Here is a 57,671-nt window from a genome sequence, read left to right as displayed (position 1 = left end):
AGAGATAACAACTGGAGTAAGCGTAGATTTCGCTTTCTCTTCTAGAAGCGCTAGGTCGAAAGTGATGATAGTGTCACCAGCTTTAACAGATTGACCTTCTTCAGCTACACGAGTGAAGCCTTCGCCTTTAAGTTCAACAGTATCGATACCGAAGTGAACGAAAAGCTCAACACCGTCGTCAGACTCGATAGAGAATGCGTGGTTAGTTTCGAAGATCTTACCGATAGTACCGTTAACTGGAGCTACCATTTTGTCGCCAGCTGGTTTGATAGCGATGCCGTCACCAACGATTTTTTCAGCGAAAACTACATCTGGCACGTCTTCGATGTTTACGATTTCACCAGAAAGAGGTGCGATGATTTCGATTGCACCAGCATCAGCGCTGTCATCAGATACAAGCTTTTTCAGTTTGTCAAACAGACCCATTGTGTCATGCTCCTAACGTTTAGTTTTATTCTGTAGAATATACTATACCAATCTAACAAATTAGACGACTATTTTTAGCCGTCTAACTTTATTAAGCATTTGGCGATTACTGAGTTTTCTCAGCGATGAATTTTTCTACGCAAGCTTCAATTTCTGCAGCTGTAGGTAGAGATAGTGCTTCGTCAGCCATAGCTTTAACTTCAGCGAAGTTAGAGTTACGGATTACTTTCTTAACTTTAGGGATAGAGATACCGCTCATAGAGAACTCATCTAGACCCATGCCAAGAAGAAGTAGCGTTGCACGCTCATCACCAGCAAGCTCACCACACATACCAGTCCACTTACCTTCAGCGTGTGATGCGTCGATCACTTGCTTGATTACTGTAAGAACAGCAGGAGATAGTGGGTTGTATAGGTGAGAAATCATTTCGTTACCACGGTCTACCGCAAGAGTGTATTGCGTTAGGTCGTTAGTACCGATAGAGAAGAAAGATACTTCTTTCGCTAGGTGGTGTGCGATTGCAGCTGCTGCTGGAGTCTCAACCATTACGCCGATTTCGATTTCTTCATCGAAAGCTAGGCCTTCAGCGCGAAGTTCAACTTTGTACTCTTCGATTGCTTTTTTCAGTTCACGGATCTCTTCAACAGAAATGATCATTGGGAACATGATACGTAGTTTACCGTGTGCAGATGCACGTAGGATGCCACGTAGTTGGTCACGTAGGATTTCACGACGATCCAAGCTGATACGTACTGCACGCCAGCCTAAGAAAGGGTTCATCTCTTGTGGAAGGTCCATGTATGGTAGGTCTTTATCGCCACCGATATCCATAGTACGGATAATCACTGACTCACCTTCCATTGCTTCTGCTACTTCTTTGTAAGCAACGTATTGCTCTTCTTCAGTAGGAAGCGCGTCACGGTCCATAAATAGGAACTCAGTACGGTACAGACCAACGCCTTCACCGCCGTTACGCAGGATACCGTCACAGTCTTTTACTGTACCGATGTTGCCACAAACTTCTACACGGTGACCGTCTAGAGTTTCAGCATGTAAATCTTTTAGTTTTGCTAGTTCAACCGCTTCTGCTTCGAAATCTTCTTTGATTTTTTTAGCTTCTGCTAATTCAGCATCTGAAGGGTTGATGATGATCTTGTTGTTCATCGCGTCTAGCACAAGCATGTCGCCGTTCTTAACTTGCTTAGTGATATCGTTAGTACCAACGATAGCTGGAAGCTCTAAAGAACGTGCCATGATTGAAGTATGAGATGTACGACCGCCGATGTCACAAGCGAAACCAAGAACGTAGTCTAGGTTGATTTGTGCAGTTTCAGATGGCGTTAGGTCGTAAGCTACTAGGATAACTTCTTCATTGATATCTGATAGAGATACAATGTTGATGCCTAGAGCATTTTTAACGAAACGAGTACCGATATCACGGATATCAGTTGCACGTTCTTTTAGGTACTCATCATCAAGAGACTCTAGTGCAACAGCTTGCTCTTCGATCACAGTGTGGATCGCGTTATCTGCGTGCATTTTGTCTTTCTTGATGAGTGCTAAAATCTCTTCTTCTAGCTCTTCATCTTCAAGCAGCATGATGTGGCCTTCAAAGATTGCTTCTTTTTCTTCGCCAAAAGTTTCAAGTGCTTTTTGCTTAACAACTTCAAGTTGCTGAGAAGATTTGTTACGAGCGTCAAAGAAACGCTGTACTTCTGCTTCAACTTGGTCGTCAGAGATAGATTGAGTGTTTAGGACAATTTCATCTTCTTGAAGTAGTAGTGCTTTACCGAAAGCAATACCAGGAGATGCTAGGATGCCTGAAATCATAGCCTTACCTTAGTTGTTCAACTGTAAACGGGAGAGTGTGTGACTTTAAGTCGTCGACTAATGTCGCGCTTATTCCTATCTATTTCGAACAAAGCCACTTTGCTATGCAAAATGGCTTTGAAAGAAGGAGACCGTATTAGTGTAGTTGATCCATAAGAGCAACTAGGTGGTCAACTGCTTGCTGAGCTTGAGGACCTTCAGCTGAAATAGTAACGTTAGTACCTTTTACTAGGCCTAAAGTTTGTAGTTTGAACAGGCTTTTCGCGCTAGCGCTTTTGCCGTTAGAAGTCACTGTGATGTCAGCGTCGAAAGATTTTGCTTCTTTAACGAACTGTGCAGCTGGACGAGTGTGAAGACCGTTTTCTGCTGTGATTTCTACTTGCTTCTCGTACATTTTATATACCCCAATTAATTTATTTTTTGTAAGTTTGTAACCAGATTAGCTTAACTGCTTTAGCCCAAATGCGCTAGAGGCTAGTACGCCATGTTCGTGTTAGAACTTAGACTGGTTATAAATTTTTATCCAGCCATGGTCGTCTTTTGTTGAGTACTCATGACTTTCAGAATTTGTTTATTGCTTCTTTTATTTTGAAGCGAAAAATAAAACAGACCCGATATTACCAAAGGTGGGGCAGGGATCAACAAAAAAGCCCCTAAACGGGGCTTTTTTGGACGAAAAATTGATTTGACCACATATTATTGTTGGTTCTCTTTTTCCGTAAAGATGCCAGCAAATAGGGCTGTACTTAGGTAACGTTCACCAGAGCTTGGTAGTACCGTTACGATAGTTTTTCCTGCAAATTCAGGGAGTTCTGAGATTCTGTTTGCGGCTACTACAGCTGCACCAGATGAGATGCCAGCAAGGATACCTTCTTCTTTCATTAGGCGTTGAGCCATCTCGATCGCTTCTTCAGAAGTTACCGATTCTACGCGGTCAATAATCTCTAAATCTAGGTTTCCAGGGATGAAACCTGCGCCGATACCTTGAATTTTGTGCGGAGCTGGCTTGATTTCTTCACCTGCAAGCGCTTGTGCAATTACTGGAGACTCAGCCGGTTCAACCGCTACTGAAGTAATCGCTTTGCCTTTTTCACCTTTAATGTAACGACTTGTACCAGTGATAGTACCGCCCGTACCAACACCCGCTACAAACACGTCGATTTCGCCGTCTGTTGCTTCCCAAATTTCAGGACCAGTCGTCTGCTCGTGAATCTGTGGGTTAGCTGGGTTGTTGAACTGTTGTAGTAGTAGATACTTGTCTGGGTCTGAAGCAACAATCTCTTCTGCTTTAGCAATCGCGCCGTTCATGCCTTTTGGTGCTTCAGTTAGCACAAGGTTTGCGCCAAGCGCTTTAAGCAGCTTACGACGTTCTAGGCTCATTGACTCAGGCATCGTTAGCGTTAGCTTGTAACCGCGCGCCGCAGCTACGAAGGCAAGAGCAACGCCAGTGTTACCACTAGTTGGTTCAACAAGCTCGATACCTGGCTTCAGAGTACCTGCTTTTTCAGCTTCCCAGATCATGTTTGAACCGATACGGCACTTAACACTGAAGCTTGGGTTACGAGCTTCGATCTTAGCTAGGACGTTACCTTTGCTTACTTTGTTAAGGCGGACTAGAGGTGTGTTACCAATCGTTAGGGTGTTGTCTTCGTAGATCTTGCTCATGCGATATTCCTTCATTTAATGACAGAACTAAACGTAGTATATCAATCACTTTACCGTCTAGTGTCTTTCGATGTTTTTTCAGCTTGAATTTAGATTAAACAAGTTGAAAAAAAGGTAAAAGGATTAAAAAGTTATATCATATAGATATGTAGCAGAATCGACGCCTATCTTTATTGAAATCAGAACTTCAAAAAGATAGGCGAAACTAGGGAGTATAGGCAGGGTTAGAGACGAGGACTTATAGACGTGAGCGTAGAGCTTGGTCTTTAAACTCAGCAACCCACATTGCTGTTGCGCCACAAACGGCAACGGGCATCACAATCAGGTTTAAAATTGGAATAGTCGTGAAAACAGAAACAAGCGCACCGAAGCTGTAGCTCTTACCTTGTTTTTGTTTCAAATTGTTTCTCATGTCATCGAACTTGATTTTATGGTTATCGAACGGGTAGTCAGCGTATTGAATCGCTAGCATCCATGCTGTGAAAATGAACCATAAAAACGGTGCAACGGTTTGCCCTAGTGCTGGAATTAACAAAAGTAGGAATAAACCTATCGCTTTTGGCAGAACGTAGACAAGCTTGCGCCATTCTCTCGCTAAAATACGTGGGGTATCTTTGAGTACATCCAGTAAACCATCGTCATTGACTTTTTTGCCACTGAGTAACTCTTCTACCTTTTCAGCGAGCAATCCATTAAAAGGCGCGGCAATGAAGTTCGCGAGGGTGCTAAAGAAATACGAGAAAGTGGCCAATACGGTTAACACAAGTAATGGCCATAAAATGTATGACAACCACGATAAGAAGCTTGGTAATGCACCAATCCAACCCTCAATCCAAGTGTTTAGGTTGGAGAAGATATAAAACAAAGCACCACCAACGAGTAACACGTTCGCGATAAGTGGCATGAGTACAAACTTACGAATGCTCGGCGACAAGGCGATTTTTATTCCGAAAATAAAATAGCCAAAGCCGGAGCGGGGAACAGATTCAATAGTCATATTTAAATTGGGTCACATGTGAATTTGATTAAATAGCAAACATGTCTAGTGTACTCGACCGAAATTAAGAAAAAAAGCGTGGTGAAAATCACATCATGTAAGGAACTAATTGTATTAAGTTGTTCTAAAACAGTGGCTACTTTTGATAGAGTAGTGAGATTAGCCAAATTAACCCAACTTAGTGACAGCGTGTTTATAGCTAGTTGACTAAGAAAGCTGAGAGCGAAAAATGCAGGAATTGCGATTTGTACTCATTATTGTTGGCGCATTAGCTATCGCCGCATTATTGTTCCATGGCCTATGGACGAGTAAAAAAGAAGGGAAAGCAAAGTTTGGAGATAAGCCGCTTGGTAAGCTTGATAACGACAGCTTAGATCAAGCAGAAACAATCCCAAACCGTTCATTCGCCCCAGAAGATGATTTTGAGATAATCCGAAAAGAGCGTAAAGAGCCGGATTTTGCTGTTTCACCATCGGCGACTGATCCGCTGATTGACTCTGATCCACTAACAGCACCAGTAATGAAAGAAGCTCACGAAGACGACATCGAATTGAATGATCTTCCTTCTTTCAGCGTAGAAGACCCAATTAAGGTTGAAAGTGAACCTGAAGTGATTGAGGAAGAGAAGGTTGTTGAGCCTGAAGTTCCAAGCTTTGAGTTGACTGACGAGCAAAAAGAAAACCATGCAGGCTTTAAAGAGCAGTACGGTTCGTTTGAAGAGTCTTCTGAGGCGGTTGATGAGCCACTCGTTCCAAATGAAACGTTCACTCAAAGAGAGCCAGTTGTTGCGAAAGAAGTCGTTACTCCGCAAAGTGCATCTGTTGAAGAAGCGAAGCCAGATGAAGAACTTGGCTTAGAAGTTATCGTTCTTAATGTTCACTGTGCTGGAGAGATCCCATTTGTGGGTACAGAACTTTTCCGTAGCATGGAGAACAACGGTTTAACTTATGGTGAGATGTCTATCTACCACTGCTTTGCACAATCTACAGACGCACCAAAGGTTATTTTCAGCGTTGCAAATATGATGCAGCCGGGAACGCTAGAACATGATGATCCTGCTGACTTCACGACTAAAGGTATTTCGTTCTTTATGACGTTGCCTTGTTACGGTCAAGCTGATCAGAACTTCAATGTGATGTTGAGTGCGGCGCAGAAAATTGCCGACGATATGGGCGGAAACGTATTGGATGAATCGCGCAACTTAATGACACCAAACCGTTTATCTGAATACCGCAAGCAAATCAGAGACTTTATGACGGCATCGAATGCCTAGCCGTATTGTTTAGCCTTGTAAATAATCTATATTTATAGAAAAGGGCTCCTAAGGGAGCCCTTTTTGATATTTCAATCACGACAGAGAATGATATGAAAGAATCGATTCAAGTTACCTTAGAGCAGTTAAGAGAAACTCTGCATTATCACGCCGTTCGTTATTACGTAGAAGATAGCCCTGAGATCCCTGATGTCGAGTACGATCGATTAATGCAGCAATTGCTAAAGATCGAAGAAGAGAACCCAGAGCTAGTGACGGTAGATTCTCCGAGCCAGCGTGTTGGTGGTCAGCCTCTCGATGGTTTCACTCAAGTGACTCATGAGATCCCAATGCTTTCTCTGGACAATGCTTTCTCTGATGAAGATTTGGATGCGTTCAATAAGCGAATGTCTGATAGAGCGCCAACCGCAAATCTCAAGACTTTCTGTTGTGAACCTAAGCTTGATGGCCTTGCCGTTAGCTTGCTCTATGTGAATGGTACCCTAGTTCAGGCTGCTACACGTGGTGACGGTGCGACGGGTGAAAATATCACTGAAAACGTGCGTACTATCAGCTCTATCCCACTTAAATTACAAGGTGCAGGCTGGCCAGAGCGTATTGAAGTTCGTGGCGAGGTGTTTATGCCAAAAGCGGGTTTCGATAAGTTGAATGAGATGGCGTTGAAGAAAGGCGAGAAAGTCTTTGTTAACCCACGTAATGCCGCAGCAGGTAGCTTACGTCAGCTGGATTCTCGTATTACAGCGAAACGCCCGCTGGCTTTCTATGCCTACAGTGTTGGTGTTGTAGAGGGCGCTGAGCTATCTAATAGCCACTATCAACGCTTCTTACAGCTGAAAGGCTGGGGGTTACCTATGTGTCCTGAGACTAAGCAGCTTAGCTCACTTGAGGACGTAAAGGCTTATTACCAAGACATCATGACCCGTCGCGATGCTCTGGCTTATGAGATTGATGGTGTGGTGATCAAAGTCGACGATATTGCCGCACAAGAAGTGCTTGGCTTTGTTGCTAGAGCGCCTCGCTGGGCGATTGCTTACAAATTCCCAGCGCAAGAAGAGGTCACTCTGCTTAACGATGTTGAGTTCCAGGTAGGCCGTACGGGCGCTATTACGCCGGTTGCTAAACTGGAACCTATCTTTGTTGGTGGTGTGACGGTGAGTAATGCCACGCTTCACAATGCCGATGAGATTGCTCGTTTAGGCGTGAAGATAGGCGACAGCGTTATTATTCGCCGTGCTGGCGACGTGATTCCGCAAATTGTGGCTGTTGTACTAGATCGTCGTCCTGAAACTGCGAAAGACATCGTATTCCCGAGCGCTTGCCCAGTATGTAACTCGGCAGTTGAGCGCATAGAGGGTGAGGCTGTAGCGCGTTGTACTGGCGGTTTAGTATGTCAGGCGCAGCGTAAAGAAGCGCTGAAGCACTTTGTGTCGAGAAAGGCGTTGGATGTTGATGGTCTTGGCGTAAAGGTGATAGAGCAGCTTGTAGACCGTGAAATGGTAGAAACGCCCGCTGACTTGTTCAAGCTCAGCGCGGGCGTGATCACAGTTCTTGATCGTATGGGGCCTAAATCGGCGCAAAATGTGGTGAGTGCGCTTAATAAAGCCAAAGACACAACACTGGCACGTTTCCTTTATTCGCTAGGTATTCGTGAAGTGGGTGAAGCAACTGCGATGAACTTGGCGCAACACTTCAAAACACTGGAGCTGGTTCAAGTGGCGACCCATGAACAATTAGTTGAGGTGTCTGATATTGGTGACATCGTCGCTAGCCATATCACAAGTTTCTTTTCGCAAGAGAAAAACAGAGCGGTAGTCGATCAGCTGATAGAACTTGGCGTGAACTGGCCTGTCATCGAAGAAGCTGCGGATGATCAAGAGCTACCACTAGAAGGTAAGGTAGTTGTGTTGACTGGGTCACTTTCTCAACTAGGTCGCAGTGAAGCCAAAGCGGCATTGCAAGCATTGGGTGCGAAAGTTACGGGTAGCGTATCTAAGAAAACGGACATCTTGTTTGCCGGTGAAGCGGCGGGTTCTAAATTAACCAAAGCACAAGATTTAGGTATCGAAATAAGAACAGAAGAAGATCTAATAGCCCTTATTTCGTAAGTAAATACAGATAAAAAAAGCTCAAAGGCACTCCTTTTAAGGGAGTGCCTTTTTTGTTTCTGATATAAAAATGAGGGCTTTTTAATTGTTGATAATTTTGTTCCTATATGAACTCTAAAGTCAGGACAGTGACGCTGCTCAATATTAATGAAATACCGTTCCAGTTGAATGAAATATGCGAGTCATATCTATTTTTATAAAAACAACAAATCTTTAAGTTATTGTTTTTATTTGATTTAATTGTATTTCGGGGTGGCTTTTTCAATTTATCGATCTGGATCACTAAGTACCTACTAAATTTGCACCAACTCATATTTTTTTAGATGAAAATTAAGTTCTCATTGATCTTTTTGAGGGCGAAGTTAGTCTTAATGCCATGGATGCACACGATGTGTATAACCAGAAAGGAAATAGAGAATTCAGAGTTCAGGGTTCTCAAACAAGAAAAGGTATTTCTCTCTACGGCGGCCAACTTTAGGCGGGGAATATTCAAACAGCTATATCCATTTTTAGGAGTTTTATTCCATGGAAAACAAAATTTTCAAACGTACTCTACTAGGTGCAACAGTTGCACTTTTATCGACAGGCGTAATGGCGAAAGAAGTTGGTATCAACTCTGACTTCAACGTTGACGTATACGGTGTTGCAGCTATCTCTTTAGTGAACTACAACACAACTGACAACAATGACTCTAGCTCTGGCTATGCTGTAGAGAATGAATCTCGTATCGGCTTCCGTGCTCACAAAGATATGTTTGAAGACGTTACAATCACAATGCAGATCGAATCTGGCTACGTAGATAGCACAGACTGGTCTCACGGTGGCGTTTCAGGCGGTGTTCTAGGTTTCCGTGATACTTTCGTTGGCGCTTCTGGCTCTTGGGGTAATCTACGTGTGGGTCGTGTTCTTACGCCACTATACGAAATCGTCGACTGGCCATTCTCTAACCCTGGTCTAGGTTCTGTATTCGATTGGGGTGGCATCAACGGTCACTACGATCGTCAATCTAACCAAGTACGTTACGATTCAGCTAAATTTGGTGGTTTCTCTTTTGCAGCTTCTGTTGGTCGTGATGATAACGACAACGGTGGTGGTGCGGCGACTCGTGATGCTAACTTCGTTGGTGCAAGTGCTAAGTACAGCTTCGAAAAAGTAACATTCATGGGTGCAGTTGAATCTGGTACACGTGTAGTTGCGGCTTCTGGTGGTGAGTACTTAATCGCTCAAGAAGAAGTTAAGCTTGCTGACGGTACTGTTGTTAAAGCTGGTGACCAATATCAATCAGATGTAGTTGCGGGCTACGATGATGATACATTTGCATACATCGTTGGCTTTGAAGCTAGCCTACCAGCGGGTTTCGGCTTTGCTGCAGCATATAAAGGTGAAGAGCTAGACAATGGTATCCGTAAAGTGACTCAAGACTCTTACTCTATCATTGGTCAATACTGGAACGGTCCAATCGGTTTCAAACTAGGTTACGCAGCGAACCTTGAGTCTGAAACAAACGGTTCTAAAGACGCTAACTCAGATAGCAACACTATCTCTGGTCAGCTAATGGCAGTTCACAACGGTTTCGTACCTTACCTACGTGTAGCGGGTCGTACTGTTGGTGACGCTGATACAGATATCGTAACTCGCGTTGGTCTTGAGTACGGTTTCTAAGCTAAAGTTATCAGCTTAAAAATAGTTAGATAAAAATCAAAACGCTGGTAAATTATTTTGCCAGCGTTTTTCCATAGTGAACATAAGGAATTAGTCATAATGAATAAAGTTAGTGTAGTTGTATTATCATTATTTTTGGGAGCTTGTAGTTCACTCGATTCAAAAAGTAATTTTGCAGATTCAGTAGCAGATGTACAGCCTAAAGGTGGTTACATTCAAGTGACTGGACAATCTTATGTGGCTGAAAGTAAAGCTAATGTAGGGGCGGATATCCTGAAATCGTCACTCTACTTTACGTATAACAAAGAAGTAACACAGAATTCAGCCCCAGAATCTTCAATCACTATGGATGTAAGCTACTTCCAAAGTTATAAAGAGTACGAAACTGTTAGCTTTTTTGGTAAGACGATAGAGCTAGAAGAGAGACAAGTACCAAGAGAAAGCTGCAGTGAGCATTGTACAAAGACTCAATATATTAAATTTCCATTAAGTGATGCTGACATTCAGCAATCAAGAGCAAAGAATTTAGAGTTTACGCTTGATGGACAAAACTCAACAATGAGTACAACTTTTATTGTGCCGAAAGCGTATATCGACACAATCTACAACGGTGCGAATAATCATACAGCTATTGCGGTTGCTCCTGTAGCTGCAGTGCCAGTAGCAGCTGTTTCTGCAGAGGAACCAAAAGCCTCGCAAGCACAAGAGATGGTTAACTACTGGTACGGCGAAGCAACAAAAGAAGAACAATCTGCAGTGACAGATTGGGCATTCAAGAACCGTAAGAACGCTAACCCTGCATCACTAGAAGGCTCAAAAGAAATCGAAATGGTTTCATATTGGTTCAATAAGCTAGACAGCGAAGAAAAATCTCAAACTATAATTTGGCTGTTAGAGCAAGAGTAGGCTTCTAACGTAAGTCTCTAGCTATGTTTTTCAACCGCAGTATTGTATAACAGCAGTACTGCGGTTTTTCTTTTTAGGCTTACAGGTAAGATTGTGAATATTGGTGAAGTAGCAAAGCGTGTTGGTACGACAGCGAAATCCATTCGTTTTTACGAAAGTAAGGGCATGATGAGCCCACCGCACCGTTCAGAAAATGGGTACAGGCAATACGGCGAGATTCACATCGAACAGTTGGAGTTTGTACTGAGAGCTAAGATGGTTGGATTCACTCTTGACGAATGTAAAGCGCTTGTTGAACTGGCAATGAACCCCAACAGACAAAGCTACGAAGTAAAAAAGAAAGCCACGCAGAAGTTAGATGAAATAGAGTTGAAGCTTGCGGAATTAAACAAGATGAAGGTGCAGCTGCAATCTTGGGTACATGATTGCCCTGGAGACACTTCAACGGAATGTCCTATTTTAAACAACCTTGCTGGCCGCAGTTAGTTTCGAATGTAAATAATAGTCAGGCTGCAAATAGTATTACTAGCCTGACTTTAATTACTTATCACAGTACTGTTCCGCCGTAATGTTTGCAGATCAGAATTGGTACATGAGTGACAGCATTGCCATCTGAGCACTTAACAATAGGCCCCATGTTTCCGTTACCTGGAGACTGACTGCTCGCCAGAGCACTGCCGAATGACAGGCTGAATATTGCTGTTAAAATTATTAGGAAATGTCTCATACAGACTCCGTTATGTTTATCTCTTGTTGAGATAAATGAAAGTATGGACAAGGAAAGGAAAATTTCAAAAATTGGACGGACTTAACATTTTTAATAATTATAATTAAGCGAGAGCGTGGCTCACTATTCATATCTATATTGGTTAAGAAACCTGACTTTCTTATATCTTTTTAGCTCAATCAAAATTTTTAGCTTTACGAAATAAGAACTTATTTTTTTTACTATTCAATCTATCGTAATGATAATTCGAATATTATTAAGGTTCAAAAATAGAAAAAGCCTGCATTTATTGAAAATACAGGCTTCATATAGCTCTTTTTTATAAAGGTTCTATTATTAGAACTATTCCGTCTAAAGCGACAATCCTAATTTCGGTGCCAGATGGGATATCTTGACTCGCCTTTGCTGACCAAGAAGAGTCACCGAACTTAATTCGACAGCTACCTTTCTTTACGTCTTCACTTAGAATAATGGTTTGACCTACCAGTTGTTTTTCTCTTTGGTTTAACTCTCGCCCTGCATCTGACTGCCTGTCATTAGACAGTTGTCTTCTCCACCATAACCAAGTGGTAATCAGAGAGAAGCTAGCGAAGGACAGCCATTGCATCTGCCAACCGATTGGTAGTGCGCCTAATAGGGCACCGACCAACATGGCAGATATGCCTATCCATAAAAAGTAACCAGCGGTTCCAATTAGCTCAAGCGCTAACAATGCTAGACCAAACGCTAACCAATGCCAGTGGTTTACTTGTTCTAGTAATTCGACCATAAGTTAGTCCTTACTACCTTTGTCATTCTTATGTGCAAACATCTCCGCGATACCCGCGACAGAACCCATAAGGCCAGTTGCTTCGAGTGGCAGCATGATGATCTTGCCGTTTTCAGCTTGGCCTATAGATTTCAATGCGTCGGTGTAACCTTGTGCAATAAAGTAATTGACCGCTTGCATGTCACCTTGAGCAATTGCCGTTGATACCATTTCTGTCGCTTTAGCTTCTGCTTCTGCGGCACGCTCACGGGCTTCTGCTTGCAATATTGCCGCTTGCTTCTCACCTTCTGCTTTCAGGATCTCTGATTGCTTGTGACCTTCTGCTTTCAAGATCTCAGCTTGTCGTACACCTTCTGCCTCAAGGATATCAGCACGTTTATTACGCTCGGCTTTCATCTGGGCATTCATCGCAGCAGTAAGGTCTGCTGGTGGCTGTACGTCTTTAATTTCGATACGGGTGACTTTTACGCCCCACGGGTTAGTTGCTTCATCAACGATATTTAGGAGCTTAGTATTGATCATGTCACGCTGGCTAAGCATCTCATCCAGCTCCATCGAGCCCAGTACAGTACGAATATTAGTGAGGGTTAAGTTACGAATCGCGTGTTCAAGGTCATTCACTTCATAAGCCGCTTTAGGTGCATCGATCACTTGAACAAAACACACCGCATCAATAACTACATTCGCGTTATCTTTGGAGATGACTTCTTGTGCCGGGATATCGAGAACACGCTCCATCATACTGATGCGTTGTCCAACTTTATCAATAAATGGAATGATTAAGTTAAGACCCGGTTTAAGAGTATGTGTGTATCGGCCAAAGCGTTCTACGGTCCAGTTATTGCCTTGTGGAACGGTTTTTACGCCAGCGAAGATAAATAACAGTGCGACGGCAGTAAAGACGCCAATAGTAATCAAGGTATCAATAGGCATACAAAGTCCTTTGCAAGTTTAAGTTTTTGAATGTTTATTACTCATACTGGCGCATATTTAAAGACGGGGCAAATTTATAAATGAGAAATGGGCCATAAAACATTGATTTTATGGCCCATTGTGAAGTTTTACATTCGAAAATCTAATAGGTGGGTTTGCCTGAATTTAGATTTGATAGCTAACCTACGACTTAGCTGTTACAGAACCGGACTAGTAAAGCAGGGAGTAAAGTTGACGGCGGTACTTACTGGCAACTGGGTTACCTTGTCCAAGCGCACTCAAGATGTCCATGAACTCTTTTTTCATGTCGCCATCGAGAGTATTAAGATCTTTGGCTAGGAAAGACCACAATAGATCCATTGCTTCTTCACTGCGGTTTACTTGGTGATATTGTAATGCTAATTCAGATGCTGTTTTTGCATCGCTTGGATTTTTCTGAAGCGCTACTTCTAATGCTTGTATTTCAGGGCTGTCTGCAGCCTGCTTGTGAAGCTCAAGTTTGGCGACTAAGCCTTTGTAGTAATTATCTTGGTACTCAAGAGGGATGGTTGATAGCTGAATTTCAGCAAGGTCAAATTGTTGCGTTTCTAACAAACACTCTGCGATCGCCAGTTTTACTTCACCTTTATTCGTTAGCTCAGCTGGAAGTTGTTGCATTGCTGCTAGTGCTTGTGTGTGTTCACCTGCTTGCATTTGCTCAAGAGCTTGACGTAAAGCTAGTTCATCTTGACTAGGAAGGTGTTTGCCTAGCATCTCTACAATCGCGTCTAAGCTTTGAGGACCACCGAGCCCGTCGACAGGTTGACCGTTAACAAACAGTGCAATCGTAGGCAGTGCTTGAACACCAAACTGGCTAGCAATCGCTTGTTCTTGCTCGCAATTCAATAGCGCTAACGTGAAAGCACCGTTGTATTGCTGAGTTAAGGTTTGAAGTTCAGGAATGACTTGGGCGCTCTCTTGGCTCATTGGTGCCCAAAAATGGATGAGTACAGGGGTCTGCATCGAACCTTCTAATACTTGACGAAAGTTCTGCTCATTAAGTTCAACAATATGCGGAGATTGCATTTACGTTCCTTGAGGTTTGTTTTGTAGATACGTTGCAAATATGGGGGGATTAGTCGGTAACTTCAAGATCTAACTCGGTTATCTCGGATAAAAAGAACCAAAAATGGAAAAACGCTATGCTTCGATGTTGATAGAGTTGTTATCTCAACATGGAAGGCATAGCGTTATCATCGAGGTAGTCAGTGAGGCGTTGCGTGAGATACTCAAAACAGAATAAACAACGTAATAGCCAGACCCACACCTACCCAATTAAGGCGGTTTAAAGTCATGAGATTTCCAGAGTAGAACCATCAATTGGGAATAATTGATGGGATAGGATCATCATGGCATCTTATTGTTACGGAAAAATTACATCGTTACATTAAAGTTTGCGACTCTGCATTCAAAGTTAGCAATTTATGCAGCTTTTCTCAAAATAGGGTCTAGCAAGCGACTCGGTAGAATTCTTTTCAATACCGCGAACACCTTAGTTGGAGTTGTAACTCGATATCTTAGCTTGGGTTTATCGGCTGTGAGAGCATGGAATACCGGCTCAATACAACTTTCGGGAGGCAGCACAAAAGCGTTATTCGATGATTCTTTTTCGAGTCGATCTTTTTGTTGTTGATAAGCGTCTTGGTGAGCGCTGCCAGAAATGTTGATCCATTTATTGAACGCTTTTAAGGCATTGGTTCTAAATTGAGTCTCAATTGGCCCTGGTTGCAGTAATGAGATCTGTATACCACTGCCATGCAGTTCCAATCGCAAGGTATCCGTCCAGCCCTCAATTGCGAATTTAGAAGCATTATAAGCACCACGATACTTCATCGCTGCAAAACCTAATACGGAACTGTTTTGTACGATTCGACCTTCGCCACGTTCGCGCATGTGCGGAAGGATCTGACAAACGAGATGATGCCAACCAAAGAAGTTGGTTTCGAATTGCTCTCTCAGTCCTTGAGTAGGTAAGTCTTCTAGCGCACCCGCTTGGCCGTAAGCACCGTTGTTAAATAATCCATATAGCCCGTTAGGTGCGAGTTCAATCGCAAGCTTGGCGCCATGTTCAATACTTTCTTGGTTGGAAAGATCGAGTTGAATGCAGGTAAGACCTTCGTCTTGAAGGCGTTGAACATCTTGTGGGTCACGACAAGATGCAATGACATGAAAACCGCGCTTTTGTAGTGCATGTGCACATGTATAGCCAATACCCGTTGAGCAACCAGTGATAAGAATCGACTTGTTCACGCTTAATCCTTTATTAAAGTCTCTATGACTCTAGGGTAAAGAATTAGTCTTGATGTTGTAACAAGTTTTTTAGTGCAGGCTCGATTCTTGAGTAACTAAAGATGAATCCCATTTCGGTGAGCTTCTTTGGTTTGGAGCGGATGCTATCAAATAGCAAACACGATGATTCTCCCATCAGAAGTGACATTGCCCATTTCGGTGTGAACAAGAAATGCGGACGGCCCAATTGTTTGGCTAACGTGCTACTGAATAGCTTGTTAGTCACAGGGTGTGGCGCGCACATATTAAACTCGCCTTGGGCGTGAGGAATCGACAACAAGTGGTTAATGGCTCTCACCATATCTAGCATGTGAATCCATGGCATGTACTGTTTGCCAGAACCTAGAGGCCCACCTACGCCGAGTTTGTAGGGCATTAGCATTTTCTTTAGTGCGCCGCCATTTTCTCCTAACACAATCCCCGTTCTAAGTAGTATCACTCGCGTGTTATCTGATTCAGCTCGTTTAGCTATCTCTTCCCAGTGAGCACAAACTTTATGAGGGAAGCTCTCATCCTTCACTTGTAACGATTCATCAAACGGGTGTTGTTGTTGATCGCCATAATAACCTACGGCTGAACCGCTAATGAAAACCTCAGGTGGGTTGCTGCTGGCATGAATTAACTCGACCAACTTTTCTGTGATGTGCCAGCGGCTACTGCAGATTCTCTCTTTTTGTTCTTCGCTCCAACGCTTGTCGGCTATCGGTTCGCCAGCAAGGTTAACCACCACATCGAAGTCGTTGAGGTCGCTTAGTTCATCAAGGGATTGAATGTAATGAAGGTTGTTCTGGTTCAGGTGATTTAGATTTTGCTTTGCTTTTTCAGGGCTCCGCGTCAGCAATGTCACATCGTCAGTGTTCCAACTTTTAACCAATTCAGAGCCAATAAATCCCGTACCACCAGTTAACAATATCTTCATACCAATCTCCTTATTAAACATAATTATAGACATGGCTTGTTTTTAATCGCCAATCAATACGAAAAAATCACTATAACGATCAGTTGGTTTCAATCGTGTGATACCCAAATTACGCCTTTTAAAATTAAAGAATGAGTGAAATAAAATTCATTTGGCCAAGATGTGTACCGTTATCACACTTATGGATTTTACTCGGATATGTTACCAACTGCGTAATATTTATCACATAAGGAATGATAAGGATTTGCCATGATTATTAGTAACCAATAACCCGACACAATTTCAGCGATAAGGAGTGGCGATGGCGGCAGTACTTGCTTTGTTTCGAGCCATGCTAGGTAGCCTACGAGATCTGTTGCCGATTGTCGCAGTGATCGCCTTCTTCCAGCTGGCTGTGTTGCAAGAGCCGCTTCCTCATCTGTTATCAATTCTAACCGGCTTAGTGCTGGTGGTCTTTGGGTTAACCTTCTTCATATTCGGCCTAGAAATGGGCCTATTCCCAATCGGTGAGTCTATGGCTCAAGCCTTTGCTCGCAAAGGGAGTGTGTTCTGGTTACTGACATTTGCTTTTTGTTTGGGCTTTGGAACAACCATTGCAGAACCTGCGTTAACTGCGGTGGCGGCTGAAGCTGCGGAAGTGGCTGCCGAGGGAGGCGTTATCCCCAATACGTTAGATGAAATGGAAGAATATGCAGATGGTTTGCGTTTCACCGTAGCATTGTCGGTGGGTATCGCCATCTTACTTGGGGTGCTGCGCATCTTAAAAGGGTGGCCAATTCAGTACATGATCATCGGTGGGTATATTGGTGTGGTGGTGCTTACCGCTTTCGCCCCTGAAAATATCATTGGCATAGCGTATGACTCTGGTGGAGTGACAACATCAACCATCACCGTTCCGTTGGTGACAGCATTAGGGGTGGGTTTAGCTTCAGCAATCAAGGGCCGTAATCCAATGATCGATGGCTTTGGATTGATCGCCTTTGCGTCACTGTTGCCGATGATGTTTGTCATGGTCTATGGGATGGTGGTGACATGATCAATGCTCAGCAGTTTATCGACACCTTTTTAGGCACCGTGATGGATGTAATTCCGATTGCGGTGATCATCTTTGGTTTTCAGTTGGCGGTGCTACGTAAGCCGGTGAACAATTTAGCCAAGGTGCTGGTTGGTTTTTTCTACGTCATCCTTGGTTTATCTCTTTTCTTGATGGGATTGGAACTCGCACTGTTCCCCTTAGGGGAGACGATGGCCATGCAGTTGACCGAACCCAGCTTTCTAACTGAGTTTAAGGTCAGTTCTGGCCTGACATTAGCTTGGTTTGATTATTATTGGGTTTATCTTTTTGCATTCTGCATTGGTTTTAGTACCACGATCGCCGAGCCATCTTTGATTGCGGTGGCTATTAAAGCGAATCAAGTCTCGGGCGGCAGTATCAGTGTTAATGGACTGAGAATCGCCGTGGCATTAGGAGTGGCTATCGGTATCTCGCTTGGAAGCTATCGGATCGTTGCGGGTGACCCGATCCATTACTACATCATTTTTGGCTATGTCGTCGTGGTTATCCAAACCTTTTACGCCCCCAAACTGATCATCCCATTGGCCTATGATTCTGGCGGAGTGACGACATCCACCGTGACCGTTCCCTTAGTGACGGCGCTTGGGCTAGGGCTCGCTTCAACTGTGCCTGGAAGAAACCCTGTGATTGATGGCTTTGGGTTGATTGCTTTCGCCAGCTTATTTCCGATTATTTCAGTGATGGGCTATGCCCAAATAACACAATGGTTAAACCGTTTACACACCTCTAAGGAGAGCAAAGATGCGCTTTAAACTTATCTTAGCGTTTGTAGAAGAGAGCAAGACAGACAGTGTGCTCGATGCCGCGCGTGATGCGGGCGCAACTGGAGCAACGGTGATCAACAATGCCAGAGGGCAAGGTCTAAACCAAAAAACCACCTTCTTTGGCTTAACTTTGGAGGTGCAAAAAGATGTGTTGTTGTTTGTCGTCGAAGAGCATTTGGCGAGACATATTTTAGAAACCATCGGTGAAGTCGGAGAGTTCGACCAAGAGTCAGGGCAAGGCATTGCTGTTCAGATCGATGTTGAAGATGCGGTCGGGGTCGCGCACCAAGTCGAGACATTAACCAAAGTTGTGGAGGATGAGCTATGAATACGGGTGAGACAATTCGAGTAAGCGATGTAATGGCCAACACGTATGTGATTATTGACGGTCTAACGACGGTGTTAGAAGCGATTGAGATGGCAAAAAAGCACAAAGTAAAAGCCATCATCGTCGATAAACGCCATGAGGATGATGAATACGGCATCGTGTTGATGAATGACATCGCCAAGAAAGTGTTAGCCAAGAACCGATCACCTAAGCGCACTAACGTTTATGAAATCATGACTAAACCGGCTTTGAGCGTGTCTGCCGATATGAATGTGAAGTATTGTGCGCGCTTGTTTGAGCGTTTTGGTATCAGTCGTGCCCCAGTAGTCAGTGACCATAAAATAGTCGGTATGGTTAGTTACAATAATATCGTGATCAACGGTATGGCGAGAGATGACGTGTAGCCGTTAGATACGTACAATAGGCTCATAAATTTTATGGAGAAGTACGTGTGAAATTATTTTTTGCTTCAGACCTACACGGTTCGCTGCCAGCAACAGAAAAAGTATTAGAGCTATACCAAGCATCTGGTGCGCAATATTTGGTTCTATTGGGTGATATTCTGAATCATGGTCCAAGAAACCCGATTCCAGAGGGATACAACCCGCCGGCGGTTGCAGAGAAGTTGAATGCGTTTTCTCAAGAGATCATTGCCGTTCGTGGTAACTGCGACAGCGAAGTGGATCAGATGCTGTTGTCTTTCCCAATGATGATGGATTACTCATGGGTACTGCTTGAGTCAGGTCAGCGTATGTTCTTAACTCATGGTCACCTGTACAACACAACGAAGCGACCAGCACTGAAAGCGGGCGATATTATTGCTCACGGCCATACTCATATCCCAGTTGCTGAATACCAAGATGATATCTTCATTTTTAACCCTAGCTCGGTAACATTTCCACGAGAAGGGAACGCAGCAAGCTATGGTCTATATGAAGACAACACCTTCAAAGTGATCAGCCTTGAAGGTGACCTGATTGTGAGCGGCCAGCTATAAGCTCTCGTAGTCAGTTTCATCAACATTTAATAGGGGGACGGAACTTGAATCTGTCACTGCTATAAAAAGGCTTATTTTGAGTCTACGTGGCCGAGGTCTCTGTCTGGAGCAATGATGTTTCGCACTCTTTGCTTCAGAATTTTAGCCTCTGGAAAACCTTCATCTGTTTTTCTTTCCCAAATCTGTACACCATTACAAAAGATTTCGAATCTGCCTCCGGTATCTGGATGCAAGCTTACTTGTTCAATTTCCTCACTGAAGGTATGAAGCAGCTCTTGGCATAACCAACTAGAACGAAGCATCCAATTGCACTGGCGACAGTAATATATGGATATGGAAGCCTTAGCAATTGATGTCGCTGTTTGAGTAGGTTCTGTTCTCATGGATGCTCCTCTAAACGCTATAATAGTAATTTCCTACTGGTATCATTGCTCCAATGACGAGATGGAGCACGGATAGCAAAAAAGGGGCGTCATGCCCCTTTTCCTATTGGTTAACCGTTTCATGGTATTAGCCATTGGAATGCAGTAAATAGCTTTCCAATCTTAGTTTGAAAACAATACGGTAGAACCATGATTTAAGCTAGTCAGTAACAGTGCCTTCGGGTTAACGATGTCAATGCGACGGCTTTGCTCAGCGTCCATCTTAATGACTTGAGTGATAAGCTCTAGTTGTTCTTCAGAAAAGTCTTGGCGCTGAGCAGAAGTCACATCTTTAAACTCTGTTGGTGAAACCAGTAAGTAGTTATCGTTAATATCCCACTGACCTGTTTCAGAGATGTTGATGACATTTGCAGGTGCCGTTTGAGTGCCGTACAGTCTAACCACAGACATTCTCAGGTACGTACCATTGGGTAGGTACTTTGCATTCGACGACAGTTCAACTTTACGAAGTGGGCCAATTGAATCAGCTTGTTTGTTATCGCTAATTAGAGTCACCATTTTCGATTGCCATTCATGCTGAGTAAGCAAGCGCTCTACTTTTGCATCGCTGCCCCAATGTAGCCAACCACTTAAAAACGCAGATAGAACCAGTAAAATAATTGATACTTTTAATTTCATGTTACTGACCACCGTTACAAATGTCGTTTACATCCGACTGGTTTGCGTAAATTCTTAGGGTTACATTTTCGCTTGAGTACTCTTGCGGGTGAATGTAGTTGAGAGCAAGGTTGTTGGTTTGTCCACCTGTTGCAATCACTTCAGTCGGCTTTAGCATACCAGTGTGATTAGTGTTGTAACGCAATACACACTTCTCTATCGCTGGCAGCCAACTACTGAGATCTGGGTGATTAATCGGTGATTGAACTTTTACACCATCCACTTCTGCCAATGTTTTGAACTTAGACTCTGCCGGGTTAGTAAACGTTAATACCAAAATTGGCATGATGAAAGCAGCAAGCAGTAACGAAAACGTTAACCACTTATCGGTGCGTTTTGCCGGAGTCGCAACAGGAGTTGTTGCTGGTTCTGCTTCAACCTTAGTTTCTTGAACGTTCGCAATCGGTTCAGGTTCAACCGTTTCAGTGCTCGCTTCTTCAGCCGCTGTCGGTGTTGCAAACGTTAGGATAGGTTCTACGTCATTTTCTGCAATTTCAGCCGCTACTGGCTGATCATTTGATGAAAATGGGGCAGAGCGCTCGACTGTCGCAATAAATTGGTAACCGCGCTTAGGCACTGTTTTTACGAATTCTGGAGACTTGGTCGAGTCTTTAAGCATCTTTCTCAGAGTCGATACTGCTTGCGTCAAGCTTGAGTCATCAACCTCAAAGCCTTGGTCTCGCCAAACATACTCATGTAATTCATTGCGAGTGATAACTTCATTGGGTCTTTCTGACAGCATCAGGAGAATGCGGCTTTCATTGCTGCCAAGACGTACGACTTCGCCGTCGCTCAGTTGGTCAACAAGTGAGTTGCTGTTTGGATCGAATACGAACCGCTGTGCGAGAATAAACTTTGTGCCGATATTGCTCATTGAATTCTTCTATTTTGGATGATTTTGGGTGCGAAATAGACAAATCTCAGGTGAAGTTCCGTTAATTCTTCACCAAATCATGGCTTCTTTTATGTTCTTTTATATTTATCAGACTCAAGGATAATAAAAACAGATCAAAAAAACAGTGTTTTTATGATTTTTGACCTTGAATTTACATTTGTCATCCTCATGTTAATGAACAGAAGAGTGGCATCAAGTGTTACGCCCCTATGATTATTCAACATAAAGTATAGATGTTTTGGAGTAAAAATGAGCGAAACGGCAACGCAAAATAAAGAGACTCGTGGCTTTCAATCTGAAGTAAAACAACTACTTCATCTAATGATTCACTCACTGTATTCAAATAAAGAAATCTTTTTACGTGAGCTGATCTCTAACGCATCTGACGCGGCTGATAAGCTTCGTTTTCAAGCTCTATCGAACGGTGACCTTTACCAAGGTGATGCAGATCTAGGTGTAAAACTTTCATTCAACGCTGAGGCAAATACATTAACGATTTCTGATAACGGTATCGGTATGAGCCGTGACAACGTTATTGAACATTTAGGCACAATCGCTAAATCAGGCACTGCAGACTTTTTCTCAAAGCTATCTGAAGACCAAAGCAAAGACTCTCAATTGATTGGTCAATTTGGTGTTGGTTTCTACTCTGCATTCATCGTTGCTGACGCGGTAACGGTTCGCACACGTGCCGCAGGTCTTGCAAGCAATGAAGCGGTGCAATGGCACTCTGCTGGTGAAGGCGACTACACAATTGAAGACATCACGAAAGAGTCTCGTGGTACTGACATCATTCTTCATATGCGTGAAGACGGTAAAGAGTTCTTAAATGAATGGCGTCTGCGTGAAGTGATTGGTAAATATTCTGACCACATCGGCATTCCAGTTTCTATCTTCACAGCTGTGAAAGATGATGAAGGTAAAGACACCGAAGAGAAACACTGGGAACAGATCAACAAGGCGCAAGCGCTTTGGACTCGTAACAAGTCTGAGATCGAGAAAGAAGAGTACCAAGAGTTTTACAAGCACGTATCTCACGACTTTGCTGATCCACTAACCTGGAGCCACAACAAAGTTGAAGGTAAGAACGACTACACAAGTTTGCTTTACATCCCAGCAAAAGCGCCTTGGGATATGATGAACCGTGACCACAAGAGCGGTTTAAAACTTTATGTACAGCGTGTATTCATCATGGATGATGCTGAGCAGTTCATGCCATCTTACATGCGTTTTGTGCGAGGCTTGATTGACTCAAGCGATCTGCCACTGAACGTGTCTCGTGAAATTCTGCAAGATAACAAGGTAACTCAGTCTCTTCGTGGCGCATGTACTAAGCGTGTACTGACTATGCTTGAGCGCATGGCGAAAAATGATAACGAAAAGTACCTAGAGTTCTGGAAAGAGTTTGGCCTAGTAATGAAAGAAGGCCCAGCGGAAGACATGGCGAATAAAGAGAAGATCGCTAGCCTGCTTCGTTTCTCATCAACGGAAGTGGACTCGGCTGAACAAACCATCAGCTTAGCGTCTTACGTAGAGCGCATGAAAGAAGGCCAAGATAAAATTTATTACCTAACCGCGGATAGCTACGCTGCTGCTAAGAACAGCCCACACTTGGAGCAATTCAAAGCAAAAGGTATTGAAGTGGTTCTAATGTACGATCGCATTGACGAGTACGTAATGAACTATCTGACTGACTTTGACGGTAAACAGTTCCAGTCGATCACTAAAGCGGGCTTAGATCTAAGCAAGTTCGAAGGTGAAGAAGAGAAAGAGAAACAAAAAGAGACAGAAGAAGAGTTCAAGTCTGTTGTTGAGCGCACTCAATCTTACCTAGGTGGTCGTGTTAAAGAAGTTCGTACGACCTTCAAGCTAGCAACAACACCTGCGGTTGTTGTCACTGACGACTTCGAAATGGGCACGCAAATGGCTAAGCTTCTTGAAGCTGCGGGTCAAGCGGCACCGGAAGTTAAGTATATCTTTGAGATTAACCCTGAACACGCACTTGTGAAACAGATGGCTGATGAAGCTGATGAGCAAGCGTTCGGCCGTTGGGTTGAATTACTCCTTGGCCAAGCTATGCTAGCTGAAAAAGGCTCAATGGAAGATCCGTCACAATTCTTGGGTGCAATCAACGAGCTACTAACAAAGCGTTAGTCTTTCGACTTTAGGTTAAGTCAATAATTGTAATAAAAAGCTCGCAAATGCGGGCTTTTTTTATGAACGTCGCTGAAAATTGACCTAACGTGGTCAACGTCACCGTTATCGTCACAACAAATGTTGTCGATGCATTCTTTAGTCGTAAATTCAGCCAAATTGAATATTAATGTGATAGAATGCTCGACCTAATCAGCTGGGGCTAGGAAGCTACTATCTCCAGTTGTATGATTTTTAAACGTTATACCGAAACTTACCGTTTTGCTTCTGTTCACAGTTTTGCTTAGCCTCAATGGTTACTTAACTCTTTCTGTTCATCCTAAAAATGAGCAAGAATGGAGGGATAGTGAGCTTCGGTATAAATCATAATTTTATAAGAGGATTAAACATGCGCATCATTCTTCTAGGTGCTCCTGGCGCGGGTAAAGGTACTCAAGCTAACTTCATCATGAACAAATTTGGTATCCCTCAAATTTCAACTGGTGACATGCTACGTGCTGCTATCAAAGCGGGTACTGAGCTTGGTAAGCAAGCAAAATCAGTAATCGACGCTGGTCAGCTAGTTTCTGATGAAATTATCCTTGGTCTTATCAAAGAGCGTATCGCTCAAGATGACTGTGAGAAAGGTTTCCTACTAGACGGTTTCCCACGCACAATCCCACAAGCTGATGGCCTAAAAGAAATGGGCATCGCTGTTGATTACGTTGTTGAATTCGACGTAGCTGACGATGTGATTGTTGAGCGTATGGCTGGTCGTCGTGCTCACCTTCCTTCAGGCCGTACATACCACACTGTGTACAACCCGCCTAAAGAAGAAGGTAAAGATGACGTAACTGGTGAAGAGCTAGTTGTACGTGATGACGACAAAGAAGAAACAGTTCGTGCACGTCTAGGTGTATACCACGATCAAACAGCTCCGCTAATCTCTTACTACGGTAAAGAAGCTGAAGCAGGTAACACTCAGTACCTTAAGTTTGACGGTACTAAGCAAGTTGCTGAAGTTAGTGCAGAACTTGAGAAAGCACTAGCATAATTGGCTAACAGCCAGTTTTAGAATTTGATATATTGGAAGCGACCTTAAGGGTCGCTTTTTTTGTTTCAATTTTTAGTACGATACCAATCTAGATAATTCGATTACACATCGTTCAAGACGAAACCGTTTTTGATGAAGGTGGCTCACAATCGAAAGTAGATGTTGTGATATCCCGTTTAAAGAATGATTATTCAGACATTTAGTGGGAAGCAATGATCTTAAACTTATGCAGATTAGTATATTACTTTCCAGAAAATCACATATTGGTCTCAGGTATCTATGGAAAATAATAAAAAGCAGGGCGTTTTACTGGTGAATTTAGGTACGCCAGATTCTGCGACCCCAGCTGGCGTTCGTCGATTTTTGAGTGAGTTCTTGCACGACAAGCGAGTAGTAAACCTAACTCGTTGGCTTTGGTGTCCTATTCTGCATGGGGTGATTCTTCCTATTCGTTCACCTAAGGTTGCGAAGCTATATCAGTCGGTTTGGATGGATGATGGATCACCTTTGCTCGTTTACTCGCAGAGACAAGCGGAAAAGCTAGAGAAAAAATTAGAGATGCCGGTTGCATTGGGAATGACCTATGGTAACCCAAGCCTTAAGACGGGTATCGAACAACTGATGGAGCAGGGCGTTGAAGACGTTATTGTATTGCCTTTGTACCCTCAGTACTCAGGTACAACGACAGCGGCTGTTTCTGATGGCTTAACCAAAGCTTTTAAGCAGATGCCTGTAATCCCAAGCTATCGCTTTATTCGCGATTACTATTCACACCCGAGCTATGCCAAAGCACTGGCTGAAAGCGTTCGCAGTCATTGGGATCAAAATGGTAGAGCTGATCACTTGGTTTGTTCGTTCCACGGCATTCCGAAGCGCTTAGCTGATGAAGGCGATATCTATCCACAGCACTGTGAAGCAACGACAAAACTGCTTGCAGCAGAGCTAGGTTTATCTGAAGAAGACATCACCATGACCTACCAATCTCGATTTGGTCGAGAGGAGTGGTTGAAGCCATACACTGATGAGACGCTTGAATCACTGCCAAACAAAGGCATCAAGAAGATCGATATCATGGCGCCTGCATTCTCGGTGGATTGCTTGGAAACATTGGAAGAGATTTCAGACCAGTGTAAAGAGACTTTCATCGAAGCTGGTGGCTCAGACTTTAGCTACATTATGTGTCTTAACGATAGAGACTCACATATCGACATGATGGCTGAACTGGTAGCGCTTCATCGCTAATTGATGTGTCGATTGAATAGATAACAAAAGGGCTGCTCATTGAGCAGCCCTTTTTGATCTTGATGTTTCTTCTTGAAATGGATCTAGATATTAAGCCACCGACGTTTCTGCTGTCTCAGCTTTTGGTTCTGCTTCAAGCGTCATGTTGGTTTCTACACCATGCATCCATGATACAAGCTTACCAGCACAAAGAAGCAATAATACGCCACTAATTGTTGCTGTAATCGCGATACCACCAAAGATAGACATCGCGCCAAGTTCACCAACGTGAGAACCCACTAGGCCTGCTACGTAGTTTGCAACCGCATTGAAGCCGAACCAAGCACCCATCATTAGTGATGCTAAACGAAGTGGAGCTAGCTTAGTGACCAACGACAGGCCAATAGGCGATAGACAAAGCTCACCAAGGGTATGGAAGAAGAATGCACCTACTAGCCATAACATCGATGTTTTCACTGTTAGGTCGCCACCTTGTTCCATTACCGCACCCATCATGCACACAAAGCCAAGTGCTAAGAAGAACAACGCCATCGCAAATTTAACCGGTGAGTTGGGTTCTCGCTTACCTAGTTTCACCCAAAACGCAGCGATGATCGGTGCAAGTGTAATGATGAAGAATGGGTTCAGAGATTGGAACCAAGCAGCAGGAACTTCAAAACCACCAATCATACGGTCAGTATATTGTTGAGTGTAGATGTTCATTAGGCCGCCAGCTTGTTCAAAGCCAGCCCAGAAAACGATCACGAACAGACCCATAATCAGAATAACTTTTAGTCTGTCGAATTCTTCTTTAGTCAGTGGCGCTTTCTCTTTCGATTTGTTCAGCTCTTTTGCTCGAGCAGCCGCAGGTACAGAACCGATGTTGCCTAACCAAGATTGAGCCATCGTCATCTGCATGATCAAGCTAATAACCATACCAATACCAGCAGCCAAGAAACCTGCTTTCCAGCCGAATGAATCGACTGCTGCACCCGAAATCAAGCCACCAAGTAGTGCGCCTAAGTTGATGCCCATGTAGAAAATGGTGAAAGCACCATCACGGCGGTTATCACCTTCCTGGTACAAGTCGCCAACCATGGTCGAGATGTTTGGCTTAAACATACCGTTACCACTGATAAGCAGTGCTAAACCAAGGTACAGAGCGTTGACTTGGTCTAAGCCAATAAAACCGTTAGGTAGGGCAAGTGTGAATTGGCCTAGAGCCATTAATACACCACCAATCAGGATCGATTTACGTTGTCCTAGGTAGTTATCGGCAATCCAGCCACCAATTAATGGTGTGATGTAGACTAAACCCGTGTAGATCCCGTAGAGATCGAGTGCGTCTTTTGTTGACCAACCAAGGCCACCATTAAGGGTGGTATCAGTTAAGAATAAAACAAGAATTGCACGCATTGCATAGTAGGAGAAACGTTCCCATAGCTCTGTGCTAAATAGTAGAAATAGGCCTCTAGGGTGGCCAAAGATGTTGTGGTTGCTTGGCATAAGTTTTACTAATTTTAGGTATTAAAAGATTTTATAGTCATTCATGTATACACAGTGGGATAAAAGTCTGCAATAGACGTATTTTATGGTTACGATAACTTGATTTGGTTAAGTTGTTGATATTAATAGTATTTGTTTTTAATGTTGCCCATTTAGGATGTGCTGCAAACTAATTTTCCAGATTTGAGTTGGTTGGTTGATAACCGTTTTAAACGATCTATCAAATAAAAATGTTTAGATGTATTTGTCTATTATATCATTTTGAGTTTAAATGGAATGTCGTTCCGATTCGGGTGCGGTATACATATGCTTACAACAATGAGTCTTTTGATCTCTAAATGATCCTTGTACAATGCTTAACCACTTTCGATACCTATAACTTTTTGTTGATAAATTGGTCTGCTACGCATTATTTCTTGTTAGTAACGACTCATTTTATGAATGGCGATTTAACCGTTTTAGGCATGTGGTAAAATATCTAAAAATATAAAATGGCTAGTTAAATGAAACGTTGGTATTTGCTTTACTGTAAGCGAGGTGATCAAAAACGCGCTCAGCAGCACTTAGAGAATCAAGGGGTAGAGTGCTTTTACCCTCAAATAGAAGTCGAAAAGGTGGTGAGAGGGAAAGAAAAGCAGGTCAAAGAACCGCTGTTTCCGTCTTACATCTTTGTTCGCTTCGATTATGAGCAAGGTCCTAGCTTCACGACCGTTCGTTCAACACGTGGCGTTGTGGACTTTATTAAGTTCGGTGCTCGGCCGCACGAGGTCCAAGGAGACTTAGTGTTTGAGCTCAAAGAGTTCGAGAAGTGCTGCAGCATAGAAACTGAAGATTGTTGTGTTGAGTTTGAATCTGGGCAGGTAGTTAAGATTCAGAGTGGCCAGTTTGCTGGAGTAGAGGCTATTTTCCATCAAAAGGATGGAGAAGCACGCTCTATTATGCTCGTTAAGATGATCAGTCAAGTTGTGCCGATCAGCATAGAGAACGAAGCACTACAAGCTCATGCATAGTGCAGTAATAAACAAATAGGCTTAAAAAAAGGCGCATCATGCGCCTTTTTTGTTTTTGACTGGTTAGACCTAGACCTAGACCTAGTAAGAGTCGTTGTGAACAGCTTGTACTGCGCGTCCAGATGGGTCGACACAGTTTTTGAATGACTCATCCCACTCAATCGCTTTCGCTGATGAGCAAGCAACTGAAGGACCACCAGGCACACATTCTGCCGCTGATTCTAGAGGGAATAGCTCCTCAAAGATTTCACGGTAAGCATAACCTTCTTTTGTTGTTGGCGTGTTGTAAGGGAAACGGAACTTAGCAGCTTCCATTTGTTGATCCGTTACTTTTGCTTCAGCCGTTGCTTTCAATGTATCAATCCAATCGTAGCCAACACCATCAGAGAACTGCTCTTTTTGACGCCATGCGATTGAATCTGGTAGGTAGTCTTCAAAACACTCACGCAGGATGTGCTTCTCCATCTTACCGTTACCACACATCTTATCTTCAGGGTTCAGACGCATTGCGACATCGATGAACTCTTTATCCAAGAATGGTACACGGCCTTCAACCCCCCATGCCGCTAGCGATTTGTTTGCACGAGCACAGTCGAACATGCTTAGAGCAAGCAGCTTACGTACTGTCTCTTCGTGGAACTCTTTCGCGTTTGGCGCTTTATGGAAGTAAAGGTAGCCACCAAAGATTTCATCAGCACCTTCACCAGACAGTACCATTTTGATGCCCATTGCTTTGATCTTACGAGCAAGCAAGTACATTGGCGTTGATGCACGAATCGTCGTTACATCGTAAGTCTCGATGTGGTAGATAACATCACGGATGGCATCTAAGCCTTCCTGAATAGTGTAAGTCATCTCGTGGTGAACAGTACCGATCTTGTCCGCAACTTCACGAGCAGCGATAAGATCTGGCGCGCCTTCAAGGCCAACAGCGAATGAGTGCAGTTGTGGCCACCAAGCTTCAGATTGCTCATCATCTTCGATACGCATCGCAGCAAAGCGTTTAGCAACGGCAGAAGTAATTGATGAATCAAGGCCACCAGATAGAAGTACACCGTAAGGAACGTCAGTCATTAGTTGACGTTTAACAGCTGCTTCTAGCGCCTCAGTCAGTTCTTCTTTGCTTGTGCTGTTACCTTGTACTGCAGCGTACTCGTTCCAATCGCGGATGTAGTAGCGTTGAGGTTCTACATCTTTCGAAGAGTAGAAGCTACCAGGAGGGAATTCACTGATCGTTTTACATACTTCAACCAATGCTTTCATCTCTGAAGCAACGTAGTAGTTGCCGTGCTCATCGTAACCTTGGTAAAGCGGGATAATACCAATATGGTCGCGGCCCACTAGGTACTCGTCTTTCTCTTCGTCGTATAAAACGAATGCGAAAATACCGTTAAGTTCTTCTAGAAGGTCTGCACCCATCTCTTGGTAAAGCGCTAGGATAACTTCACAGTCAGAATCAGTCTGGAACTGGTACTTATCTTCATAGCGTGCGCGAAGTTCTTTGTGGTTATAAATTTCACCGTTCACTGCAAGAATGTGCTTTTTGTCTTGGCTGTATAGTGGTTGAGCACCACTGTTCAAGCCAACAATAGCAAGACGTTCATGAGCAAGGATTGCTTTTTCACCTGCATAGATACCAGACCAGTCCGGACCACGGTGACGAAGCTTTTTAGACATTTCTAAAGCAATAGGGCGAAGTGCTGCGGCATCACTTTTAATGTCGAGAATGCCAAATACTGAACACATAGAACTTCCTTTTAAATAATTTCCAAATCAACTGCATTCAATTTGCCATTCTGGCTAAAAAAAGCAACCGGATATGAGCAAAAAAATAATATAAAGGGTGTTATGTTAGAAATTATCTAATTTTTATGTGTTTTTGATGTGTGACGTTTAATTGCGGTTGGTTTTTTAAACAAAAACCTCTCAAAAGTGTGAAAAATAGGCAGTTTTGAGAGGTTTAGTTGAATACAGTTTAATGCTAGATTTTATTGATATTTGGATTTAACTGCTCGCAAACGTGGCGAGCAAAACCACTACCAGCCTCGCTGTAAATGTTAAATGCCGCATCAACGCCATTCTCTTTCAGTGTTTCGAGTTGATCTGGATATTCAGCAATAGCTGCAATCTGGCCTTTAAAGTTACGTGACTTCAGTTGTTCTAAAGCGGTTTGATTACCTTGGTGGTGAGGCATTGCCAAAATTACCAGTTTTACGTTTGCTGTATCTAAGATTCGTTCCCAAAAATCTGGGTCTGTCGCATCGCCAGAAATCACGTTTCTGCCATGGCTTCGGTGGTTGTGCGCGGCTTCTTCACGAACTTCGACCCCTAGGCTGACTTTACCATAGCGAGAACGTAATTCGTCATAAGCACCAGTACCAATTCGGCCCATACCAAGAATAAGTACTTGGGCACGACCTGGGTCAATTCGCTTATCACGTCGGTGAAGCTTTTCTGACGCATGCTCTTTCAGCCATTTACCTGACTGCTGATAGAGTTTATGACCTGCTCGGTTTAAAGGTGCAGCGATTAAGAATGACAGTGAAACCGCAATGGCGACGGCAACTAAGATATCACCAGACATCCAACCCATCTTGAAGGCGAGGCCACCAACGATGAGGCCAAATTCGCTGTAATTAAATAGTGATAGAGAGGCGAGTAGAGATGTTCGAACACGGAACTTGAAACGGTTAAGCACTAAGAAGTAGAGAACCCCTTTCACTGGCAGCATCAGTAAGAACAAAACTGCAAGCATAAAGCCTTGAATGGTTGGTTGCTCTGACAAACCAATGTTCAAGAAGAAACAGACAAGGAAAAGTTCTTTAAGGTTAAACAGCGATTTTGATAATTCTGAGGCTTTTGGGTGACCAGCCAGTAACATACCTAGAACAAGAGCACCCAGGTCTGGTTTAACACCAACCAAATGGAATAAACCAGCACCGACGACTAATGCGAAGAAGATGCCGGATAGAACTAGCATCTCACCATGACCAACCCAATCGAGCACTTTGTAGAACAGTGGACGTAATAAGGGCAGGGCAAATAGAGCAATCGCATACCACTCAGGTATTTTGCCCGTAGAAGCCGTTAGGAATACTACGGCGAAGATATCCTGCATGACCAAGATACCAATCGCCAACGTTCCGTAGGTCGCATTCATTTCGCCTTTCTCTTGCAGAGTCTTAACCGCAAATACGGTACTAGAGAATGAAAGAGCAAAACCGAGCAGAACGATCTGTTCTACCGACATGGCGGCTAGCGATGAAATACCTAAGAATTTAAAACCAAACAGGGCGACGGCGAAAAACAGAGTGGATAAAAGGTTGTGGATTGTCGCGCCAGCCCAGATCTCCTTAGAGAGTAGGGTTTTTATGTCGAGTTTTAAGCCGATAGTAAATAGAAGCAGCGTGACACCAAGGTCAGCCAAAGTAATGATGGTGTCATTGGTTTCAAAGCCAAAGGCAAAAAGCCCAAAGCCTGCAACCAAAAAACCAACTAATGGGGGAAGGTGACACTTTAAAGCAATAAATCCTGCGATAAACGCAGTGGATATTAATATAAGTTCCATAACTTGTTGTTGTAGTTCCCTAGCTTAAAAAAACGGGCCGTGTTCATACAAACACGGCCCGCGGAAAATCAGAATTGTTTTTCTTTAGTCTTCGAGAAGCTTTTGAAGCAACACACCGTTGAGCATAGCGCGCTTGATCATTGCAAAAGCTCCCATCGTAGGATGTTTATCGATCTGTGATGCTACAATAGGCAAGCCGCTATGGAAAGTCGTTAACGACTGATTCTCTACATTGCGCTTAATTGCAGGGAAAACAATCTCTTGTGCCTTGGTAATATCACCGGCAATGATAACTTTCTGAGGGTTAAATAAGTTAATCGTCATCGCGATAGCTTTACCTAACTGGTTTCCTACTCGAACTAAGCTTTGCTTGGCTAGTTCGTCACCATTGATCGCGTGATCACAAACATCTTGGATCGTAATTCGTTCAAGCTCTGTTAAAGAAGACTCGTAGCCTTGCTTAATCAGCTTCTGCACTCGCTCAACGATAGCTGGGTTTGCGGCTACGGTTTCAAGACAGCCGAAGTTACCACATTGGCACTGCTCGCCTAGCGGATCAATTTGGATGTGACCAATTTCACCGACGTTACGGTTATGGCCTAAGAAAACTTGACCATTAACGATAATACCTGCACCTGTACCACGGTGAACACTGACCAAAATAGAATCTTGACTGTCTTTACTTGCTCCGAAGTAGTGCTCAGCAAGCGCCATTCCTCGAACATCATTCCCAACAAAACAAGCGACATGGAATGTGTCGCGAATAATATCGCTTAATGCGAGGTTATCGATGTCTGTGTTTGGCATGTACTCAACGACACCTGTCGTCGGGTTAACCAAGCCTGGAAGAGTGACACCAATGGCAATCAGTTGGTCGATCTTTGGTTGATGTTCAGCAATGAAAGCCTTCAAGTTATTGACCAAGCCTTGAGTAAGGTCTGATTGGTCGGAATAATTCAGGTCTTGCTGCTGGAAAGCCAACTCACGACCACCAAGGTCATGCAGGCTTATTTGAATATAGTCTCGGCCTAAGCGCACAGCGACAGAATGAAAAGGCTCTACTTCTGTGGTCAGGGAGATAGCGCGTCTACCGCCAGTAGACGCTTGCTGCGCGACCTCTTTAATTAGGCCGCGCTCTAAAAGTTGGCGGGTAATTTTTGTAACACTTGCCGGTGCGAGTTGGCTTACATCAGCCACTTGTATACGACTGATAGGCCCTTGTTGGTCTATTAGTCGGTATACCGCCGCACTGTTTAGTTGTTTAACTAAGTCTACGTTACCTATTTGTCCGCCATTCATACTTAATTGTGCTCGTATTGTCCGTTAACAACAGTCGCTTTAACGTTAAAATCTCGGTCAAATACAGCTAGGTTTGCAACCATGCCTTTTTTGATTCGACCTAGCTTGGTTTCTACACCGATAGCCGTAGCTGGGTATAGCGTAGCCATGCGAAGAGCTTCGTCTAAAGCGATACCAGCGTGCTCAACTGTATTCTGAACTGCTTCAATCATAGTCAGAGCCGAGCCGCCCAGTGTGCCGTTTTCATCAACACACTTACCATCTCGGTAATATACTTTCTTACCGACAAAAATAAAGTATTCCATGTCAGCACCTGCAGGAGCTGTGGCATCCGTCACTAATACCAACTTTTCTCCCTTGATTTTATGCGCAATTCTGATGTTTGCGTAATCAACGTGGAAACCGTCGGCAATGATGCCTGCGTACACCTCAGGTGTATCGTAAATCGCGCCAACCACACCAGGTTCACGACCAACCATAGGTGTCATTGCATTGAATAGATGCGTTGCAAACGTGATTCCCGATTCAAAACCTTGACGCGCTTCTGCGTAAGTTGCGTTGGTGTGACCAATAGAAACAACTACGCCAGCTTTACGTAGACGCTCGATGTGTTCTGGGTCGTTAAGCTCAGGAGCTAGTGTTACTTTCGCAACAAGGTCACTGTTCTCACAGATAAGCTCGATCATTTCGCTATCAGATTTGCGGATGTGATCGACGCTGTGGATGCCTTTTTTTGCAACGTTTAGGTACGGACCTTCAAGGTGCAGGCCTAAAGATTGGTTTTGGTATTGGTTGTGGTACTCGCGAGCTGCTGTGATAACGGCACGCATGTCTTCATCTGATGAAGTGATTAGCGTTGGAAGGAAGCTAGTACAGCCAGATTTAAGGTTTGCTTCGTGCATGATCTGCATGGTTTCTGCAGTGATCTCATCATTAAGCATTACACCGCCACAACCATTCAGTTGTAGATCAATGAAACCCGGGCTTAGGTTTGCTCCGTCTAGGTCGCGAACCTCGATTCCTTCTGGCAATTCAGAGATAGGACAAACTTTTTTGATCAGTTCGTTTTCAATTACAACAGCATGATCGGTTAGAACATCACTACCAGTGTAAATTTTACAGTTACTTAGCGCGTACATAGTCAGCTAATCCTTATTTCTTGAGATCTTTTAAATTCATTCGTTACCTAAATGCGGACTTAGTTTGCGAGCATCATTTACGTAACGATTTATCTTTTATGGGCAAACGGCTCCAAAGTGGGAGTCTACTTAAGTTGTTGAAAAAACAATGAACAATTAGTCTTTATTATACATTTAGGTTCATTGTTAATGGTTATTCATACGGCAATGCAAGCCCAGAGATACCATCTTTTTGCCTAATGAGTAGATTTGGATTTTATCTATAAATGTTCATTTTTTTGAATGATAAAATAAGTTTTATGATCTCGCTAGCAAAAACCTCTGGATTTGGTAAAAACTGGTGATTACGATCACAAATGGTAAGGTTTTAATTTGCGGAGCAAAATTAATTGAATACACTGAATAGGACTAAATTGAGCGACTAAAATAAGTTTCTCAAACGAATTCTAAAAAATCCTATAGGGGGAAACAACTGGTGAATATTCTAGGATATGCACAGAAGCTTGGTAAGGCGTTAATGCTACCAATCGCAACGCTTCCGATTGCGGCGCTTCTTTTACGTTTAGGTCAAGGCGATCTACTTGATATTCCATTCATGGCGCAAGCTGGTGGTGCTATCTTCGGTAACCTACCATTGCTATTTGGTCTAGGTATCGCGATTGGTCTTTCTAAAGACGGTAACGGCGCAGCAGGTCTTGCTGGTGCAGTTGCTTACTTCGTACTAACAGCGACAGCAACGACAATTAACGCAGACGTTAACATGTCATTCTTCGGCGGTATCTTCGCTGGTATCATCGCAGGTCACTCTTACAACGCTTTCCACGCGACACGCCTTCCAGAGTGGCTGGCTTTCTTCGCGGGTAAACGTTTAGTACCTATCATGGCCGGTCTATTTGCACTTGTTGCAGGTGCAGTGTCTGGTGTGGTTTGGCCTGGTGTTCAATCTGGTCTAGACGCACTTGCTCACGCAGTATCAACGTCTGGCGCTATCGGCCAATTCGTTTACGGTACTCTTAACCGTGCACTTATCCCTGTAGGTCTACACCATGTATTGAACTCATACTTCTGGTTCGGTATGGGTACATGTCAAGAAATCATCGTTGCTGGTCAAGGCGCATTCGCTAATATCACTCAACTTTGTGTTGACCCAGCACTGGCTAAAACTCTAGTTGTTGGCCAAGAGCACACATTCACATTCGCTAACTCTGTAACTCCAGAAATCACTACTGTAGTTAAAGAAGTGACTGAAACTGTTAAATCTGGTGACCTACACCGTTTCTTCGGCGGCGATAAAGGCGCTGGCGTATTCATGAACGGTTTCTTCCCTGTAATGATGTTCGGTCTACCAGGTGCTGCACTTGCAATGTACCTAGCTGCTCCTGCTGAAAAACGTAGCCAAGTTGGTGGCGCACTATTCTCAGTTGCATTCTGTTCATTCCTAACAGGTATCACAGAGCCGCTAGAATTCATGTTCGTATTCCTAGCTCCTGCTCTATACGCAATGCACGCCGTATTTACAGGTCTGTCTCTAGTAGTTGCTAACATGTTTGGTACTCTGCACGGTTTCGGTTTCTCTGCTGGTCTTATCGACTTCGTATTGAACTGGGGTCTAGCAACTAAACCATTCGTACTACTACTAATCGGTCTTGGCTTCGGTGCTCTATACTTCTTCACTTTCTCTTTCGCAATCCGCGCTTTCAACTTGAAATCGCCAGGTCGTGAAGATGATGACGAAGCTGTTGCAGCTCCTGCTGGCGACGCACCAAAGGGCGACCTTGCACGTCAATACCTGAAAGCTCTAGGTGGTCACGACAACCTAACTTCAATCGACGCTTGTATCACTCGTCTACGTCTAACTCTTAAAGACCGCTCTGTTGCTGATGAAGTTGTTCTTAAGAAACTAGGTGCTAAAGGTGTGGTAAAACTAGGTGAAAACAACCTACAGGTTATCCTAGGCCCACTAGCTGAAATCGTAGCTGGCGAAATGAAAGCTATCGGTGCAGGTGAAGACCTATCTGATGTAAAACTTCCATAGTCAGGGAAGTACTTAACTGAGCTGTAATTAATACTCTCAAGTAAGTGTCAAATTGAAAGCCTCCCACATGGGAGGCTTTTTTGTGCCTACGATCTAAGAGTAACGAACGCGGTTCGTTCTATTCTTCATCGAATAGCAGAAATAATCGCAATTAAGGGACGGTTCTTATTGTGCAAAGGCAAAGAATTGTGGATGATTAGCAACAATGATCTTTCTATCTTTGACCGGTGCTCTAACCGACCGTTTCTTTGAGATGAAAGGTAACTTTCTCTGACAATACTAAATACATAGAGGTGCTATAGATGAGTGAAGCTGAGGCTCGTCCATCGAATTTCATTCGCCAAATTATTGATAAAGATTTAGCGGATGGTACACACAGTAGCGTGCATACTCGTTTCCCGCCGGAACCAAATGGCTACCTGCATATTGGTCACGCTAAATCTATTTGCTTGAACTTTGGTATTGCTCAGGACTACCAGGGACAATGTAATCTTCGTTTCGATGATACAAACCCTGAAAAAGAAGACGTTGAATACGTTGAGTCAATTAAGAATGATGTAAGCTGGTTAGGCTTCGAATGGTCTGGTGATATTTGTTACTCATCAAACTACTTCGATACGCTTTACGCTTATGCTGTGGAATTAATTAATAAAGGCTTAGCGTATGTTGACGAGCTAAGTCCTGATCAAATCCGTGAGTACCGTGGCACGCTAAAAGAGCCAGGTAAAGCGAGCCCATACCGTGATCGTAGCCCTGAAGAAAACCTAGCGCTATTTGAAAAAATGCGTGACGGTGGCTTTGAAGAAGGTAAAGCGTGTCTGCGTGCTAAGATCGACATGAGTTCTTCATTCATGGTTATGCGCGATCCTGTTATCTATCGTGTTCGTTTTGCTCACCACCATCAAACTGCTGACAAGTGGTGCATTTACCCAATGTACGACTTTACTCACTGTATCTCTGATGCGCTGGAAGGTATTACGCACTCTATCTGTACGCTTGAATTCCAAGATAACCGTCGTTTGTACGATTGGGTTCTAGATAACATCACGATTGATTGCCAACCTCGTCAGTACGAGTTTAGCCGCCTGAATCTTGAATACACAGTGATGTCTAAGCGTAAGCTGAACCAACTTGTGGTTGAAAATCTCGTTCAAGGTTGGGATGACCCACGTATGCCTACTATTTCTGGCCTGCGTCGTCGTGGTTTTACTTCAAGCTCGATTCGTGAATTCTGTAAGCGTATTGGCGTGACTAAGCAAGAGAACATGATTGAATTCGGTTCACTTGAATCTTGCATCCGTGATGATCTGAACGAAAATGCACCTCGTGCAATGGCTGTTCTGGATCCAGTTAAGATCGTTATTGAAAACTACGAAGCCGATGCAGTAGAAACGCTAACTGTTGCAAACCACCCAAACAAGCCAGAAATGGGCACTCGTGAAGTACCATTTACACGTGAAGTTTGGATTGAACGTGATGACTTCCGTGAAGAAGCAAACAAGAAGTACAAGCGTTTGGTTCTAGGTAAAGAAGTTCGTTTACGTGGCGCTTACGTGATCAAAGCTGAGCGTATCGAAAAAGATGCAGAAGGCAACATTACCACTATCTTCTGTTCTTACGATAACGAAACACTGGGTAAGAACCCTGCAGATGGCCGCAAAGTGAAAGGTGTTATCCACTGGGTATCTGCTGATAAAGCGCTGCCTGCTGAGATTCGTTTGTACGATCGTCTATTCACAGTGGCAAACCCAGCCGCTGCTGATGACTTCGCTGCAACGCTAAACCCTGAATCACTTGTTACGCTAAACGGTTTTGTTGAACCTAGCTTAGCTGAAGGTGTTGCAGAGCAAGCGTACCAGTTTGAACGTACAGGTTACTTCTGTGTGGATTCGAAAGACTCTAAAGCAGGTGCATTAGTCTTCAACCGAACGGTTGGTCTACGTGACACTTGGGGTAAAACTGAAGCTTAATGCTTGAGTACTTAGTTTGTTAAAAGCGATCCAATAAAAAACCGGCTTAGAGCCGGTTTTTTTGTGTCTGAATAATGCGTGGATCTAAAGAATAATCTAGCGGACTTTCAGCCCTATATAAAAAACGCTGGCCTAAGCCAGCGTTCTATATTACTTCTTCGCTTTATGTGCGTCTGGATTGCCTTTGCAATCTCCGCTAATGCTTTTGCCGTATAAGTATAAACTGTGGTTTGTCAGTTGCACATTGTAACGCTGAGCAATCTCTTTTTGTCTTTCTTCGATGATGTCATCAGAGAATTCGATCACTTCACCACAGTCTAAACACACAAGGTGGTCGTGGTGGTGCTGTGTAGAAAGTTCAAATACAGACTTGCCGCCTTCGAAGTGGTGGCGAGTTACAATGCCAGCGTCGTCGAATTGGTTAAGTACTCGATAAACGGTTGCAAGACCGATTTCTTCACCTAGGTCAATCAGCTTCTTATATAAATCTTCAGCACTAATATGTTGGCAGTCTGGCTGTTGTAATACTTCTAAAATTTTGAGCCGTGGAAGGGTCACTTTAAGACCTGCATCTTTTAGCGCTTGATTATTGTCTGACATATACTTTCCTGTTGATGATCTGCAGCAATTAACAGAATTCAATATTAATACCATTATAGTTTAGTCAGACATAACAATAAACCACGAACTTCAAAGGGTTACTTACTGACATCACAATCTGTTTTGTAAATTGGAAGTATCTCACTTATAGTGGAGGTACGACCAGTCAAGGTGACGGTGTTTCTGATATGAACATGGAATGTTGTTATGAATAAGCAACTCGCAAAAATATATAAACCCAACATTGTAAAATTTGCTCTCAATATCTGGCCTCCTTTTTGGGGCTCGGGAATTCGAATAGCCCACATTAGCGCTGACTTTAGGGTTGTTAAGACGGTACTTAAGCTACGTTGGTGGAATAAGAACGCCAATCGTACTCAATATGGCGGTAGTATCTTCTCTCTTACTGATCCCGTTTACTCTTTGATGTTAATGGGAATTTTAGGGGAGCGGTATTATGTTTGGGATAAAGAGGCGAGTATTAACTTTATCAAGCCGGGCCAATCCGACTTGTATGCAGATTTTGAGATAAGCCAGGGGCAACTTGATGATATTTATCGTCAGACGCAGCTTGGTGAAAAGTGTTTCCCTGAGTTTATTATCCACGTGAAAGATAAGCAGGGGAATGTGGTTTCAGAAATTCAGCGTACCCTCTACGTAAGAAAGAAGCCGCAATTTAGAGATGATGACGAAGCATTAGAAGCTGAGTGTTAATGAATAGATTTTAAATAGCAAAAAACCTCCGATAAGGAGGTTTTTTCATATTTATATAATGGTTATTAATTGTAACAATTAATAACCAGCAGAGAATTAGTCTTCTAGCTCTGCTAGGCACATTTCTTCATGGATTTGTTTAACCCAATTAGATACGCGCTCATCAGTTAGCTCAGGTTGACGGTCTTCGTCGATACATAGACCAACAAATTGGCTGTCATCGCCTTCAACTAAACCTTTTGATGCTTCGAATTCGTAGCCTTCAGTTGATGTGTGACCTAGGATAGTACCGCCTTTCGCTTCAACGATGTCACGGATAGTACCCATAGCATCACAGAAGTATTCTGCGTAATCTTCTTGATCGCCACAACCAAAGATTGCAACAAGTTTAGTTGAGAAATCAATAGCTTCTAGCTCTGGGAAAAAGTCATCCCAATCACATTGTGCTTCGCCGTAGTACCACGTAGGGATACCAAGCAGCAGTAGATCGAAGTTATCGATATCTTCTTTGCTGCTTTTTGCAATGTCTTGAACGTGAACGAGCTGTTTGCTCAATTGCTTTTGAATCATCTTAGCAACAGCTTCAGTGTTACCTGTATCGCTACCAAAGAAGAGACCTACACTTGCCATAGAATCATTACCTTTCATTTTGTCTGTTGTCGGTGTAATAAAGTTCGGAAGAGAATCGTTAGATCCCAGTTCCTTCCCAGCTTAGTTGGATTATCCCTTTGGCGATAAAACCCGCACAGCCAAGGAAAAGTACTAACCACACAATGCGACGACCAAATGCAGGAACATTTCCCTGCTTGAGAACGTCCTTAATTGCCATACCGATTAAAAAGAAAATCGCGGCAAACAGGAGATCTAAACCAACAGATTCGATGATGTTCATGTAGTCGTAAAGCATGGGAACCTTATATACCAATTTTGCTTGGGCGCACTATATCACTGTTGTGAGATAAAGTTAATCTGCAGTAATTACACAGCTCTCATTTATCTGCACGAAAATAGTAGCTAAGCGATGAATTTTCTAATTGCTCTAAGCACTTCTGCTGGTTTTTCAGCATGCAGCCAGTGACCCGTATTGGCAATGACATGTGCCTTGGCGTTAGAAAATTGCTGCTGAACGGCCGTTTGATGCTCAGCTGTGAGGTAATCTGAGTCACCACCCTTTATTAGCAAGGTTTTGACTGAGGTTTTATCAATCGGTTCCCAACCAATAATTTGTGGGTAGTTGTTGAATAGCGAGGCAACGTTGAAACGCCATTCCATGATGCCTTGTTCTGATTTGAACAAAGATTTCGTTAAGAACTGGCGAACGCCATCAATCTCGATGTGTCTTGCGAGGATCTTTAGCGCATCTGTGCGTGAGGTTGGCTTTTCTTCAATCACGGCTTGTAGACCGGCGAATACGTTGTCGTGTCGACTTTGAGTGTACGCGACCGGTGCCATATCCAAGACAATCAATTTTTGCAGCGCAAGGTGTTGTGTTAGTGCCATCGCCACTTTGCCACCCATAGAGTGACCAATCACGGTGACATCTTCTAAATCAAGATCATTCAGCAGTTGAGCTACATCTTGTGCCATTGCTTGATAATTATGAGAGTCGCAATGGAAGGATTGACCGTGGTTGCGTAGATCGATACTAAGCACTTTATGATCGGCTTTTAGATCCCTAGCGAGCAAGCCAAGGTTGTCCAGATTACCGAATAATCCATGGATCAAAACAATGGTGTGACCCTCACCTTCAATTTTATAGTTGAGCTGTACTGACATTTTTATCTTATTCATGGTGGGTTTGACGTAGAGTATCCGCGCGGATCTCGCTATAATCCCCCAGAGTTTAAACATTGAGATTGTGAAAAGCGAATGAAAACAATTGAGGTTGATGAGGACCTATACCGTTTTATTGCGGGTCAGACAGAACGTATTGGCGAAAGCGCTTCAGATATTCTGCGCCGCTTGTTACAGGTTGATAGCCAAGGCATGGCTCCGATCGAAGAGATCGTCGAGCCTAAAGGTATCGTTGTTAGCAAAGAGGTAGGCTTTACTCCAGAGAAGTTCGATGGCGTTAAAGAAATGCGCTCACTACTAATATCAGATGAGTTTGCATCACTAAAGAAAGCCATTGATCGCTTCATGCTTGTGTTATCAACACTGCATAAAATCGACCCTTTAAGCTTTTCAGAAGCAACTCAAGTAAAAGGCCGTAAGCGCGTTTACTTTGCAGACAATGAAGCTACGTTGCTAGCAAACGGCAACACGACGAAGCCTAAAGCTATTCCACAAAGTCCTTTTTGGGTTATTACTAATAACAATACAAGCCGAAAAAGACAGATGGTTGAGCAGCTTATGAGCCGCATGAATTTCCAAGCAGAATTGATAGAAAAAGTAACAGGTTCAATTTAACGAAATCTGATTTAAACCTCATAATATCCATGGATAAGAAGATATTATGAGGTTTTTTTGTTTTTAAATTTTATATATAAGGATGTCGAAAAATGGCTATGCACCCTCGTGCTGGGCAGAAAGCTCAGCAGGAAGATCTTCATAATATCCCGGCTTTAGTTGCGAACTATTTCTTACAGCAACCGGATGCTACTAACCCAGATCACAAAGTACTTTTCGGTACTTCAGGTCACCGCGGTACAGCAGACAAATCAACATTTAACGAAAACCACATTCTAGCGATTGCACAAGCGGTTGCTGAGGTTCGTGCCGAACAAGGTACAACTGGCCCTCTTTTCTTAGGTAAAGATACTCACGCTCTGTCTGAGCCTGCGTTCTCTACGGTTATCGAAGTGCTTGTAGCGAACGGTGTTGAAGTTATTATTCAAGAAAACAATGGCTTTACTCCAACACCTGGTATCTCGCACGCGATTCTTACTCACAACCTAGTGAATGACAAAAAAGCCGACGGCATTGTTATCACGCCTTCGCATAACCCACCTCAAGACGGCGGCATCAAATACAACCCGACGCACGGTGGCCCGGCTGAAGCTGAACTTACTCAAGCGATTGAAGACCGTGCGAACGTGATTATTGCTGAGCAAATGCAAGGTGTTAAGCGTACTCCTATCGCACAAGCTAAACAGTCTGATCTAGTAAAAGAAGTCGACTTAGTTGCGCCATACGTCGCTGATTTGATTAACGTCGTGGATATGGAAGCGATCCAGAAAGCAAACATCAAAATTGGTGTTGATCCACTGGGTGGCAGCGGTATTGATTACTGGCGTCAAATTGGCAAAGCGTACAATCTAGATCTTACTCTGGTAAGTGAAGCGGTTGACCCTTCATTCCAATTTATGTCTCTAGATAAAGATGGTGTGGTTCGTATGGACTGTTCTTCACCATACGCAATGGCGGGCTTGCTTGCGCTTAAAGATGAGTACGCACTAGCGTTTGGTAACGACCCAGATTACGATCGTCACGGTATCGTGACACCTAAAGGCTTGATGAATCCAAATCACTTCTTAGCAGTGTGTATTGATTACCTATATCGTAACCGTGAAGGTTGGGGCAAAGACGTAGCAGTTGGTAAGACACTAGTATCAAGCGCATTAATCGACCGAGTAGTTGCAGACCTTGGTCGCGAACTTTGTGAAGTACCAGTTGGATTCAAATGGTTCGTTGACGGTCTATACAACGGTCAGTTTGGTTTCGGTGGTGAAGAGAGTGCGGGTGCGTCTTTCTTACGTAAAGACGGAACGCCTTGGTCAACAGACAAAGATGGCCTAATTCTTTGCCTACTTGCGGCTGAGATCACAGCTGTAACTGGTAAGAACCCACAAGAATACTACGAAGAGCTTGCTGCTAAACACGGCGAATCTAAGTACAACCGTATTCAAGCTGTGGCAAATGGTGCGCAAAAAGATGTGCTGAAGAAGCTGTCTCCAGAGATGGTTTCTGCTGAAACACTCGCTGGTGATACGATTACTGCTCGCTTAACACATGCACCAGGTAATGGCGCTGCGATTGGTGGCCTGAAAGTGACAACTGAAAACGGTTGGTTTGCAGCTCGTCCATCAGGCACGGAAGACATCTACAAGATCTACTGTGAAAGCTTTAAAGGTGAAGAGCACCTAAAAGCAATTGAAGCAGAAGCTCAAGAGATTGTTAACCAAGTATTTGCAGCCGCTGGCCTATAATCCAATACGATTCATAGCGTTATCAAGCAAATAGTAGAAGGGTTGATGTGAAAGCATCAGCCCTTTTTATTTGTCTGTAAGTAAGTGGCTAAGACTAAGTCAACTCAATGGTTGAATGGATTAGCCGTGTGGCCAACTTTGTGGCATCACAAACCAGAATTGCCCGGACTTGGTTTGCCCATGGACGAAGCGATCACCAAACTCGGTGATAGGCTGACTGTTGAAATCATCCGTCCCGGCCGCCCATTGTTCTTTGGTGAGAGGGTAGAGCGCTTCAGTGATTAGATGAGCTTGGTCTTGATAGCACCAAAAACCGTTTACTTGGCTTGGGTTAATGTCGTAACCCAAACATTCAGTAGGTACTTTTTGATCTAAGAATGGGTTGGTGTATAGACGACCTTGCATAAGTAAGTGCTTTGAGTCGACATTGATCTCTGGATATTGCTCAATAAACGCTGCAGAAGAGGACATTGCCAACTGGTGGCTGAGCATCCTGTCGAGTTTCTTATCCAATTGGTCGTGAGAATTTGGACCAAACCATGTCTGTTCGTGGAGCAGGTAAAACTTAATCGCCACTTCCCAATGTTCCAGCTTTTGGTTGCTCCCTTCTTCAAGAATAAAGTCGATTGCACCGAGAGTTCTGCCTTCCACATTGATCTGAATCTCATCGTGCTTAATCGAGTAATTCGGTGAGGCAGTGATCACTTGTTCGCATAGATGTTGATAGAGGAAACCTAATCTAGGATTACCATCATAAGTATGTGATGAGTCGATGGCATGGTGGCTAGAGAATACCCCGAGATCAGAAATGGGTGGCTTAATTTCCAGTAGCGGCGGTGAGCCAATCACCCATTGGTAAAAACGTTGCAGCTCAGTCATTGGTTCCTCGTAAACTTTAGTCATCTGTTCTTAATAAACAGAGGGCAGGGCTTTCGACATTCTACCCGTAAATTGATATAACGACGTTATTATAAAGGTAAGCTGGAAATAAAAATGAATAACTTACAATTAGAAAAGCTACTTAACGAAAAACTGCAGCCACAGCAGATTAAAGATTACTGTCCAAACGGTCTTCAAGTTGAAGGCAATGCTGAAGTAAAACGCATCATTACTGGCGTGACGGCTTCTCAGGCTTTGATTAATAAAGCAGTCGAGCTAAAGGCTGATGCTTTGTTAGTTCATCATGGGTTCTTTTGGAAAGGTGAGCCAGAAGCCATTCGCGGGATGAAAGGTAAGCGTATTCGCACATTGATCAAAAACGATATCAATCTGTTAGGTTACCACCTTCCTCTTGATATCCACCCTGAGCTTGGTAATAACGCGAAACTGGCCGAGTTACTTGAGATTGAAGTCGAAGGCGGTTTGGAAGGGCACCCACAATCGGTTGCTATGTTTGGCAAACTAAAAACACCAATGACAGGTGAAGAGTTTGCCGTAAAAATTGACCAAGCTCTGAATCGCAAACCACTGCATATCGCTCCAGAAAACCAAAACAAAACGATTACGACTGTCGGTTGGTGTACTGGTGGTGGCCAAGACTACATTGAGCTAGCTGCTTCTCAAGGTATTGATGCATTTATCTCTGGTGAGATTTCAGAACGTACAACTTACTCAGCACGCGAGCAAGACATTCATTATTTTGCTGCTGGCCACCACGCGACTGAGCGATACGGTGTAAAAGCGCTAGGCGAATGGTTAGCGAAAGAGCATGGCTTGGATGTTGAGTTTATTGATATCGATAATCCAGTGTAAGAACAGATACGAGTCGAGTGTATCTCTCATGCCTTTGGAGAACCTCGTAAGTTTTTCTATACGCTTCGTGAGATCCCCAACTTGTTCGTCCCTCGCTCTTGGGGATGACGAGCAACTATAAATTTGTATCCGTCGATGTGATGCGCCAGTCAGACCGTTAAAGGATTATATCCGATTCCGTCATTTTCTAGACTGACGAAGGAAGGAGTAGGAAATCTCTTTGAGAGTAACGTTGGAAGGCCGTTATAGAGCTTAAAAATATCTCGTATAAAAGAAAAGGGTTGATGCTTTCGCATCAACCCTTTTTAACAATTGTACTTTAATCGCAACTATTCACGTTCGTGAAGTGCTTTAAAGTCACGTTGCTCTTCACCAGTGTATAGCTGACGAGGACGACCGATACGGTTCGTTGGGTCGCTGTGCATTTCGTTCCAGTGTGCAATCCAACCGATAGTACGAGACATCGCGAAGATTACTGTGAACATTGATACAGGAATGCCGATAGCTTTCAGAATGATACCTGAGTAGAAATCTACGTTCGGATATAGCTTCTTAGACACAAAGTATTCATCAGATAGGGCGATACGCTCAAGTTCCATTGCTACGTCAAGTAGTGGATCTTGGATGTTTAGCTCTTTAAGTACTTCGTGACACGCTTCGCGCATTACTGTTGCACGTGGATCGTAGTTCTTGTAAACGCGGTGACCGAAGCCCATCAAACGGAATGGGTCATCTTTGTCTTTCGCTTTTGCAACATACTCTTCGATGTTATCTACGCTACCGATCTCTTCAAGCATACGTAGACATGCTTCGTTTGCACCACCGTGAGCTGGGCCCCAAAGTGACGCGATGCCTGCTGCGATACACGCAAACGGGTTAGCACCAGATGAACCAGCAAGACGAACTGTAGACGTTGAAGCGTTTTGTTCGTGATCAGCGTGTAGAGTAAAGATTTTATCCATTGCACGAGCAACGATAGGGTTCACTTCGTACTCTTCACATGGGTTTGCAAACATCATGTGTAAGAAGTTTTCAGCGTAGCCTAGGTCGTTACGTGGGTAGATAAACGGCTGACCGATTGAATATTTGTAACACATTGCTGCCAGTGTCGGCATTTTGGAAATCAGGCGGTAAGCCGCAATTTCACGGTGTGTATCGTTGTTGATATCAAGTGAGTCGTGGTAGAACGCTGCTAGAGCGCCTACAACACCACACATTACAGCCATAGGGTGAGCATCACGACGGAAGCCGTGGAAGAAACTAGCAATCTGCTCATGCACCATAGTGTGACGTGTCACGGTAGTCTTGAACTTTTCGTATTCAGCTCGAGATGGGGCTTCACCGTAAAGAAGTATGTAACATACCTCTAAGTAATCAGCGTTATTGGCAAGTTGGTCAATTGGATAACCACGATGTAAAAGAATACCTTTTCCACCGTCAATAAAAGTGATTTGAGACTCACAAGATGCAGTGGCAAGAAAACCAGGGTCAAAAGTGAAAAAACCATTAGAACCTAGTGTACGAACATCGATCACTGGAGTACCAAGTACACCTTCTGTAATCGGCAGCTCGATTGGCGCTTGACCTTCAATGTGAAGGGTAGCTTTCTTATCCGCCATAACAATCTCCTTTGTTTATTATTAATCCGTCCAGGATGTTTATGTGCCATTTTTTTACTGGTCTTACGTGGGAAAGTCAATTTTTCTACAGCTTTGTGTGCACTTGTTAGTGTTTTTTACATTAAATTCGTTAAAAATCTGGTCTGTGTAGCATTATTTGTTACATCAATTGTATTAGAATGTTGCCAGCCGTATAGTGGCGCTGAAAAGTTTGGTTAAAACCTTATAAATGCAAGGCTAAGAAGAAATGTGAGGTGTCTTTCTTAATCGAGCAGTTAACAATTATTTTACAATTATCTAAGGCTCAACTTCGGTTATTTGTTAAGTTAATGTTAAATTTTGAAGGTTGGCAATCAAATTTTGTCCATAACAATATCATAAGGTTATTTAATGACCATAATGCTCAATGGAGCTGAGTGAGCAAGCCCGTGAAAGAAAGAAAGACAAGACCTGTTAATTTAGATTTACAGACCATCCACTTTCCAATCACAGCAATAGCTTCCATCCTACACCGTGTGTCTGGGGTGATAACTTTTGTCGCGATTGGAATTTTGCTTTGGTTACTATCCATTTCCCTCTCATCCCCAGTAGGCTTTATGGAAGCTAGCGACATTGTCGATGGTTTCTTCGTGAAGTTTATTCTGTGGGGCATTTTAACCGCTTTGGCTTACCACATTGCTGGTGGTATTCGTCACCTTCTTATGGACTTAGGTCACTTTGAAGAGCTGGAATCTGGCGCTAAGAGCGCTAAGGTTGCATTCGCAGCAACAGCGGTATTGTCTCTACTAGCGGGGATCTTAGTATGGTAAACAACGTTTCTACTTTTGGTCGTAATGGTGTTCATGATTATCTACTGATTCGTGCAACTGCCATCATTATGACGCTTTACACTATTTACCTAGTTAGCTTCTGTGCTTTCTCTGGTGATATCTCTTACGCATCTTGGACGCAATTCTTTGGTGGAACCTTCACTAAAGTCTTCACCATGTTAGCGCTTACTTCTGTTTTGGTTCACGCGTGGATCGGCCTATGGCAAGTACTAACTGACTACATCAAATGCGCAAAACTGCGTGTTGGTCTTCAAGTCGGTGTTGTTGCAGTTCTTCTTGGATATTTCTTCTCTGGTCTGTTTATTTTGTGGGGTGCGTAAGTGACTATTCCTGTTCGTGAGTTTGATGCCGTAGTTATCGGCGCTGGTGGTGCAGGTATGCGTGCCGCACTGCAAATTTCTGAGCAAGGCCTTTCTTGTGCATTGCTTTCTAAAGTTTTCCCTACTCGTTCTCATACGGTTTCAGCGCAAGGCGGCATCACTGTTGCTCTTGGTAACGCGCATGAAGACCATTGGGAACAACATATGTATGACACAGTAAAAGGTTCTGATTACATCGGCGACCAAGACGCTATCGAATACATGTGTAAAAACGGTCCTGAGTCGGTAATCGAACTTGAAAAAATGGGCCTACCTTTCTCTCGTTTTGAGAACGGTACTATTTACCAGCGTCCTTTCGGTGGTCAATCTAAAAACTTTGGTGGTGAGCAAGCGGCTCGCACCGCAGCTGCAGCTGACCGTACTGGTCACGCACTGCTTCATACGCTTTACCAACAAAACATTAAACACAAAACGACGGTTTTCTCTGAATGGTATGCACTGGATCTTGTGAAGAACGAAGATGGTGCAATCTTAGGTACAACCGCGCTTTGTATGGAAACTGGCGAAGTTTGCTACTTCAAAGCGAAGGCAACAATCCTTGCTACTGGTGGTGCTGGTCGTATCTACGCTTCGACAACTAACGCACACATTAACACTGGTGACGGTGTTGGTATGGCGATTCGTGCTGGCGTTCCAATGCAAGACATCGAAATGTGGCAGTTCCACCCAACGGGTATCGCTGGCGCAGGTGTATTGGTAACGGAAGGTTGTCGTGGTGAAGGTGGTTACCTTCTCAATAAAGACGGCGAACGCTTCATGGAACGTTACGCACCAAATGCTAAAGACTTAGCGGGTCGTGATGTTGTTGCACGTTCAATGATGGTTGAAATCCGTGAAGGTCGCGGTTGCGATGGCCCTTGGGGTCCACACATCAAGCTGAAGCTTGATCACCTAGGTAAAGAGACACTTGAATCTCGTCTTCCTGGTGTATGTGAACTGTCTCGTACCTTTGCTCACGTTGATCCAGTAAAAGAGCCAATCCCAGTAATCCCAACATGTCACTACATGATGGGTGGTGTTCCAACACAAGTTTCTGGTCAAGCTATTAAGCAAACTGAAGATGGCAACGATGTTGAAATCCAAGGTCTATTTGCTTGTGGCGAAATCGCATCAGTATCAGTACACGGTGCCAACCGTCTAGGTGGTAACTCACTACTTGATTTGGTGGTATTTGGTCGTGCAACAGGTCTACACCTAGGTGAGACTCTGAAGAAGCAAGACGAAGCGAAACCAGCAACTGAAGCAGACATCGAGCGTTCTCTAGAGCGTTACAACCGTTGGGAAAACAGTACTGACGGTGAAGATCCAGCGCAAATCCGTAAAGATCTTCAACAATGTATGCAGAATAACTTCTCAGTATTCCGTGAAGGCAAAGCAATGGCTGAAGGCCTAGAAGAGCTTAAAGCGATTCGCGAGCGTCTGAAGAATGCACACCTATCTGATAAGTCTACAGAGTTCAACACTCAACGTATCGAGTGTCTAGAGCTTGAAAACTTGATGGAAACGGCATTCGCAACGGCTGTTGCTGCAAACTTCCGTACAGAGAGCCGTGGCGCACACGCTCGATTCGATTTCCCTGACCGTGATGATGAGCAATGGCTATGCCACTCACTTTACAACCCAGAGTCAGAGAGCATGACTAAGCGTGGTGTAAACATGGAACCTATCCATCGTGAAGCGTTCCCACCAAAAGCACGTACGTACTAAGGAGATATGACCATGAAACTGAATTTCTCTTTATACCGTTACAATCCAGATGTCGACCAGAAGCCTTATATGAAGGAATACACTCTAGAAGTGGATGAAGGTTCAGACATGATGCTTTTGGACGCGCTGATTCTGTTGAAAGAGCAAGATCCAACTATCTCATTCCGTCGCTCATGCCGTGAAGGTGTATGTGGCTCGGATGGTTTGAACATGAACGGTAAAAATGGTTTAGCGTGTATCACGCCATTGTCTGCGCTTTCTGGCCAAGACAAGATAGTGATTCGTCCACTGCCTGGCTTACCTGTTGTTCGTGACCTGATTGTAGACATGACTCAGTTCTACGATAACTACGAAAAAGTGAAGCCATTCTTAGTGTCTGATGGCAATGTGCCACCGGCTCGTGAAAACTTACAAAGCCCTGATGAGCGTGCTCATTTAGATGGATTGTACGAATGTATCATGTGTGCATGTTGTACAACGTCATGCCCATCGTTCTGGTGGAACCCTGACAAATTCATCGGACCAGCAGGCCTGCTTGCAGCGTACCGTTGGCTAATTGATAGCCGAGATACAGCGACAGATGAACGTTTGTCCGATCTTGATGATGCATTTAGCGTTTTTCGTTGCCATGGCATCATGAATTGTGTAAGTGTTTGTCCTAAGGGATTAAATCCGACGAAAGCTATTGGTCACATCAAGACCATGCTAGTGAATCGTTCGGTTTAAGTTATATAAAAATTGCCGCCCTAGAAGTTTTGGGGCGGCCTTTTAATAGCTCGGCATAGACCGCAGCAAACGTGAAAACTACTGGTTAAGGGAAAATATGCACAACGGCGTGATGAAGGCATGGCTCGAGTCTTCACACTTGGCTGGCGCCAATGCAACGTACGTAGAAGAACTCTATGAACTGTATCTAAGTGACCCAGATTCGGTAAGTGACGAATGGAGAAGTGTTTTTGAAGAATTGCCTGTGCAAGCTTCAGAGACAGTGGAACAACCACACTCTCGTGTTCGTGAATACTTCCGTCGACTCGCTCAAGAAACAAAGCATTACAGTGTCCAAGTTAGTGATCCAGATGTCGATGCGAAACAAGTAAAGGTTCTGCAACTAATTAATGCTTATCGATTCCGAGGGCATCAATCAGCAAATCTAGACCCCCTAGGTTTATGGAAAAGAGATACAGTTGAAGAGCTGGATCCTTCTTTCCACACTCTTACCGAAGATGACCTCAATGAGACGTTTAACGTCGGCTCTTACGCGATTGGCCAAGAGACGATGGTGCTTAAAGATTTATACAAATCTCTAAAGCAGACTTATTGTGGTTCTATTGGTGCTGAATACATGCACATGACAAATACAGAGCAAAAACGTTGGATTCAACAACGTTTAGAGTCTGTATCTGGTCAACCCTCTTTCAACAAAGAAGAAAAGCAAGCTTTCCTAGAAGAGCTAACTGCAGCTGAAGGTCTTGAGCGCTATCTTGGTGCGAAATTCCCAGGCGCGAAACGCTTCTCGTTGGAAGGTGGTGATGCGCTTATCCCAATGACGAAAGAAATTATTCGTCATGCTGGTGGACAAGGCATGCGTGAAGTTGTTGTTGGTATGGCTCACCGTGGTCGTCTAAACATGTTGGTCAACGTGCTTGGTAAAAAACCACAAGACCTATTTGACGAATTTGCGGGCAAGCACGATGACACGTGGGGTACTGGTGATGTGAAATACCACCAAGGCTTCTCTGCGGACTTCGCAACGCCAGGCGGCAACGTTCACTTAGCACTTGCATTTAACCCATCTCACTTAGAAATCGTAAACCCGGTAGTTATCGGTTCAGTACGTGCACGTCAAGATCGCCTTGGTGATAGTGACGGTAGCCGTGTACTTCCAATCACTATCCACGGTGACTCAGCTATCGCAGGTCAGGGTGTAGTGCAAGAGACGTTTAACATGTCTCAAGCTCGTGGTTTCTGTGTCGGTGGTACGGTTCGTATCGTTGTAAACAACCAAGTTGGTTTTACAACATCTAACCCGCGCGATACTCGTTCTACGATGTACTGTACTGATATCGCGAAGATGGTTCAGGCTCCGATTTTCCACGTTAACTCTGATGATCCAGAAGCGGTTGCGTTCGTTGCGCGTCTTGCATTGGATTACCGTAATACGTTTAAGCGTGATGTTGTTATTGATTTGGTTTGTTACCGTCGCCACGGTCACAACGAAGCCGATGAGCCGAATGCAACACAGCCTTTGATGTACCAAAAAATCAAGAAGCACCCAACGCCACGTAAGCTTTACGCTGACGTGCTAATGGAACGCGGTGAGTTTGGTATTGATACAGCAACTCAACTTGTTAACGAATATCGTGATGCACTTGATCACGGTGAAGTTGTGGTTAAAGAGTGGCGCCCAATGGCACTTCACTCTGTGGACTGGTCTCCTTACCTAGGTCACGACTGGAACATCGAATGGGACAACAAGATTGATATCGAGCGCCTGAAAGAGCTTGGTACCAAACTTTGCCAATATCCAGACAGCCATAAGCTGCAAAGCCGAGTCAATAAACTGTACAACGATCGTACTGCCATGGTGAATGGCGAGAAACAAGTCGATTGGGGTATGGCTGAAACTCTGGCTTACGCAACACTGGTTGATGACGGTAAGCGTATTCGTATCTCTGGCCAAGATTCTGGCCGTGGTACGTTCTTCCACCGTCACTCAGTACTGCACAACCAATCAGATGCAAGCACGTATGTTCCTCTTGCGAACATTCATGACAAGCAAGGGCCATTCCAAGTGTTTGACTCGGTATTGTCTGAAGAAGCGGTACTGGCATTTGAGTATGGTTACGCAACAGCAGAGCCAAGCGGTCTAACCCTTTGGGAAGCACAATTTGGTGACTTCGCAAACGGTGCACAAGTTGTTATCGACCAATTTATTTCGTCAGGTGAGCAAAAGTGGGCACGTCTATGTGGTCTAACTATGCTGCTTCCTCACGGTTATGAAGGTCAAGGCCCAGAGCACTCTTCTGCACGTCTTGAGCGTTACCTTCAGTTATGTGCTGAACAAAACATGCAGGTTGTTGTTCCTTCAACACCGGCTCAGGTTTACCACATGATTCGTCGTCAGGTTGTTCGACCAATGCGTCGTCCTCTGATTGTAATGTCACCTAAGTCATTGCTTCGTCACCCTCTGTGTACTTCTTCTCTGGAAGATTTGGCAGAAGGTACGTTCCAACCAGCTATCGCAGAAATTGATGATTTGGCTCCTGAGAACGTAAAACGCGTCGTGTTCTGTTCAGGTAAGGTTTACTTTGACCTACTTGACCAAAGACGTAAGAACGAGCAAGACGATGTCGCTATTGTGCGTATTGAGCAACTTTACCCGTTCCCTTACGAGGACGTGAGAGCTGCAATTGCACAGTACACGAATGTAGTCGATTACGTTTGGTGTCAAGAAGAGCCTCAAAACCAAGGTGCTTGGTACAGTAGCCAACATAATTTCCGAGCTGCTATCCCAGTGGGTGCTGATATTCAATATGCAGGTCGTCCTGCATCAGCATCACCAGCTGTTGGCTATATGTCGGTACACTTGAAACAACAAAAAGCGTTAGTTGACGACGCTTTGACCCTACTTAAGAACTAGAAGTAAAAGGAAAACACGCACATGACAATTGAAATTCTGGTTCCAGATTTACCTGAATCTGTGGCTGATGCAACAGTTGCTACTTGGCACAAAAAACCGGGCGAAGCGGTTGCACGTGATGAAGTCATTGTAGATATCGAAACAGATAAAGTAGTTCTAGAAGTACCGGCTCCTGAAGCGGGTGTTCTGGAAGCTATCATCGAAGAAGAAGGTGCTACGGTACTTTCTAAACAGCTTCTGGCTAAAATCAAGCCGGGTGCTGTCGCTGGTGAACCAACGAAAGATACAACGGAAGATACAGAAGCTTCTCCTGATAAGCGCCACAAAGCGGTTCTTACAGAAGAGAGCAACGACGCACTAAGTCCTGCGGTTCGTCGCCTGCTTGCAGAGCACAACCTACAACCAGCTGACGTTAAAGGCACTGGTGTTGGTGGTCGTATTACTCGTGAAGACATCGATGCACATCTAGCAGCAGCGAAAGCGGCTCCGGCAGCAGCATCTGCACCAGCAGTTGAAGCGCCAGCAGCAGCTCGTAGCCAAAAACGCGTACCTATGACTCGCCTACGTAAGACAGTTGCAAACCGTCTTCTAGAAGCGAAGAACAGCACAGCAATGCTGACTACTTTCAACGAAGTGAACATGAAGCCAATCATGGACCTTCGTAAGCAGTACAAAGACCAATTCGAGAAGCGTCACGACACGCGTCTTGGCTTCATGTCTTTCTACGTGAAAGCAGTAACAGAAGCGCTAAAACGTTTCCCAGAAGTGAACGCTTCTATCGACGGTACAGATATCGTTTACCACAACTACTTCGACATCAGCATGGCAGTATCAACGCCACGTGGTCTAGTAACTCCAGTTCTGAAAGACTGTGACACACTAGGTTTCGCTGACATCGAAAAAGGCATCAAAGAGTTAGCAATCAAAGGCCGTGACGGCAAGCTAACTGTTGATGAGCTGATGGGCGGTAACTTCACTATCACAAACGGTGGTGTATTTGGTTCTCTAATGTCTACGCCAATCATCAACCCGCCTCAAGCGGCAATCTTGGGTATGCACAAAATCCAAGATCGTCCAATGGCAGTTGACGGCAAGGTAGAGATTCTACCAATGATGTACCTAGCGCTTTCTTACGACCACCGTCTAATCGATGGTCGTGAATCAGTTGGCTTCCTAGTGACCATCAAAGAGCTACTAGAAGATCCTGCACGTCTGCTATTAGACGTTTAGTATCGCTAAAACGTCTAGTTAGCCCAGTTAGCTAGACGTAAAAAGTTTCAAAGGCTAGGCTGCTCAACGTCTGGCCTTCACTTGAACTGTAAAGCCATTAGAAAATGGACAGCAGTTTATTTGAGAAGACCCTACAGACGTAACACAGGAAACTGTGTCGTTATGGAAATAATAATCCCTTAAGGGAAAATAAACGGAATATCAAAATGAATTTGCATGAATACCAAGCCAAACAGCTGTTTGCAGAATTCGGTTTGCCTGTACCAGAAGGTTTCGCATGTGATACAGCACAAGAAGCTTTCGAAGCTGCAGGCCGTATCAGTACAGCCAAGAAAGTCGTTAAGTGTCAAGTACACGCTGGTGGTCGCGGTAAAGCGGGCGGCGTAGAGCTACATGACACGAAAGAAGGCGTTAAAGAGTTTGCACAAAAGTGGCTAGGTAAAAACCTAGTGACTTACCAAACAGACGCTAATGGTCAGCCTGTAACAAAGATCCTAGTTGAAGAAGCATCGAACATTGCTAACGAGCTTTACCTAGGTGCTGTTGTTGACCGTGCAACGCGCAAAATTGTATTCATGGCGTCAACTGAAGGCGGTGTGGACATTGAGAAAATCGCTGAAGAAACTCCAGAGTTGATTCACCAATCAGCGATCGATCCTCTAGTGGGCCCTCAAGCTTACCAAGGCCGTGAACTTGCGTTCAAACTTGGTCTAGTTGGCGATCAAATTAAACAGTTCGTTAAGATCTTCATGGGTCTTGGCCAAATGTTCTCTCAGTACGACCTAGCTCTACTAGAAATCAACCCGCTTGTAATTACTGGTGAAGGCAACCTGCTTTGTCTAGACGGCAAGATCAACATCGACTCAAACGCGATGTACCGTCAGCCTAAACTACGTGAAATGCACGATCCATCTCAAGAAGATGAGCGCGAAGCACACGCAGCACAGTGGGAACTGAACTACGTAGCACTAGATGGCAACGTTGGCTGTATGGTTAACGGTGCAGGCCTTGCGATGGGTACGATGGATATCGTAAACCTACACGGCGGCAAGCCAGCAAACTTCCTTGATGTAGGCGGCGGCGCGACAAAAGAACGTGTAGCTGAAGCATTCAAGATCATCCTTTCTGATGACAATGTTAAAGCAGTACTAGTAAACATCTTCGGTGGTATCGTTCGTTGTGACATGATTGCTGAAGGTATTATCGGTGCGGTTAAAGAAGTTGGCGTAACAGTTCCTGTAGTTGTTCGTCTAGAAGGTACTAACGCAGACTTAGGTCGCGAAGTACTTGCTAATTCTGATGTTGATATCATTGCAGCTGAATCTCTAACAGATGCTGCTCAGAAAGTTGTTGCTGCTGCGGAGGCTAAATAATGTCTGTATTAATTAACAAAGACACTAAAGTAATCTGTCAGGGTTTCACTGGCGGTCAAGGTACATTCCACTCAGACCAAGCTATCGCATACGGTACGCAAATGGTTGGTGGTGTTTCACCTGGTAAAGGTGGTCAAACTCACCTAGGCCTTCCAGTATTCAACACAGTACGTGAAGCAGTAGAAGTAACTGGCGCAACAGCAACAGTTATCTACGTACCAGCTCCTTTCTGTAAAGATGCAATCCTAGAAGCGATTGATGCAGGTATCGAACTGATCGTAACGATCACTGAAGGTATCCCTACAACAGATATGATCGACGTTAAAGTGAAGCTAGAAGAAACTGGCGTTCGCATGATCGGTCCTAACTGTCCAGGTCTTATCACTCCAGACGAGTGTAAGATTGGTATCATGCCTGGCCATATCCACAAGAAGGGTAAAGTAGGTATCGTATCTCGTTCAGGTACTCTGACATACGAAGCAGTTAAGCAAACAACAGATGAAGGCTTTGGTCAGTCTACATGTGTTGGTATCGGTGGTGACCCAATCCCAGGTTCAAACTTCATTGATATCCTAAAACTTTTCCAAGAAGACCCAGAAACTGAAGCAATCGTAATGATTGGTGAAATCGGTGGTACTGCGGAAGAAGAAGCGGCTGAGTTCATCAAAGCAAACGTAACTAAGCCAGTTGTATCTTACATCGCTGGTGTTACTGCTCCTCCGGGTAAACGTATGGGCCACGCAGGCGCAATCATCTCTGGTGGTAAAGGTACTGCTGAAGATAAATTCGCAGCACTAGAAGCAGCAGGCGTTAAGACTGTTAAGTCTCTTGCTGACATCGGCAAAGGCCTACGTGAAATCACGGGTTGGTAATCAGCTGGCTTTTATCGATTGAGATAGAAGTTAACTGAATGGTATTAAAAAGGCTTGGTCAGTGACCAAGCCTTTTTTATGTTCTTGAGATACGAGATACGAGATACGAGATACGAGATACGAGATACGAGATACGAGATACGAGATACGAGATACGAGATACGAGATACG

At 43.9% G+C, this 57,671-nt stretch carries 53 protein-coding genes (1 of these 53 running past the window's edge); 28 read left to right on the top strand and 25 right to left on the bottom strand.

Annotated features, from left to right (window positions below; translation table 11 throughout):
- The 5 genes from crr to cysZ form a co-directional block, all read right to left on the bottom strand.
- On the bottom strand, positions 1–426 hold the 5' portion of the coding sequence (gene crr / locus FTW16_RS05815; protein ID WP_004737851.1) for a PTS glucose transporter subunit IIA. It extends 84 nt beyond the left edge of the window; only the first 426 of its 510 coding nucleotides appear in the window; the start codon lies at positions 424–426; the stop codon falls past the left edge of the window.
- A 106-nt stretch (positions 427–532) separates the two neighbouring features.
- Positions 533–2,257: a phosphoenolpyruvate-protein phosphotransferase PtsI gene (ptsI, locus tag FTW16_RS05810; protein WP_146490397.1), complete on the bottom strand. Its 1,725-nt coding sequence runs from the start codon at positions 2,255–2,257 to the stop codon at positions 533–535.
- Positions 2,258–2,393: 136 nt separating this feature from the next.
- A complete protein-coding gene (locus FTW16_RS05805) occupies positions 2,394–2,651 on the bottom strand; it encodes an HPr family phosphocarrier protein (RefSeq protein ID WP_004734263.1) in 258 nt (85 codons plus the stop codon).
- A gap of 302 nt (positions 2,652–2,953) precedes the next feature.
- On the bottom strand, positions 2,954–3,922 hold the full coding sequence (cysK, locus tag FTW16_RS05800; protein ID WP_050620962.1) for a cysteine synthase A: 969 nt from the start codon (positions 3,920–3,922) through the stop codon (positions 2,954–2,956).
- 238 nt (positions 3,923–4,160) lie between these two features.
- On the bottom strand, positions 4,161–4,919 hold the full coding sequence (gene cysZ / locus FTW16_RS05795; protein WP_146490396.1) for a sulfate transporter CysZ: 759 nt from the start codon (positions 4,917–4,919) through the stop codon (positions 4,161–4,163).
- A gap of 229 nt (positions 4,920–5,148) precedes the next feature.
- Here cysZ and zipA point away from each other — a divergent pair, with 229 nt between their 5' ends.
- The 5 genes from zipA (at position 5,149) to cueR (ending at position 11,351) form a co-directional block, all read left to right on the top strand.
- Positions 5,149–6,192, top strand: coding sequence for a cell division protein ZipA (gene zipA, locus FTW16_RS05790; protein ID WP_146490395.1), 1,044 nt, complete (start codon positions 5,149–5,151; stop codon positions 6,190–6,192).
- Between the two features lie 92 nt (positions 6,193–6,284).
- Positions 6,285–8,297, top strand: a complete 2,013-nt coding sequence (ligA, locus tag FTW16_RS05785; protein WP_146490394.1) for an NAD-dependent DNA ligase LigA — start codon at positions 6,285–6,287, stop codon at positions 8,295–8,297.
- A gap of 525 nt (positions 8,298–8,822) precedes the next feature.
- The gene (locus FTW16_RS05775) at positions 8,823–9,959 is read left to right on the top strand and encodes a porin (RefSeq protein ID WP_146490393.1); all 1,137 of its coding nucleotides are present in this window, start codon (positions 8,823–8,825) and stop codon (positions 9,957–9,959) included.
- Between the two features lie 99 nt (positions 9,960–10,058).
- The gene (locus FTW16_RS05770) at positions 10,059–10,865 is read left to right on the top strand and encodes a DUF2057 family protein (protein WP_146490392.1); all 807 of its coding nucleotides are present in this window, start codon (positions 10,059–10,061) and stop codon (positions 10,863–10,865) included.
- Between the two features lie 93 nt (positions 10,866–10,958).
- A complete protein-coding gene (cueR, locus tag FTW16_RS05765; RefSeq protein ID WP_060982188.1) occupies positions 10,959–11,351 on the top strand; it encodes a Cu(I)-responsive transcriptional regulator in 393 nt (130 codons plus the stop codon).
- 61 nt (positions 11,352–11,412) lie between these two features.
- On the opposite strand, the gene FTW16_RS05760 is transcribed toward cueR, so the two are convergent.
- The 6 genes from FTW16_RS05760 to FTW16_RS05735 form a co-directional block, all read right to left on the bottom strand.
- Positions 11,413–11,592: a hypothetical protein gene (locus FTW16_RS05760; RefSeq protein ID WP_081090150.1), complete on the bottom strand. Its 180-nt coding sequence runs from the start codon at positions 11,590–11,592 to the stop codon at positions 11,413–11,415.
- 319 nt (positions 11,593–11,911) lie between these two features.
- Positions 11,912–12,361: an NfeD family protein gene (locus FTW16_RS05755; protein ID WP_146490391.1), complete on the bottom strand. Its 450-nt coding sequence runs from the start codon at positions 12,359–12,361 to the stop codon at positions 11,912–11,914.
- 3 nt (positions 12,362–12,364) lie between these two features.
- A complete protein-coding gene (locus FTW16_RS05750) occupies positions 12,365–13,294 on the bottom strand; it encodes an SPFH domain-containing protein (RefSeq protein ID WP_017063395.1) in 930 nt (309 codons plus the stop codon).
- Between the two features lie 210 nt (positions 13,295–13,504).
- Entirely contained in the window at positions 13,505–14,359 is an 855-nt protein-coding gene (locus FTW16_RS05745; RefSeq protein WP_146490390.1) for a co-chaperone YbbN, read from the bottom strand.
- Between the two features lie 396 nt (positions 14,360–14,755).
- Positions 14,756–15,583 (bottom strand): SDR family oxidoreductase, encoded by an 828-nt coding sequence (locus FTW16_RS05740; RefSeq protein WP_146490389.1) that lies wholly within the window; start codon positions 15,581–15,583, stop codon positions 14,756–14,758.
- 43 nt (positions 15,584–15,626) lie between these two features.
- Positions 15,627–16,541: a TIGR01777 family oxidoreductase gene (locus tag FTW16_RS05735; protein ID WP_146490388.1), complete on the bottom strand. Its 915-nt coding sequence runs from the start codon at positions 16,539–16,541 to the stop codon at positions 15,627–15,629.
- Positions 16,542–16,842: 301 nt separating this feature from the next.
- On the opposite strand from FTW16_RS05735, the gene FTW16_RS05730 reads away from it, so the two are divergent.
- Genes FTW16_RS05730 through yfcE form a run of 5 tightly spaced genes read left to right on the top strand, consistent with a single transcriptional unit; the run spans position 16,843 to position 19,705 of the window.
- On the top strand, positions 16,843–17,577 hold the full coding sequence (locus tag FTW16_RS05730; RefSeq protein WP_146490387.1) for a DUF1538 domain-containing protein: 735 nt from the start codon (positions 16,843–16,845) through the stop codon (positions 17,575–17,577).
- Complete coding sequence (locus FTW16_RS05725) at positions 17,574–18,368, top strand: DUF1538 domain-containing protein (RefSeq protein WP_146490386.1); 795 nt, start codon at positions 17,574–17,576, stop codon at positions 18,366–18,368. The genes FTW16_RS05730 and FTW16_RS05725 overlap by 4 nt, the downstream gene beginning before the upstream one ends.
- On the top strand, positions 18,358–18,708 hold the full coding sequence (locus FTW16_RS05720) for a P-II family nitrogen regulator (RefSeq protein ID WP_146490385.1): 351 nt from the start codon (positions 18,358–18,360) through the stop codon (positions 18,706–18,708). The genes FTW16_RS05725 and FTW16_RS05720 overlap by 11 nt, the downstream gene beginning before the upstream one ends.
- The gene (locus FTW16_RS05715) at positions 18,705–19,112 is read left to right on the top strand and encodes a CBS domain-containing protein (protein WP_017629601.1); all 408 of its coding nucleotides are present in this window, start codon (positions 18,705–18,707) and stop codon (positions 19,110–19,112) included. Before FTW16_RS05720 ends, FTW16_RS05715 begins: the two co-directional genes overlap by 4 nt.
- A 47-nt stretch (positions 19,113–19,159) precedes the next feature.
- Positions 19,160–19,705, top strand: a complete 546-nt coding sequence (gene yfcE, locus FTW16_RS05710) for a phosphodiesterase (RefSeq protein ID WP_146490384.1) — start codon at positions 19,160–19,162, stop codon at positions 19,703–19,705.
- A gap of 71 nt (positions 19,706–19,776) precedes the next feature.
- Here yfcE and FTW16_RS05705 read toward each other — a convergent pair whose 3' ends face one another.
- The 3 genes from FTW16_RS05705 to FTW16_RS05695 all read right to left on the bottom strand — a co-directional run bounded on the left by FTW16_RS05705 (position 19,777) and on the right by FTW16_RS05695 (position 21,679).
- Positions 19,777–20,055, bottom strand: coding sequence for a SelT/SelW/SelH family protein (locus tag FTW16_RS05705; protein WP_146490399.1), 279 nt, complete (start codon positions 20,053–20,055; stop codon positions 19,777–19,779).
- A gap of 195 nt (positions 20,056–20,250) precedes the next feature.
- Positions 20,251–20,766, bottom strand: coding sequence for a regulatory protein ToxS (locus FTW16_RS05700; RefSeq protein ID WP_061019528.1), 516 nt, complete (start codon positions 20,764–20,766; stop codon positions 20,251–20,253).
- Between the two features lies 1 nt (position 20,767).
- A complete protein-coding gene (locus FTW16_RS05695; RefSeq protein WP_146490383.1) occupies positions 20,768–21,679 on the bottom strand; it encodes a transcriptional regulator in 912 nt (303 codons plus the stop codon).
- Between the two features lie 270 nt (positions 21,680–21,949).
- Here FTW16_RS05695 and htpG point away from each other — a divergent pair, with 270 nt between their 5' ends.
- The 3 genes from htpG to hemH all read left to right on the top strand — a co-directional run bounded on the left by htpG (position 21,950) and on the right by hemH (position 26,129).
- A complete protein-coding gene (htpG, locus tag FTW16_RS05690) occupies positions 21,950–23,854 on the top strand; it encodes a molecular chaperone HtpG (RefSeq protein ID WP_146490382.1) in 1,905 nt (634 codons plus the stop codon).
- Positions 23,855–24,242: 388 nt separating this feature from the next.
- Positions 24,243–24,887 (top strand): adenylate kinase, encoded by a 645-nt coding sequence (gene adk / locus FTW16_RS05685; RefSeq protein WP_048660860.1) that lies wholly within the window; start codon positions 24,243–24,245, stop codon positions 24,885–24,887.
- 279 nt (positions 24,888–25,166) lie between these two features.
- Positions 25,167–26,129 (top strand): ferrochelatase, encoded by a 963-nt coding sequence (hemH, locus tag FTW16_RS05680; protein ID WP_137001204.1) that lies wholly within the window; start codon positions 25,167–25,169, stop codon positions 26,127–26,129.
- A 90-nt stretch (positions 26,130–26,219) separates the two neighbouring features.
- Here hemH and FTW16_RS05675 read toward each other — a convergent pair whose 3' ends face one another.
- Complete coding sequence (locus FTW16_RS05675; protein WP_123311293.1) at positions 26,220–27,614, bottom strand: peptide MFS transporter; 1,395 nt, start codon at positions 27,612–27,614, stop codon at positions 26,220–26,222.
- Positions 27,615–28,117: 503 nt separating this feature from the next.
- Between FTW16_RS05675 and rfaH the strand changes: the two genes are divergently transcribed.
- Positions 28,118–28,624, top strand: a complete 507-nt coding sequence (gene rfaH, locus FTW16_RS05670; RefSeq protein WP_146490381.1) for a transcription/translation regulatory transformer protein RfaH — start codon at positions 28,118–28,120, stop codon at positions 28,622–28,624.
- 81 nt (positions 28,625–28,705) lie between these two features.
- Here the strand turns inward: rfaH and asnB are convergent, their stop codons facing one another.
- From asnB to nagA, 4 genes are all read right to left on the bottom strand, one after another.
- Positions 28,706–30,370, bottom strand: a complete 1,665-nt coding sequence (gene asnB / locus FTW16_RS05665) for an asparagine synthase B (protein ID WP_146490380.1) — start codon at positions 30,368–30,370, stop codon at positions 28,706–28,708.
- A gap of 235 nt (positions 30,371–30,605) precedes the next feature.
- The gene (locus tag FTW16_RS05660) at positions 30,606–32,192 is read right to left on the bottom strand and encodes a cation:proton antiporter family protein (protein WP_086716115.1); all 1,587 of its coding nucleotides are present in this window, start codon (positions 32,190–32,192) and stop codon (positions 30,606–30,608) included.
- Between the two features lie 84 nt (positions 32,193–32,276).
- Positions 32,277–33,491 carry an ROK family protein gene (locus FTW16_RS05655; protein WP_061019534.1) on the bottom strand — a complete coding sequence of 405 codons (1,215 nt, stop codon included), beginning with the start codon at positions 33,489–33,491 and terminating at the stop codon, positions 32,277–32,279.
- A gap of 2 nt (positions 33,492–33,493) precedes the next feature.
- Positions 33,494–34,630, bottom strand: a complete 1,137-nt coding sequence (nagA, locus tag FTW16_RS05650) for an N-acetylglucosamine-6-phosphate deacetylase (protein ID WP_146490379.1) — start codon at positions 34,628–34,630, stop codon at positions 33,494–33,496.
- A gap of 475 nt (positions 34,631–35,105) precedes the next feature.
- On the opposite strand from nagA, the gene nagE reads away from it, so the two are divergent.
- Both nagE and glnS read left to right on the top strand, forming a co-directional pair.
- Positions 35,106–36,665: an N-acetylglucosamine-specific PTS transporter subunit IIBC gene (nagE, locus tag FTW16_RS05645; protein ID WP_048612171.1), complete on the top strand. Its 1,560-nt coding sequence runs from the start codon at positions 35,106–35,108 to the stop codon at positions 36,663–36,665.
- A 302-nt stretch (positions 36,666–36,967) separates the two neighbouring features.
- Positions 36,968–38,635, top strand: a complete 1,668-nt coding sequence (gene glnS, locus FTW16_RS05640; RefSeq protein WP_146490378.1) for a glutamine--tRNA ligase — start codon at positions 36,968–36,970, stop codon at positions 38,633–38,635.
- 150 nt (positions 38,636–38,785) lie between these two features.
- Here the strand turns inward: glnS and fcrX are convergent, their stop codons facing one another.
- Entirely contained in the window at positions 38,786–39,235 is a 450-nt protein-coding gene (gene fcrX, locus FTW16_RS05635; RefSeq protein WP_048606469.1) for a ferric iron uptake transcriptional regulator FcrX, read from the bottom strand.
- Positions 39,236–39,442: 207 nt separating this feature from the next.
- On the opposite strand from fcrX, the gene FTW16_RS05630 reads away from it, so the two are divergent.
- Entirely contained in the window at positions 39,443–39,949 is a 507-nt protein-coding gene (locus tag FTW16_RS05630) for a DUF4442 domain-containing protein (protein WP_060982212.1), read from the top strand.
- Between the two features lie 96 nt (positions 39,950–40,045).
- On the opposite strand, the gene fldA is transcribed toward FTW16_RS05630, so the two are convergent.
- From fldA to FTW16_RS05615, 3 genes are all read right to left on the bottom strand, one after another.
- Entirely contained in the window at positions 40,046–40,579 is a 534-nt protein-coding gene (gene fldA, locus FTW16_RS05625) for a flavodoxin FldA (protein WP_010436745.1), read from the bottom strand.
- A 58-nt stretch (positions 40,580–40,637) separates the two neighbouring features.
- The gene (locus FTW16_RS05620; RefSeq protein WP_009847328.1) at positions 40,638–40,856 is read right to left on the bottom strand and encodes a DUF2788 domain-containing protein; all 219 of its coding nucleotides are present in this window, start codon (positions 40,854–40,856) and stop codon (positions 40,638–40,640) included.
- Between the two features lie 107 nt (positions 40,857–40,963).
- Complete coding sequence (locus FTW16_RS05615) at positions 40,964–41,725, bottom strand: alpha/beta fold hydrolase (protein WP_146490398.1); 762 nt, start codon at positions 41,723–41,725, stop codon at positions 40,964–40,966.
- Positions 41,726–41,818: 93 nt separating this feature from the next.
- On the opposite strand from FTW16_RS05615, the gene seqA reads away from it, so the two are divergent.
- Both seqA and pgm read left to right on the top strand, forming a co-directional pair.
- On the top strand, positions 41,819–42,358 hold the full coding sequence (seqA, locus tag FTW16_RS05610) for a replication initiation negative regulator SeqA (protein ID WP_017061953.1): 540 nt from the start codon (positions 41,819–41,821) through the stop codon (positions 42,356–42,358).
- 92 nt (positions 42,359–42,450) lie between these two features.
- Entirely contained in the window at positions 42,451–44,097 is a 1,647-nt protein-coding gene (gene pgm, locus FTW16_RS05605) for a phosphoglucomutase (alpha-D-glucose-1,6-bisphosphate-dependent) (RefSeq protein WP_146490377.1), read from the top strand.
- A gap of 120 nt (positions 44,098–44,217) precedes the next feature.
- Here the strand turns inward: pgm and FTW16_RS05600 are convergent, their stop codons facing one another.
- The gene (locus FTW16_RS05600; RefSeq protein ID WP_146490376.1) at positions 44,218–44,976 is read right to left on the bottom strand and encodes a DUF1853 family protein; all 759 of its coding nucleotides are present in this window, start codon (positions 44,974–44,976) and stop codon (positions 44,218–44,220) included.
- 114 nt (positions 44,977–45,090) lie between these two features.
- Here FTW16_RS05600 and FTW16_RS05595 point away from each other — a divergent pair, with 114 nt between their 5' ends.
- The gene (locus FTW16_RS05595; RefSeq protein WP_105057460.1) at positions 45,091–45,849 is read left to right on the top strand and encodes a Nif3-like dinuclear metal center hexameric protein; all 759 of its coding nucleotides are present in this window, start codon (positions 45,091–45,093) and stop codon (positions 45,847–45,849) included.
- 329 nt (positions 45,850–46,178) lie between these two features.
- Here the strand turns inward: FTW16_RS05595 and FTW16_RS05590 are convergent, their stop codons facing one another.
- Positions 46,179–47,468: a citrate synthase gene (locus FTW16_RS05590; protein WP_017630646.1), complete on the bottom strand. Its 1,290-nt coding sequence runs from the start codon at positions 47,466–47,468 to the stop codon at positions 46,179–46,181.
- Between the two features lie 416 nt (positions 47,469–47,884).
- Here FTW16_RS05590 and sdhC point away from each other — a divergent pair, with 416 nt between their 5' ends.
- The 8 genes from sdhC (at position 47,885) to sucD (ending at position 57,500) form a co-directional block, all read left to right on the top strand.
- Positions 47,885–48,277 carry a succinate dehydrogenase cytochrome b556 subunit gene (sdhC, locus tag FTW16_RS05585; RefSeq protein WP_019820486.1) on the top strand — a complete coding sequence of 131 codons (393 nt, stop codon included), beginning with the start codon at positions 47,885–47,887 and terminating at the stop codon, positions 48,275–48,277.
- The gene (gene sdhD, locus FTW16_RS05580; RefSeq protein WP_010436768.1) at positions 48,271–48,618 is read left to right on the top strand and encodes a succinate dehydrogenase, hydrophobic membrane anchor protein; all 348 of its coding nucleotides are present in this window, start codon (positions 48,271–48,273) and stop codon (positions 48,616–48,618) included. The genes sdhC and sdhD overlap by 7 nt, the downstream gene beginning before the upstream one ends.
- Complete coding sequence (gene sdhA / locus FTW16_RS05575; protein WP_017061947.1) at positions 48,619–50,385, top strand: succinate dehydrogenase flavoprotein subunit; 1,767 nt, start codon at positions 48,619–48,621, stop codon at positions 50,383–50,385.
- Between the two features lie 12 nt (positions 50,386–50,397).
- Entirely contained in the window at positions 50,398–51,111 is a 714-nt protein-coding gene (locus FTW16_RS05570; protein WP_010436773.1) for a succinate dehydrogenase iron-sulfur subunit, read from the top strand.
- 97 nt (positions 51,112–51,208) lie between these two features.
- Positions 51,209–54,025 (top strand): 2-oxoglutarate dehydrogenase E1 component, encoded by a 2,817-nt coding sequence (sucA, locus tag FTW16_RS05565; RefSeq protein ID WP_017630648.1) that lies wholly within the window; start codon positions 51,209–51,211, stop codon positions 54,023–54,025.
- Between the two features lie 21 nt (positions 54,026–54,046).
- The gene (gene odhB, locus FTW16_RS05560) at positions 54,047–55,255 is read left to right on the top strand and encodes a 2-oxoglutarate dehydrogenase complex dihydrolipoyllysine-residue succinyltransferase (RefSeq protein WP_146490375.1); all 1,209 of its coding nucleotides are present in this window, start codon (positions 54,047–54,049) and stop codon (positions 55,253–55,255) included.
- Between the two features lie 206 nt (positions 55,256–55,461).
- Positions 55,462–56,628 (top strand): ADP-forming succinate--CoA ligase subunit beta, encoded by a 1,167-nt coding sequence (gene sucC / locus FTW16_RS05555; protein ID WP_010436793.1) that lies wholly within the window; start codon positions 55,462–55,464, stop codon positions 56,626–56,628.
- Positions 56,628–57,500, top strand: a complete 873-nt coding sequence (gene sucD / locus FTW16_RS05550; RefSeq protein WP_004734209.1) for a succinate--CoA ligase subunit alpha — start codon at positions 56,628–56,630, stop codon at positions 57,498–57,500. The genes sucC and sucD overlap by 1 nt, the downstream gene beginning before the upstream one ends.
- The last annotated feature ends 171 nt before the right edge of the window (positions 57,501–57,671 follow it).

The organism is Vibrio sp. T20, assembly GCF_007858795.1.
Taxonomy (GTDB): Bacteria; Pseudomonadota; Gammaproteobacteria; order Enterobacterales; family Vibrionaceae; genus Vibrio; species Vibrio satsumensis.
This window is presented reverse-complemented; position numbering and strand designations above follow the sequence as displayed.

What these genes read in the sequence shown, in the direction of transcription:
- sdhD (WP_010436768.1), top strand. Translation starts at nt 48,271, where the DNA reads ATGGTAAACAACGTTTCTACTTTTGGTCGTAATGGTGTTCATGATTAT.
- htpG (WP_146490382.1), top strand. Translation starts at nt 21,950, where the DNA reads ATGAGCGAAACGGCAACGCAAAATAAAGAGACTCGTGGCTTTCAATCT.
- FTW16_RS05595 (WP_105057460.1), top strand. Translation starts at nt 45,091, where the DNA reads ATGAATAACTTACAATTAGAAAAGCTACTTAACGAAAAACTGCAGCCA.
- odhB (WP_146490375.1), top strand. Translation starts at nt 54,047, where the DNA reads ATGACAATTGAAATTCTGGTTCCAGATTTACCTGAATCTGTGGCTGAT.
- pgm (WP_146490377.1), top strand. Translation starts at nt 42,451, where the DNA reads ATGGCTATGCACCCTCGTGCTGGGCAGAAAGCTCAGCAGGAAGATCTT.
- sucA (WP_017630648.1), top strand. Translation starts at nt 51,209, where the DNA reads ATGCACAACGGCGTGATGAAGGCATGGCTCGAGTCTTCACACTTGGCT.
- zipA (WP_146490395.1), top strand. Translation starts at nt 5,149, where the DNA reads ATGCAGGAATTGCGATTTGTACTCATTATTGTTGGCGCATTAGCTATC.
- seqA (WP_017061953.1), top strand. Translation starts at nt 41,819, where the DNA reads ATGAAAACAATTGAGGTTGATGAGGACCTATACCGTTTTATTGCGGGT.
- FTW16_RS05760 (WP_081090150.1), bottom strand. Translation starts at nt 11,592, where the DNA reads ATGAGACATTTCCTAATAATTTTAACAGCAATATTCAGCCTGTCATTC.
- sucD (WP_004734209.1), top strand. Translation starts at nt 56,628, where the DNA reads ATGTCTGTATTAATTAACAAAGACACTAAAGTAATCTGTCAGGGTTTC.
- asnB (WP_146490380.1), bottom strand. Translation starts at nt 30,370, where the DNA reads ATGTGTTCAGTATTTGGCATTCTCGACATTAAAAGTGATGCCGCAGCA.
- FTW16_RS05590 (WP_017630646.1), bottom strand. Translation starts at nt 47,468, where the DNA reads ATGGCGGATAAGAAAGCTACCCTTCACATTGAAGGTCAAGCGCCAATC.
- rfaH (WP_146490381.1), top strand. Translation starts at nt 28,118, where the DNA reads ATGAAACGTTGGTATTTGCTTTACTGTAAGCGAGGTGATCAAAAACGC.
- FTW16_RS05655 (WP_061019534.1), bottom strand. Translation starts at nt 33,491, where the DNA reads ATGAATGGCGGACAAATAGGTAACGTAGACTTAGTTAAACAACTAAAC.
- FTW16_RS05620 (WP_009847328.1), bottom strand. Translation starts at nt 40,856, where the DNA reads ATGCTTTACGACTACATGAACATCATCGAATCTGTTGGTTTAGATCTC.
- FTW16_RS05745 (WP_146490390.1), bottom strand. Translation starts at nt 14,359, where the DNA reads ATGCAATCTCCGCATATTGTTGAACTTAATGAGCAGAACTTTCGTCAA.
- FTW16_RS05700 (WP_061019528.1), bottom strand. Translation starts at nt 20,766, where the DNA reads ATGAAATTAAAAGTATCAATTATTTTACTGGTTCTATCTGCGTTTTTA.
- FTW16_RS05695 (WP_146490383.1), bottom strand. Translation starts at nt 21,679, where the DNA reads ATGAGCAATATCGGCACAAAGTTTATTCTCGCACAGCGGTTCGTATTC.
- FTW16_RS05775 (WP_146490393.1), top strand. Translation starts at nt 8,823, where the DNA reads ATGGAAAACAAAATTTTCAAACGTACTCTACTAGGTGCAACAGTTGCA.
- FTW16_RS05570 (WP_010436773.1), top strand. Translation starts at nt 50,398, where the DNA reads ATGAAACTGAATTTCTCTTTATACCGTTACAATCCAGATGTCGACCAG.
- FTW16_RS05630 (WP_060982212.1), top strand. Translation starts at nt 39,443, where the DNA reads ATGAATAAGCAACTCGCAAAAATATATAAACCCAACATTGTAAAATTT.
- fldA (WP_010436745.1), bottom strand. Translation starts at nt 40,579, where the DNA reads ATGGCAAGTGTAGGTCTCTTCTTTGGTAGCGATACAGGTAACACTGAA.
- adk (WP_048660860.1), top strand. Translation starts at nt 24,243, where the DNA reads ATGCGCATCATTCTTCTAGGTGCTCCTGGCGCGGGTAAAGGTACTCAA.
- FTW16_RS05600 (WP_146490376.1), bottom strand. Translation starts at nt 44,976, where the DNA reads ATGACTGAGCTGCAACGTTTTTACCAATGGGTGATTGGCTCACCGCCG.
- nagA (WP_146490379.1), bottom strand. Translation starts at nt 34,630, where the DNA reads ATGTACGCGCTAAGTAACTGTAAAATTTACACTGGTAGTGATGTTCTA.
- FTW16_RS05725 (WP_146490386.1), top strand. Translation starts at nt 17,574, where the DNA reads ATGATCAATGCTCAGCAGTTTATCGACACCTTTTTAGGCACCGTGATG.
- FTW16_RS05770 (WP_146490392.1), top strand. Translation starts at nt 10,059, where the DNA reads ATGAATAAAGTTAGTGTAGTTGTATTATCATTATTTTTGGGAGCTTGT.
- cysZ (WP_146490396.1), bottom strand. Translation starts at nt 4,919, where the DNA reads ATGACTATTGAATCTGTTCCCCGCTCCGGCTTTGGCTATTTTATTTTC.
- FTW16_RS05730 (WP_146490387.1), top strand. Translation starts at nt 16,843, where the DNA reads ATGGCGGCAGTACTTGCTTTGTTTCGAGCCATGCTAGGTAGCCTACGA.
- FTW16_RS05805 (WP_004734263.1), bottom strand. Translation starts at nt 2,651, where the DNA reads ATGTACGAGAAGCAAGTAGAAATCACAGCAGAAAACGGTCTTCACACT.
- FTW16_RS05615 (WP_146490398.1), bottom strand. Translation starts at nt 41,725, where the DNA reads ATGTCAGTACAGCTCAACTATAAAATTGAAGGTGAGGGTCACACCATT.
- ligA (WP_146490394.1), top strand. Translation starts at nt 6,285, where the DNA reads ATGAAAGAATCGATTCAAGTTACCTTAGAGCAGTTAAGAGAAACTCTG.
- ptsI (WP_146490397.1), bottom strand. Translation starts at nt 2,257, where the DNA reads ATGATTTCAGGCATCCTAGCATCTCCTGGTATTGCTTTCGGTAAAGCA.
- sucC (WP_010436793.1), top strand. Translation starts at nt 55,462, where the DNA reads ATGAATTTGCATGAATACCAAGCCAAACAGCTGTTTGCAGAATTCGGT.
- hemH (WP_137001204.1), top strand. Translation starts at nt 25,167, where the DNA reads ATGGAAAATAATAAAAAGCAGGGCGTTTTACTGGTGAATTTAGGTACG.
- FTW16_RS05675 (WP_123311293.1), bottom strand. Translation starts at nt 27,614, where the DNA reads ATGCCAAGCAACCACAACATCTTTGGCCACCCTAGAGGCCTATTTCTA.
- glnS (WP_146490378.1), top strand. Translation starts at nt 36,968, where the DNA reads ATGAGTGAAGCTGAGGCTCGTCCATCGAATTTCATTCGCCAAATTATT.
- FTW16_RS05750 (WP_017063395.1), bottom strand. Translation starts at nt 13,294, where the DNA reads ATGCCTATTGATACCTTGATTACTATTGGCGTCTTTACTGCCGTCGCA.
- FTW16_RS05660 (WP_086716115.1), bottom strand. Translation starts at nt 32,192, where the DNA reads ATGGAACTTATATTAATATCCACTGCGTTTATCGCAGGATTTATTGCT.
- FTW16_RS05720 (WP_146490385.1), top strand. Translation starts at nt 18,358, where the DNA reads ATGCGCTTTAAACTTATCTTAGCGTTTGTAGAAGAGAGCAAGACAGAC.
- fcrX (WP_048606469.1), bottom strand. Translation starts at nt 39,235, where the DNA reads ATGTCAGACAATAATCAAGCGCTAAAAGATGCAGGTCTTAAAGTGACC.
- cysK (WP_050620962.1), bottom strand. Translation starts at nt 3,922, where the DNA reads ATGAGCAAGATCTACGAAGACAACACCCTAACGATTGGTAACACACCT.
- FTW16_RS05715 (WP_017629601.1), top strand. Translation starts at nt 18,705, where the DNA reads ATGAATACGGGTGAGACAATTCGAGTAAGCGATGTAATGGCCAACACG.
- FTW16_RS05755 (WP_146490391.1), bottom strand. Translation starts at nt 12,361, where the DNA reads ATGGTCGAATTACTAGAACAAGTAAACCACTGGCATTGGTTAGCGTTT.
- FTW16_RS05735 (WP_146490388.1), bottom strand. Translation starts at nt 16,541, where the DNA reads ATGAAGATATTGTTAACTGGTGGTACGGGATTTATTGGCTCTGAATTG.